Annotated in this window: 59 protein-coding genes (2 of these 59 cut by a window edge); 26 read left to right on the top strand and 33 right to left on the bottom strand. The window is 63.6% G+C overall.

What is annotated here, in order from left to right:
• The 7 genes from atpG to ACE3PH_RS01715 all read right to left on the bottom strand — a co-directional run.
• Nucleotides 1–377, bottom strand: the 5' end (the start) of a protein-coding gene (gene atpG / locus ACE3PH_RS01745) for a F0F1 ATP synthase subunit gamma (protein ID WP_374315870.1). The gene continues 490 nt to the left of window position 1, outside the view; 377 of the gene's 867 nt are visible here — the first part of the coding sequence; its start codon is at nucleotides 375–377; the stop codon falls past the left edge of the window.
• A gap of 11 nt (nucleotides 378–388) precedes the next feature.
• Nucleotides 389–1,942: a F0F1 ATP synthase subunit alpha gene (atpA, locus tag ACE3PH_RS01740; protein ID WP_374315868.1), complete on the bottom strand. Its 1,554-nt coding sequence runs from the start codon at nucleotides 1,940–1,942 to the stop codon at nucleotides 389–391.
• A 130-nt stretch (nucleotides 1,943–2,072) separates the two neighbouring features.
• Nucleotides 2,073–2,606 (bottom strand): F0F1 ATP synthase subunit delta, encoded by a 534-nt coding sequence (locus ACE3PH_RS01735; protein ID WP_374315866.1) that lies wholly within the window; start codon nucleotides 2,604–2,606, stop codon nucleotides 2,073–2,075.
• Nucleotides 2,607–2,608: 2 nt separating this feature from the next.
• Nucleotides 2,609–3,079, bottom strand: coding sequence for a F0F1 ATP synthase subunit B (locus tag ACE3PH_RS01730; protein ID WP_374315864.1), 471 nt, complete (start codon nucleotides 3,077–3,079; stop codon nucleotides 2,609–2,611).
• A gap of 83 nt (nucleotides 3,080–3,162) precedes the next feature.
• Complete coding sequence (gene atpE, locus ACE3PH_RS01725) at nucleotides 3,163–3,402, bottom strand: F0F1 ATP synthase subunit C (protein ID WP_374316225.1); 240 nt, start codon at nucleotides 3,400–3,402, stop codon at nucleotides 3,163–3,165.
• 74 nt (nucleotides 3,403–3,476) lie between these two features.
• A complete protein-coding gene (gene atpB, locus ACE3PH_RS01720) occupies nucleotides 3,477–4,376 on the bottom strand; it encodes a F0F1 ATP synthase subunit A (protein WP_374315862.1) in 900 nt (299 codons plus the stop codon).
• A 20-nt stretch (nucleotides 4,377–4,396) separates the two neighbouring features.
• Entirely contained in the window at nucleotides 4,397–4,882 is a 486-nt protein-coding gene (locus ACE3PH_RS01715; RefSeq protein WP_374315860.1) for an ATP synthase subunit I, read from the bottom strand.
• Between the two features lie 258 nt (nucleotides 4,883–5,140).
• Here ACE3PH_RS01715 and hemE point away from each other — a divergent pair, with 258 nt between their 5' ends.
• A complete protein-coding gene (hemE, locus tag ACE3PH_RS01710; protein WP_374315858.1) occupies nucleotides 5,141–6,259 on the top strand; it encodes a uroporphyrinogen decarboxylase in 1,119 nt (372 codons plus the stop codon).
• A 21-nt stretch (nucleotides 6,260–6,280) separates the two neighbouring features.
• Here the strand turns inward: hemE and ACE3PH_RS01705 are convergent, their stop codons facing one another.
• Both ACE3PH_RS01705 and ACE3PH_RS01700 read right to left on the bottom strand, forming a co-directional pair.
• Nucleotides 6,281–7,144, bottom strand: coding sequence for a DMT family transporter (locus tag ACE3PH_RS01705; RefSeq protein ID WP_374315856.1), 864 nt, complete (start codon nucleotides 7,142–7,144; stop codon nucleotides 6,281–6,283).
• Nucleotides 7,144–8,184 carry a septal ring lytic transglycosylase RlpA family protein gene (locus tag ACE3PH_RS01700; RefSeq protein WP_374315853.1) on the bottom strand — a complete coding sequence of 347 codons (1,041 nt, stop codon included), beginning with the start codon at nucleotides 8,182–8,184 and terminating at the stop codon, nucleotides 7,144–7,146. Before ACE3PH_RS01700 ends, ACE3PH_RS01705 begins: the two co-directional genes overlap by 1 nt.
• A gap of 95 nt (nucleotides 8,185–8,279) precedes the next feature.
• On the opposite strand from ACE3PH_RS01700, the gene ACE3PH_RS01695 reads away from it, so the two are divergent.
• Nucleotides 8,280–9,536: an alpha/beta fold hydrolase gene (locus ACE3PH_RS01695; protein WP_374315851.1), complete on the top strand. Its 1,257-nt coding sequence runs from the start codon at nucleotides 8,280–8,282 to the stop codon at nucleotides 9,534–9,536.
• On the opposite strand, the gene ACE3PH_RS01690 is transcribed toward ACE3PH_RS01695, so the two are convergent.
• On the bottom strand, nucleotides 9,523–10,188 hold the full coding sequence (locus ACE3PH_RS01690; RefSeq protein ID WP_374315849.1) for a PEP-CTERM sorting domain-containing protein: 666 nt from the start codon (nucleotides 10,186–10,188) through the stop codon (nucleotides 9,523–9,525). The two genes, ACE3PH_RS01695 and ACE3PH_RS01690, sit on opposite strands and share 14 nt — an antisense overlap.
• Nucleotides 10,189–10,311: 123 nt before the next feature.
• A complete protein-coding gene (locus ACE3PH_RS01685) occupies nucleotides 10,312–10,977 on the bottom strand; it encodes a PEP-CTERM sorting domain-containing protein (protein ID WP_374315847.1) in 666 nt (221 codons plus the stop codon).
• 149 nt (nucleotides 10,978–11,126) lie between these two features.
• On the opposite strand from ACE3PH_RS01685, the gene ACE3PH_RS01680 reads away from it, so the two are divergent.
• Together ACE3PH_RS01680 and ACE3PH_RS01675 are read left to right on the top strand one after the other, a co-directional pair.
• Nucleotides 11,127–13,229, top strand: coding sequence for an ATP-dependent helicase (locus ACE3PH_RS01680; RefSeq protein ID WP_374315845.1), 2,103 nt, complete (start codon nucleotides 11,127–11,129; stop codon nucleotides 13,227–13,229).
• Nucleotides 13,230–13,510: 281 nt separating this feature from the next.
• Nucleotides 13,511–13,933: an OsmC family protein gene (locus ACE3PH_RS01675; protein WP_374315843.1), complete on the top strand. Its 423-nt coding sequence runs from the start codon at nucleotides 13,511–13,513 to the stop codon at nucleotides 13,931–13,933.
• On the opposite strand, the gene coq7 is transcribed toward ACE3PH_RS01675, so the two are convergent.
• The 6 genes from coq7 to ACE3PH_RS01645 all read right to left on the bottom strand — a co-directional run bounded on the left by coq7 (nucleotide 13,934) and on the right by ACE3PH_RS01645 (nucleotide 20,537).
• Nucleotides 13,934–14,593, bottom strand: a complete 660-nt coding sequence (gene coq7 / locus ACE3PH_RS01670; RefSeq protein ID WP_374315841.1) for a 2-polyprenyl-3-methyl-6-methoxy-1,4-benzoquinone monooxygenase — start codon at nucleotides 14,591–14,593, stop codon at nucleotides 13,934–13,936. It lies immediately after the preceding gene.
• A 39-nt stretch (nucleotides 14,594–14,632) separates the two neighbouring features.
• Nucleotides 14,633–15,787: a rod shape-determining protein RodA gene (gene rodA / locus ACE3PH_RS01665; RefSeq protein WP_374315839.1), complete on the bottom strand. Its 1,155-nt coding sequence runs from the start codon at nucleotides 15,785–15,787 to the stop codon at nucleotides 14,633–14,635.
• The gene (mrdA, locus tag ACE3PH_RS01660) at nucleotides 15,784–17,952 is read right to left on the bottom strand and encodes a penicillin-binding protein 2 (RefSeq protein ID WP_374315837.1); all 2,169 of its coding nucleotides are present in this window, start codon (nucleotides 17,950–17,952) and stop codon (nucleotides 15,784–15,786) included. Before mrdA ends, rodA begins: the two co-directional genes overlap by 4 nt.
• Nucleotides 17,953–17,969: 17 nt before the next feature.
• The gene (gene mreD, locus ACE3PH_RS01655) at nucleotides 17,970–18,485 is read right to left on the bottom strand and encodes a rod shape-determining protein MreD (RefSeq protein WP_374315835.1); all 516 of its coding nucleotides are present in this window, start codon (nucleotides 18,483–18,485) and stop codon (nucleotides 17,970–17,972) included.
• On the bottom strand, nucleotides 18,482–19,429 hold the full coding sequence (mreC, locus tag ACE3PH_RS01650) for a rod shape-determining protein MreC (RefSeq protein ID WP_374315833.1): 948 nt from the start codon (nucleotides 19,427–19,429) through the stop codon (nucleotides 18,482–18,484). The genes mreD and mreC overlap by 4 nt, the downstream gene beginning before the upstream one ends.
• A gap of 67 nt (nucleotides 19,430–19,496) precedes the next feature.
• Nucleotides 19,497–20,537: a rod shape-determining protein gene (locus ACE3PH_RS01645; protein ID WP_374315831.1), complete on the bottom strand. Its 1,041-nt coding sequence runs from the start codon at nucleotides 20,535–20,537 to the stop codon at nucleotides 19,497–19,499.
• 276 nt (nucleotides 20,538–20,813) lie between these two features.
• Between ACE3PH_RS01645 and gatC the strand changes: the two genes are divergently transcribed.
• From gatC to gatB, 3 genes are read left to right on the top strand one after another with little or no spacing between them, the layout of a single operon-like run.
• Nucleotides 20,814–21,113 carry an Asp-tRNA(Asn)/Glu-tRNA(Gln) amidotransferase subunit GatC gene (gatC, locus tag ACE3PH_RS01640; RefSeq protein ID WP_374315829.1) on the top strand — a complete coding sequence of 100 codons (300 nt, stop codon included), beginning with the start codon at nucleotides 20,814–20,816 and terminating at the stop codon, nucleotides 21,111–21,113.
• Nucleotides 21,110–22,612, top strand: coding sequence for an Asp-tRNA(Asn)/Glu-tRNA(Gln) amidotransferase subunit GatA (gatA, locus tag ACE3PH_RS01635; protein WP_374315827.1), 1,503 nt, complete (start codon nucleotides 21,110–21,112; stop codon nucleotides 22,610–22,612). The genes gatC and gatA overlap by 4 nt, the downstream gene beginning before the upstream one ends.
• Nucleotides 22,609–24,090: an Asp-tRNA(Asn)/Glu-tRNA(Gln) amidotransferase subunit GatB gene (gene gatB / locus ACE3PH_RS01630; protein WP_374315826.1), complete on the top strand. Its 1,482-nt coding sequence runs from the start codon at nucleotides 22,609–22,611 to the stop codon at nucleotides 24,088–24,090. Before gatA ends, gatB begins: the two co-directional genes overlap by 4 nt.
• Here the strand turns inward: gatB and ACE3PH_RS01625 are convergent.
• On the bottom strand, nucleotides 24,056–24,787 hold the full coding sequence (locus tag ACE3PH_RS01625; protein WP_374315824.1) for a DUF4124 domain-containing protein: 732 nt from the start codon (nucleotides 24,785–24,787) through the stop codon (nucleotides 24,056–24,058). The genes gatB and ACE3PH_RS01625 overlap by 35 nt on opposite strands.
• A 67-nt stretch (nucleotides 24,788–24,854) precedes the next feature.
• The gene (pyrE, locus tag ACE3PH_RS01620; RefSeq protein WP_374315822.1) at nucleotides 24,855–25,535 is read right to left on the bottom strand and encodes an orotate phosphoribosyltransferase; all 681 of its coding nucleotides are present in this window, start codon (nucleotides 25,533–25,535) and stop codon (nucleotides 24,855–24,857) included.
• Nucleotides 25,536–25,552: 17 nt separating this feature from the next.
• On the opposite strand from pyrE, the gene ACE3PH_RS01615 reads away from it, so the two are divergent.
• Nucleotides 25,553–26,365, top strand: coding sequence for an exodeoxyribonuclease III (locus ACE3PH_RS01615; protein ID WP_374315820.1), 813 nt, complete (start codon nucleotides 25,553–25,555; stop codon nucleotides 26,363–26,365).
• 73 nt (nucleotides 26,366–26,438) lie between these two features.
• A complete protein-coding gene (locus ACE3PH_RS01610) occupies nucleotides 26,439–27,869 on the top strand; it encodes a diguanylate cyclase domain-containing protein (RefSeq protein WP_374316223.1) in 1,431 nt (476 codons plus the stop codon).
• Here ACE3PH_RS01610 and ACE3PH_RS01605 read toward each other — a convergent pair whose 3' ends face one another.
• The gene (locus ACE3PH_RS01605; protein ID WP_374315818.1) at nucleotides 27,870–28,247 is read right to left on the bottom strand and encodes an alpha/beta fold hydrolase; all 378 of its coding nucleotides are present in this window, start codon (nucleotides 28,245–28,247) and stop codon (nucleotides 27,870–27,872) included.
• Between ACE3PH_RS01605 and ACE3PH_RS01600 the strand changes: the two genes are divergently transcribed.
• The 9 genes from ACE3PH_RS01600 to ACE3PH_RS01560 are packed head-to-tail and all read left to right on the top strand — an operon-like array spanning nucleotide 28,246 to nucleotide 34,846.
• On the top strand, nucleotides 28,246–28,686 hold the full coding sequence (locus ACE3PH_RS01600) for a winged helix-turn-helix transcriptional regulator (RefSeq protein ID WP_374315816.1): 441 nt from the start codon (nucleotides 28,246–28,248) through the stop codon (nucleotides 28,684–28,686). The two genes, ACE3PH_RS01605 and ACE3PH_RS01600, sit on opposite strands and share 2 nt — an antisense overlap.
• A 38-nt stretch (nucleotides 28,687–28,724) precedes the next feature.
• Complete coding sequence (atpD, locus tag ACE3PH_RS01595) at nucleotides 28,725–30,113, top strand: F0F1 ATP synthase subunit beta (RefSeq protein WP_374315814.1); 1,389 nt, start codon at nucleotides 28,725–28,727, stop codon at nucleotides 30,111–30,113.
• Complete coding sequence (locus ACE3PH_RS01590; RefSeq protein WP_374315812.1) at nucleotides 30,110–30,535, top strand: F0F1 ATP synthase subunit epsilon; 426 nt, start codon at nucleotides 30,110–30,112, stop codon at nucleotides 30,533–30,535. Before atpD ends, ACE3PH_RS01590 begins: the two co-directional genes overlap by 4 nt.
• Nucleotides 30,532–30,807: an AtpZ/AtpI family protein gene (locus ACE3PH_RS01585; protein WP_374315810.1), complete on the top strand. Its 276-nt coding sequence runs from the start codon at nucleotides 30,532–30,534 to the stop codon at nucleotides 30,805–30,807. Before ACE3PH_RS01590 ends, ACE3PH_RS01585 begins: the two co-directional genes overlap by 4 nt.
• Nucleotides 30,804–31,526, top strand: coding sequence for a F0F1 ATP synthase subunit A (locus tag ACE3PH_RS01580; protein ID WP_374315808.1), 723 nt, complete (start codon nucleotides 30,804–30,806; stop codon nucleotides 31,524–31,526). Before ACE3PH_RS01585 ends, ACE3PH_RS01580 begins: the two co-directional genes overlap by 4 nt.
• Entirely contained in the window at nucleotides 31,523–31,789 is a 267-nt protein-coding gene (atpE, locus tag ACE3PH_RS01575) for an ATP synthase F0 subunit C (RefSeq protein ID WP_374315806.1), read from the top strand. Before ACE3PH_RS01580 ends, atpE (ACE3PH_RS01575) begins: the two co-directional genes overlap by 4 nt.
• A gap of 17 nt (nucleotides 31,790–31,806) precedes the next feature.
• Entirely contained in the window at nucleotides 31,807–32,571 is a 765-nt protein-coding gene (locus ACE3PH_RS01570; protein WP_374315804.1) for a hypothetical protein, read from the top strand.
• Nucleotides 32,568–33,995, top strand: a complete 1,428-nt coding sequence (locus tag ACE3PH_RS01565; protein WP_374315802.1) for a F0F1 ATP synthase subunit alpha — start codon at nucleotides 32,568–32,570, stop codon at nucleotides 33,993–33,995. Before ACE3PH_RS01570 ends, ACE3PH_RS01565 begins: the two co-directional genes overlap by 4 nt.
• A complete protein-coding gene (locus ACE3PH_RS01560; RefSeq protein ID WP_374315800.1) occupies nucleotides 33,992–34,846 on the top strand; it encodes a F0F1 ATP synthase subunit gamma in 855 nt (284 codons plus the stop codon). Before ACE3PH_RS01565 ends, ACE3PH_RS01560 begins: the two co-directional genes overlap by 4 nt.
• Nucleotides 34,847–34,848: 2 nt before the next feature.
• On the opposite strand, the gene ACE3PH_RS01555 is transcribed toward ACE3PH_RS01560, so the two are convergent.
• On the bottom strand, nucleotides 34,849–36,354 hold the full coding sequence (locus tag ACE3PH_RS01555) for a flavin-containing monooxygenase (RefSeq protein WP_374315798.1): 1,506 nt from the start codon (nucleotides 36,352–36,354) through the stop codon (nucleotides 34,849–34,851).
• A 220-nt stretch (nucleotides 36,355–36,574) separates the two neighbouring features.
• Here ACE3PH_RS01555 and ACE3PH_RS01550 point away from each other — a divergent pair, with 220 nt between their 5' ends.
• Both ACE3PH_RS01550 and ACE3PH_RS01545 read left to right on the top strand, forming a co-directional pair.
• On the top strand, nucleotides 36,575–38,068 hold the full coding sequence (locus ACE3PH_RS01550; RefSeq protein ID WP_374315796.1) for an ammonium transporter: 1,494 nt from the start codon (nucleotides 36,575–36,577) through the stop codon (nucleotides 38,066–38,068).
• Nucleotides 38,069–38,146: 78 nt separating this feature from the next.
• Nucleotides 38,147–38,458 (top strand): hypothetical protein, encoded by a 312-nt coding sequence (locus ACE3PH_RS01545; RefSeq protein ID WP_374315794.1) that lies wholly within the window; start codon nucleotides 38,147–38,149, stop codon nucleotides 38,456–38,458.
• Nucleotides 38,459–38,462: 4 nt separating this feature from the next.
• Here the strand turns inward: ACE3PH_RS01545 and ACE3PH_RS01540 are convergent, their stop codons facing one another.
• The 6 genes from ACE3PH_RS01540 to ACE3PH_RS01515 are packed head-to-tail and all read right to left on the bottom strand — an operon-like array spanning nucleotide 38,463 to nucleotide 44,534.
• A complete protein-coding gene (locus ACE3PH_RS01540) occupies nucleotides 38,463–39,281 on the bottom strand; it encodes a class I SAM-dependent methyltransferase (RefSeq protein ID WP_374315792.1) in 819 nt (272 codons plus the stop codon).
• Between the two features lie 36 nt (nucleotides 39,282–39,317).
• On the bottom strand, nucleotides 39,318–40,931 hold the full coding sequence (locus ACE3PH_RS01535) for a GMC family oxidoreductase (protein ID WP_374315790.1): 1,614 nt from the start codon (nucleotides 40,929–40,931) through the stop codon (nucleotides 39,318–39,320).
• Nucleotides 40,932–40,944: 13 nt separating this feature from the next.
• On the bottom strand, nucleotides 40,945–41,778 hold the full coding sequence (locus ACE3PH_RS01530) for an ABC transporter ATP-binding protein (protein ID WP_374316221.1): 834 nt from the start codon (nucleotides 41,776–41,778) through the stop codon (nucleotides 40,945–40,947).
• Nucleotides 41,779–41,804: 26 nt separating this feature from the next.
• Nucleotides 41,805–42,608, bottom strand: coding sequence for an ABC transporter permease (locus tag ACE3PH_RS01525; protein WP_374316219.1), 804 nt, complete (start codon nucleotides 42,606–42,608; stop codon nucleotides 41,805–41,807).
• Between the two features lie 11 nt (nucleotides 42,609–42,619).
• Nucleotides 42,620–43,615 (bottom strand): ABC transporter substrate-binding protein, encoded by a 996-nt coding sequence (locus ACE3PH_RS01520; protein WP_374315788.1) that lies wholly within the window; start codon nucleotides 43,613–43,615, stop codon nucleotides 42,620–42,622.
• Nucleotides 43,616–43,646: 31 nt separating this feature from the next.
• On the bottom strand, nucleotides 43,647–44,534 hold the full coding sequence (locus ACE3PH_RS01515) for a TorF family putative porin (RefSeq protein ID WP_374315786.1): 888 nt from the start codon (nucleotides 44,532–44,534) through the stop codon (nucleotides 43,647–43,649).
• 372 nt (nucleotides 44,535–44,906) lie between these two features.
• Here ACE3PH_RS01515 and ACE3PH_RS01510 point away from each other — a divergent pair, with 372 nt between their 5' ends.
• Nucleotides 44,907–45,872, top strand: coding sequence for a LysR family transcriptional regulator (locus tag ACE3PH_RS01510; protein ID WP_374315784.1), 966 nt, complete (start codon nucleotides 44,907–44,909; stop codon nucleotides 45,870–45,872).
• A 21-nt stretch (nucleotides 45,873–45,893) separates the two neighbouring features.
• Here the strand turns inward: ACE3PH_RS01510 and ACE3PH_RS01505 are convergent, their stop codons facing one another.
• Complete coding sequence (locus tag ACE3PH_RS01505; protein WP_374315782.1) at nucleotides 45,894–46,856, bottom strand: LysR substrate-binding domain-containing protein; 963 nt, start codon at nucleotides 46,854–46,856, stop codon at nucleotides 45,894–45,896.
• A 183-nt stretch (nucleotides 46,857–47,039) separates the two neighbouring features.
• Here ACE3PH_RS01505 and ACE3PH_RS01500 point away from each other — a divergent pair, with 183 nt between their 5' ends.
• The 4 genes from ACE3PH_RS01500 to ACE3PH_RS01485 all read left to right on the top strand — a co-directional run bounded on the left by ACE3PH_RS01500 (nucleotide 47,040) and on the right by ACE3PH_RS01485 (nucleotide 51,581).
• On the top strand, nucleotides 47,040–48,530 hold the full coding sequence (locus tag ACE3PH_RS01500; protein WP_374315780.1) for an aldehyde dehydrogenase: 1,491 nt from the start codon (nucleotides 47,040–47,042) through the stop codon (nucleotides 48,528–48,530).
• Between the two features lie 3 nt (nucleotides 48,531–48,533).
• Complete coding sequence (locus ACE3PH_RS01495; protein WP_374315778.1) at nucleotides 48,534–50,618, top strand: FAD-dependent oxidoreductase; 2,085 nt, start codon at nucleotides 48,534–48,536, stop codon at nucleotides 50,616–50,618.
• A 34-nt stretch (nucleotides 50,619–50,652) separates the two neighbouring features.
• Nucleotides 50,653–51,030, top strand: coding sequence for a cupin domain-containing protein (locus ACE3PH_RS01490; protein WP_374315776.1), 378 nt, complete (start codon nucleotides 50,653–50,655; stop codon nucleotides 51,028–51,030).
• 98 nt (nucleotides 51,031–51,128) lie between these two features.
• Entirely contained in the window at nucleotides 51,129–51,581 is a 453-nt protein-coding gene (locus ACE3PH_RS01485; RefSeq protein WP_374315773.1) for a hypothetical protein, read from the top strand.
• On the opposite strand, the gene ACE3PH_RS01480 is transcribed toward ACE3PH_RS01485, so the two are convergent.
• Nucleotides 51,578–51,970, bottom strand: a complete 393-nt coding sequence (locus ACE3PH_RS01480; RefSeq protein ID WP_374315771.1) for a hypothetical protein — start codon at nucleotides 51,968–51,970, stop codon at nucleotides 51,578–51,580. The genes ACE3PH_RS01485 and ACE3PH_RS01480 overlap by 4 nt on opposite strands.
• 135 nt (nucleotides 51,971–52,105) lie before the next feature.
• Between ACE3PH_RS01480 and ACE3PH_RS01475 the strand changes: the two genes are divergently transcribed.
• A complete protein-coding gene (locus ACE3PH_RS01475) occupies nucleotides 52,106–52,948 on the top strand; it encodes a dienelactone hydrolase family protein (protein WP_374315769.1) in 843 nt (280 codons plus the stop codon).
• Nucleotides 52,949–52,951: 3 nt separating this feature from the next.
• Here ACE3PH_RS01475 and ACE3PH_RS01470 read toward each other — a convergent pair whose 3' ends face one another.
• The 4 genes in view from ACE3PH_RS01470 to ACE3PH_RS01455 are tightly spaced (at most 48 nt apart) and all read right to left on the bottom strand, a layout consistent with a single transcriptional unit that may run on beyond the window.
• Nucleotides 52,952–53,473: an N-acetyltransferase family protein gene (locus ACE3PH_RS01470; protein WP_374316217.1), complete on the bottom strand. Its 522-nt coding sequence runs from the start codon at nucleotides 53,471–53,473 to the stop codon at nucleotides 52,952–52,954.
• 17 nt (nucleotides 53,474–53,490) lie between these two features.
• Nucleotides 53,491–53,694 (bottom strand): hypothetical protein, encoded by a 204-nt coding sequence (locus ACE3PH_RS01465; RefSeq protein ID WP_374315767.1) that lies wholly within the window; start codon nucleotides 53,692–53,694, stop codon nucleotides 53,491–53,493.
• A gap of 21 nt (nucleotides 53,695–53,715) precedes the next feature.
• Nucleotides 53,716–53,964 carry a DUF1569 domain-containing protein gene (locus tag ACE3PH_RS01460; RefSeq protein ID WP_374315765.1) on the bottom strand — a complete coding sequence of 83 codons (249 nt, stop codon included), beginning with the start codon at nucleotides 53,962–53,964 and terminating at the stop codon, nucleotides 53,716–53,718.
• Nucleotides 53,965–54,012: 48 nt separating this feature from the next.
• A protein-coding gene (locus tag ACE3PH_RS01455; RefSeq protein WP_374315763.1) for an N-methyl-D-aspartate receptor NMDAR2C subunit crosses the window boundary here: on the bottom strand, nucleotides 54,013–54,122 show its 3' portion. The gene runs 523 nt beyond the window's last position; only the last 110 of its 633 coding nucleotides appear in the window; its start codon lies beyond the right edge, outside the window — the gene reads right to left on this strand; the stop codon is at nucleotides 54,013–54,015.

The following is a 54,122-nucleotide window of genomic DNA, read 5'->3' as shown; positions in this document are numbered from 1 at the left end:
AAGCCGAAACCCTTGTTGCCGATGGCGACGACTTCAGCCGTCTTGCCAGCAGCATCGATTTCACGCAGCTTGGCCGTCACGTTACGCAGAACGTTCGTGTTCAGGCCGCCGCACAGGCCCTTGTCCGTGGTCACCACGATCACACCCACCTTCTTGGCGCCCGTATTGGCCACCATGAAGGGATGGATGTACTCAGGATTGGCCTTGGCCAGGTTGGCAGCGATGTTGCGCACCTTGTCTGCGTAAGGACGGGCCGCACGCATGCGGTCCTGCGCCTTGCGCATCTTAGAAGCCGCGACCATTTCCATGGCCTTGGTGATCTTCTTGGTGTTCTCTACGCTCTTGATCTTGCCGCGTATTTCCTTGCCTGCCGCCATGGCGTGCTCCTTTAAGCGAAGGTCTTCTTGAACGCGCCGATGGCCGATTGCAGTTCGGCTTCAGCGTCCTTGTCCAAGGCCTTCGTTTGTTCGAGCTTGCTCAGCAGGGCAGCGTGGCTGGTCTTGAGGAACTGGTGCAGACCGGCTTCGAAAGCCAGGATCTTCTTCACTTCCACGTCGTCCATGTAGCCCTTGTTCACTGCGAACAGGGTCGCGCCCATCAGAGAAACCGGCAGCGGTGCGTACTGAGCCTGCTTGAGCAGTTCGGTCACGCGGGCACCACGGTCCAGCTGCTTGCGGGTTGCATCGTCCAGATCGGAGGCGAACTGCGCGAACGCAGCCAGTTCACGGTACTGAGCCAGGTCGGTACGGATACCGCCGGACAGGCCCTTGACCAGCTTGGTCTGAGCGGCACCACCCACGCGAGACACCGAGATACCGGCGTTGATGGCGGGACGAATACCGGCGTTGAACAGGCTGGTTTCCAGGAAGATCTGACCGTCGGTGATGGAGATCACGTTGGTCGGAACGAAAGCGGACACGTCGCCTGCTTGCGTTTCAATGATAGGCAGGGCGGTCAGCGAACCGGTCTTGCCCTTCACTTCGCCGTTGGTGAAAGCTTCGACGTAGTCGGCGTTCACGCGAGCGGCACGCTCCAGCAGACGGGAGTGGATGTAGAACACGTCGCCAGGGAAAGCTTCGCGGCCGGGAGGACGGCGCAGCAGCAGCGACACTTGACGATAGGCCACAGCTTGCTTGGACAGGTCGTCATACACGATCAGGGCGTCTTGGCCACGATCGCGGAAGTATTCACCCATGGCGCAGCCAGAGTAGGCCGACACGAACTGCATGGCAGCCGAGTCAGAGGCCGAGGCAGCCACCACGATGGTGTATTCCATGGCGCCAGCTTGTTCCAGAGCGCGCACGACGTTCTTGATCGACGATGCCTTCTGACCGATGGCAACGTAGATACAGGTCACGCCTTGACCCTTCTGGTTGATGATGGCGTCGATGGCGACAGCGGTCTTGCCGGTCTGACGGTCACCGATGATCAGCTCGCGCTGGCCACGGCCGATAGGCACCATCGAGTCGATGGACTTGATACCGGTTTGCAGCGGTTGCGACACGGATTCACGGGCGATCACACCAGGGGCGATCTTCTCGATGGGAGAAGACAGCTTGGCGTTGATCGGGCCCTTGCCGTCGATCGGCTGACCCAGGGCGTTCACCACGCGGCCAACCAGTTCGGGGCCGACGGGCACTTCCAGAATGCGGCCCGTGCACTTGACGGTGTCGCCTTCAGAGATGTGTTCGTACTCGCCCAGAATCACGGCGCCGACGGAGTCACGCTCGAGGTTCAGTGCCATACCGTAGGTGGGGACACCTGCGGCGTTGGCGGGGAATTCCAACATTTCGCCTTGCATCGCGTCGGACAAGCCGTGCACGCGAACGATACCGTCGGTCACGGAGATGACGGTACCTTGGTTGCGAATGTCGGCAGCCGCGCCGAGACCCTCGATGCGGCTCTTGATCAGTTCGGAAATTTCTGCGGGATTCAGTTGCATTGCTTTGCTCCCAGTCTGGTCAAGGGCTGCGCGAAGGCACACCTCGTTGACAACGACCGGCGGCTGGAGGCCACCGGCACGGTTTGAGCGACTGTTAGGTTGCGTCGATAGGCTTTACCGTTGACGAGACTCAAGCCATCAGGCTCGACTTCATGCGTTCGAGGCGGGCTTTGACAGAAGTGTCGAGCACTTCATCACCCACCACGACGCGCACACCGCCGATCAGAGAAGGATCGAGTTCGACCGTGACTTCCAGCTTGCGACCGAAACGCTTTTCCAGCGGACCGATGATGTCAGCCTGTTGGGCAGCATCGATCGGATAGGGGCTGAACACATGCGCTTGGGCCACACCCTGGCGAGCCTGGATCAGGGCCTGGAACTGCTCGACCATGGCTGGCAGAGCGACCAGGCGACCGTTTTCCAGAACGGTACGCAGCAGATTGGCCAGGGCCGGCGCCAGCGTGACGTTGGCAGCAGCCACGATCACGTCGAACACCTGGCTCTCGGTAACCTTCGGGTTGTCGGCCAGCGACTTGATTTGCGGATCGGCAGCCACGGCACCCAGGGCCTTCATCTGGTCAACCCAGACTTGGGACTCGGCAGCCGGCGCGGCTTTGAACAGCGCTTCAGCGTAAGGACGGGCGATGGTGGCGAGCTCAGCCATGATCAAAGCTCCGTCTTCAGTCGGCTCAGCAGGTCAGCATGGACCTGAGCGTTGACTTCACGGTGCAGGATCTGCTCGGCACCCTTCACGGCCAGCGCAGCGACCTGCTCGCGCAGGGCTTCACGGGCCTGGATGACCAGCTGATCCGCTTCGGCCTTGGCGTCAGCCAGGATCTTGGCGGCTTCGGTGCTGGCACGAGCCTTGGCGTCTTCAACCAGGGTGCTACCACGCTTTTCAGCATCAGACAGACGCTTCGCGATCTCTTCACGAGACTGCGACAGCTCCTGCTGCATGCGCTGTTCAGCGGAGGCTTGGTCAGCCTTGGCCTTGTCGGCCGCAGCCAGACCCGCACGGACTTTCTCGGCACGATCGTCCAGGGCCTTCATCATCGGCGGCCAGACGAACTTAGCCATCAAGCCCGCGAAGATGAAGAACGCGGCCAGCTGCGCAAGGAATGTTGCGGTTAAGTTCACAGCTTGGACCTTTCTTGATACTCAGACAAACAACTCACACTCGCCTGTTCGCACAAAGCGTAGGCAAGAGGGGGTTGATTGAATTACTTCAGGAAGGTCGAAGTGGCGAACCAGAGCGAAACACCGGTACCGATAATGAAAGCGGCGTCGATCAGACCAGCCAGCAGGAACATCTTGGGTTGCAGACCGTCCATCAGTTCAGGCTGACGGGCGCAGGCGTCCAGAAACTTGCCGCCCATCAGAGCGATACCGATACAGGCGCCCAGGGCACCCAGACCGATGATCAGACCACAAGCCAGAGCAACGCTACCAAACACTTCCATCATGCACTCCTAAAAGGTGAGATTAAAAAGAAAACAAACAGAAAGAAAACGACTTCAGAAAACCGCTACCAGCATCAGTGCGCGTCGTGCGCCTGACCGATGTACACCAGCGTCAACATCATGAAGATGAATGCTTGCAGAGGGATGACCAGCACGTGGAACAAGGTCCAGGCCAGCCCCAGCACCACGTGAACGCCCCACAGCACGGCGGTGAAGCCCGTCGCAGCGTAGGCGCCACCCAGCATGGCGATCAGCATGAAGATCAGTTCGCCAGCGAACATGTTGCCGAACAACCGCATGCCGTGCGAAATGGTCTTGGCAGCAAACTCGATCATCTGCATCGAGAAGTTGATGATGCCCATGACCACAGCCAGCAGCGGGTTCTTGCTGGAACCGAAAGGTGCCGACACGAGTTCGTGCGCCCAGCCACCCACACCCTTGATCTTCAGGTTGTAGTACAGACACAGGAGCAACACGCCCACCGACAGGCCCATGGTGATGGACAGATCACCTGTGGCCACCGGACGCATGTAAGCGTGGTGAGCATCGTGACCCATGGAGCCGTAGATCAAGGCCCAGGCGTTGGGGATCAGATCCAGCGGCAGGAAGTCAACGGCGTTCATCAGGAAGACCCAGATGAAGACAGTCAGGGCAACCGGTGCAACAAAACGCAGGGACGCCTCGTTGTGCACCAGGGACTTGGCCTGGGTGCCAACCATTTCAAACAGAATTTCGATGGCTGCCTGGGTGCGGCTGGGCACACCCGACGTGGCCTTGCGCGTCACGGACCACAGGAACACCAGACCCACCAAACCCATGAACAAGGCCCAGAAGACCGAGTCATAGTGGATGACCGAGAAATCAACGATGCCGGAGTGCATCTTGTTCCCGAAACTGGTCAGGTGGTGATTGATGTACTCACCCGCGGTTGGCGCGTGATGAGCCACTTCGGTGGCGGCTTGTGCTTCAGACATCGGCAAACTCATCAATTCAACTAGATCTTTTTCGTGGCCCTGCCCAAGAGCAGCGCCACACCAAATACTTTCAGGCACAACACCAGCGACACCAGCAAGGCGGGCCAGCTCAAGGGCTTGATCCACACCGGTGCCAGTGCCAGCATCGCGCCAGCCAGGCTCATCTTGAGGAATTCCCAGAAGACAAGCCCAAATACACTGCGCCCTGCCCGACTACCCAGCACCCCACGCGCCATCAGGGCATTGGGCACAATCGCCACCGCACCGCCATACAGCGCAGACACAGCAGCAGTCAGGCTGCCGGACACACCACCCCAGACCAGCGCGACAAGCACCCCACACACCACCTGCGCCAGAAAAAGGCGCGCAATGGGAACTGCAGGTTGCCGGGCGATCAAGGCTTGCGCCTCTTCACGCGTCAGCGGCTGAACGGGCGGGTCTTCGTCATGCCACCAATCGGAATCATCAAATGCCGCCGCGTCGCGCACTTGCTGACCTCGGGGCATCGAACTCTGAGGTGGCTGCATCGTGACTCGCTTGGTGGCATTCGAACCACGGCCCCCGCCCAAACTGGAGTGGAGGCCGTACCCGCTGGTGCAAAACGCCGACCCTGGCGCCGGCAAAGCCTCGAGATTATACGCGGTTACCCGCACTGAGGCCAAGCCCCCCATGTCAAATGTCAAAGCAAGGGCATCTGAATTGGGTTGCAATGCGGATCCCCCGCCGACTGCAGCAACGCCCAGGACCTGCCTACAATCTTCTACATGACTAGCCAAACGACCGCCATCTCGCCAGCACTGCCCCCGCTGGCCAACGACCGATTCCTGCGCGCCTGCCTGCGCCTGCCCACTGACACCACACCCGTGTGGCTGATGCGACAGGCTGGCCGCTACCTGCCTGAATACCGCGCCACACGTGAAAAGGCTGGCAGCTTCATGGGGTTGGCCACCAATCCGCAACTGGCCTGCGAGGTGACCCTGCAACCGCTCGACCGATATGCGCTGGATGCGGCCATTTTGTTCAGCGACATCCTGACGGTGCCCGATGCGATGAACCTGGGGCTGAGCTTCGCCACAGGCGAAGGCCCGAAATTCGCCCACCCGGTGCGGGACGAAGCAGCCGTTGCCAAGCTGGCAGTGCCGGACATGGCCAAGTTGGACTATGTGTTCGATGCCGTTCGGACCATCCGCAGTGCACTCACGGAATCAGATGGCCGAGGCCGCGTGCCACTGATCGGCTTCTCGGGCAGCCCCTGGACTCTGGCTTGCTACATGGTCGAAGGCGGCGGCTCGGACGACTACCGCCTGGTCAAGTCCATGTTGTACCAGCGCCCCGACTTGATGCACCGCATCCTGGAAGTGAATGCCGACTCGGTCGCGCTGTACCTGAACACGCAGATCGAAGCCGGCGCGCAGGCCGTGATGGTGTTCGACTCCTGGGGCGGCGTGCTGGCAGACGGGGCCTTCCAGACTTTCAGCCTGGCCTACACCCGCCGCGTGCTGAGCCAACTCAAGAAAGAGCACAACGGTTACCGCATCCCGCATATCGTGTTCACGAAGGGTGGCGGCCTGTGGATCGACGAGATTGCCGACACCGGCTGCGACGTGGTCGGCCTGGACTGGACGATGAACCTCGGCAAGGCACGCGCCCTCGTCGGGGACCGCGTTGCGCTGCAAGGCAACCTGGACCCGACCGTCCTGTTTGCACAGCCCGAACAGATTCAGGCAGAGGCGATCCGCACCCTGGACAGCTTTGGCCAGCACACGGCGCAGTCAGGCCACGTGTTCAACCTGGGTCACGGCATCAGCCAGTTCACCCCGCCGGAAAGCGTCTCGGTACTGATCGATACCGTGCACGAACACGGCCGCAAGCTGCGCAGCTGAACCTGTCGCGCCATGAGGGCGTCACGCGCCCTCGGGCTCCTCTCGGGCTGCCAGCAAGGCAGCCAGAAGGATGAGACCACCGCCCATCCAGATGGCCGGCGTCAGCACCTCGCCGGCCAGCCACACGGCAGAGCCCGAAGCAAAAACAATTTCGGTGAGCATGACCACCGAGCTGATGTGCACAGGCACCCGGGCCGCGCCATACTGCAGCGCCAGGTTGGCACCAAACACGGCCAGCCCCAGCGCCAGCGCACCGATCACCCATCGCACGTCCCACGCCGGCCAAGGCGTGATCACGCCCATGTGCGACAAGGTCCAGGCCAGCCCGCCCGGCAGCAGCATGCCACCGATGAACATGGCCAGCGCCCGAGCTGAAGCCTCTCGCTTCGCCTGTTTGCGCAACAGCACGTTGTTGAGCGCGAAGCCAAAGCCTCCGCACAGGGCCAGCACATCCGGCAACCCTTCGATGGTCGGCCAGGGTGCACCAGCCGGCTTCAGCACCAGCAAGGCACCCGCCAGGGCCAGCCCCACCCGAACGATGGCGGAGCGCGTGATGGGTTCATGCAACACCAGGCGCGCCAGGATCACGGCCCAGATCGGCATGAGATAGAACAGCAGCACGACACGCACCACCTCGCCCACGCTGACAGCCCAGTTGAAGGCCGCGTTGGTGCCGCCAGCTGCCAGCGCCAGCGCCCACAGCCCCGGCGTGCGCCACACAATGAGCCATGCGCGCGGGTTCCACCACGACACCAGCACGGTGCCCAGGCAAAAGAAGATGGTGGTGGCCCACAAGGGGTGCAGGCCCCAGTTCTGAAGATGGCGCAGAGGCCACCACGACAGCCCCCAGACCATCGCATTGCAGATCAAACCCAAATACGGCATCAACGGCGCTCGATCACGGAAGGCTGAATGGACAGATGTTGGCGCACCATGTGCGCAGCATGTTGAGCGTCTTCGCGACGGGCATAGGGCCCGATCTGAAGACGGAAGACCGCGGCCTCCTTGAAGACCGCCAGCATGGGCGCCAGTCCAGTGAGCTCATCATGCACACGTCGCTGGAGCTCTTCGACACCCTCGCGCCGGGTCAGGGCGGCCAGTTGAACATAAAAACCCCGGGCCGCCTGGGTATAGGCGCGCGCCGACGGCTCGTCGCGAACGGCCACGGGCGCCGGCACGGGGGCATTGCCCACAACGGGCCGGGTACTGGCCTGCGCAACCAGGCTGTCCAGCGGGTCATCCGCCAGCAAAGGCGGCGGCTTCTCGGCCTCGGCGGTCATGGTGACAGCGGGTTGCGTGCGTCGCCATGCGCCACTGCGGATTTCATCGAACGTCAAACGCTGCAACTCGACCTGGGCACTGCCCACGGAAGTGATGCCCAGCTTCAACGCAGCTGCATAGCTCAGGTCCAGCACACGGTCTGAATGGAAAGGCCCGCGGTCGTTGACCCGCACAATGACTTCTTTGCCATTGGCCAGATTGCGCACCCTGACGTAACTGGGGATGGGCAAGGTGGGGTGTGCCGCTGTCAGGCCATAAAGGCTGTAGAGCTCGCCACTGGACGTCTTCTTGCCGTGGAACTTGGTGCCATACCAGGAAGCCTTGCCCTGCTGCTTCCAAGCCACATCGGATGCCATGGGCGAGTAGGACTGACCCAGTACCGAATAAGGCTTGTTCGGCCCGCCAGCGATGATGGGCTCCACCTTGGGCTCAGGGTCAGGCTGGTTGATGAGGTCTGCCGGCACGACCGCCGGCGGACCATCGCGGTCCGTGCGCGTCACGGTCGGCACCGTGGTGCCGGACTTGCTGCCACCGCCCCCTGGCCCGGCAGCACAGCCGCCCAGCACCAGCAAGACCAGTACGCACAGAGCCAGGCCTGTGCGTTGCCGGATATGGCGCAAAGAGGGTTGGGCGAGATGTCGCATGGCCCGCACCATACACGAGGTCGAGGCCTGACGCGCACGGCGCACGCTCAGCGCGGCACAATCTGGTATCCAAACGTCACGACTGCCAAGCTGCCATGCCATCCTCCCTTGAATACCCTTTCGACCATCCTTTCGAGCGCGGCATGCGCAACCGTCGCGCAGCCCTAGGCGATGCCTGGGTGGACAAGTCGGTGGCCAAGGCCAATGCCTTCAACGCCGAATTCCAGCACTTCATCACGGACTACGCCTGGCATGGCGTGTGGGGGCGCCCCGGACTGGACTGGAAGATCCGCCGCATCATCGTGATGGCGGTGACCTGCTCCCTGGGGCGCTGGGATGAATTCGAGATCCACATGCGCGGCTCGCTGACTCCGGGCAACGCCCACACCTTGACCCCGGAAGAGGTGCGCGAGGCCCTGATTCAAATTGCCATTTACGCCGGCGTGCCCGCCGCCAACACAGGCTTCGCCAAGGCATTGGGCATCATGCGCGAACTGGGCATCGAGCCCCCGCCTCACCCTGCCACGGATGCCTGGCACCCGGGGGTAGGCCGATCGGTCTTCACACGCTCGCGACCCAAGCTGCACGCGACCGTGCGCGACGCACGCCAAGGCGATGCCCGCCACACGGTGGTGCTGAGCCATGCGCTGGGACAGGATGGCGCGATGTGGGACATCGTGGCCAATGCCCTGTCAGGCGAGTACCGCGTGATCTGCCCCGACACCCGCGGACATGGGCGATCGCAGACCACGACCGACACCCTGAGCATGGCCGATCTGGCAGCCGACGCCGCCAGGCTGATCGACGAAGTGGCAGGCGAGCCCGTGATCTGGGTGGGTCTGTCGATGGGCGGCATGATCGGCCAGGAACTGGCCTTGCGTTACCCGGACAAGGTCAAGGCACTGGTGCTGGCCAACACCACCAGCCGCTACGACGAAGCGACCCGACAGGCCCTCCAGCAGCGCATCGACACCATTGCGGCACAAGGACTGGGCGCCGTTGCCACGGCCACCATGGCGCGCTTTTTCACGGACAGCTTCCGCAGCCATCAGGCCGCCGCCGTGTCTCGCCACCAGCGTCTGCTGGAAGCCACGGACCCAGACGGCTACATCGCCTGCGCTCAGGCCATCAAGGATGTCGATACACACGATCGGCTGTCGGACATCAAGGTGCCCACCCTCATCGTGGCAGGAGATCAGGATGTCTCGACCACGGTCGACATGGCGATCGGCATGGGCCACCGCATTGCGGGCTCACAGATGGTCACGCTGGCGGACTGCGCACACCTCAGCGCCGTGGAGCGCCCCGACGCCTTTGCAGGCATCGTGGCCGACTTCATCAGCGGGCTGTGAGCCGCTTCTGGCGGCGCCGCGCCGCCAGGGCCACCACCAGGCCACCGACCAGCGCCAGCACGACGGTATCGGGCTCCGGGACCGTCGGGGTCGACACCAGCGTACCGAGGAAGTGCACTTTGGAGTTGGCATTGCTGCCATAAATGCCACCGACGCCAAGCAGGTCCAGCATGGGCGCGTAACCCGACGAGACCAAGGAGGCGGCCGTGAGGCCGCTGCCCGACAAGGTGAAGGTTGTCGTCTGCCCCTCGGACAGGCCGGAACCAGACAGCTTCACCGACCAGTTGTAGGTGTTGCCCGCATCAAGCACGATGGGCGTATACGAGTAGCCAGAGCGCGCACTCACCAAGGAGCCAGATACCGTGCCGGACTCACCGTTGAGCCAGATCTGGTCCACGGTGGTGCCATTTTTGGTGAATGACGCAAAGGAGTTGACCAACTGCGTCAAGGAAATCTGAACCCCGCCGGCCACATCGGTGACCTGCATGGTTGCCACGGAATAGGACAAGGTGGCGGTGTCGCCCAAGGTCGCCGTGGACGTATCAAAAAACGTGCTGAAGCTGTAGGTGTAAGTCTCTGCAGAAGCGCTCAGCGAGGCCAGCGCCAACAGGGCACCTGCCACACTTGTTTTGACCACCGAAAAGCACTTCACTGACTCACTCCCGATACGGCTGCCGCCCTTGCTGCGTGAAGCAAGGAGACGGGCTGTGTATCAGGATGGTAACAGGGTTAGACCAAAGGAGGGGTAAACCCTCACCAACGGATCTGGCAACCTTCAGCGTCGGCGGGCACCGCGCCACACCGCCAGCAAGCCGACAGACATGAGCGCCATCGTGCCAGGCTCGGGCACCGCAGGGGATGACACCAGGGTACCCAGGAAATGGACCTTGGCAGAGGATGCCGTCGCATAAGGGCTGCCGGCGCCATCGAGCTGGATCATCGGGACATTGAGCGTGCTGGCAAAGCTGCTGGCGCTCACGCCACTTCCCAGAATCTTGAAAGTGGCCGAACTGCCTTCGGCGATGCCGGAACCCGTCAGCCGGATGACACCGTTGTAGGTGTAGCCCCCGTCAAGCAGGATGGGGGTGCTGGAGCCGCCCGTGGTCACCGACAGGGTGACATTGGAACTGGTCGACACCGTGCCCCAGACGCCGTTGAGCCACAAGGCATTCAACAAGGTCAACCCCGATGAGGCGGCCGCAGGAAAAGCGTTGGCGACCTCGCTCCATGTCAACTGAACCCCGCCGTCGATGTCGGTGATGGACAGCGTGGCCACGGAGTAGGCCAGGGTCTTGGTATCGTAGAGGGATGCGGTAGATGTATCGAAGAAGGTGTCGAACCGGTAGGTGTAGGTGTCGCCCGTGGTGACGGCACCAGCCCAGTGACTGCCCATCGCCAGAACGGCGCCTGCTGCCCACTGCCAAGCGGTTTTCGTCATCATCCGGTCTCCGATTCTTGTTCGACTGTGTGGGGCGCGACATACCGAACCCCATTTATCGGAGGCAGTGTGCACTATGCTTGCAGCCTCGTGTCCCCCGAGAATCGGGGTTTTTCCCCCGGAACTTCCCTAGGCCATCACCTGGTTCACCGATGTCCGCAGCGCATTCTTCAGCCCCACCATCCACGCTCAACCCCGCCCAGATGGCGGCCGTGCAGCACCTCGACAGCCCCTGCCTGGTGCTGGCCGGAGCGGGGTCCGGCAAGACCCGTGTGATCACCCAGAAAATTGCGCGCCTGCTGCAGCCCGGGCCGGGTGCCGATCTGGCCCCGCAGCAGATTGCGGCCATCACCTTCACCAACAAGGCCGCGGCTGAAATGCGTGAACGGGCCAAGGCGCTGATCGGTGGGCGGGCGGCAGGCAAGCTGCTGATCTGCACCTTCCACTCGCTGGGCGTGAAGCTGTTGCGCGAAGATGGCGAAGCCCTGGGCCTCAAGCCCCAGTTTTCGATTTTGGACAGCGATGACGTGCTCAGTATCCTGCGCGATGCAGGCGGCACGACCGACGCCAAGCAGGCGCGCCACTGGCAATGGACCATCAGCCTGTGGAAGAACCAGGGCCTCAACAGCAGTCAGGCGGAAGCCCAGGTCGCCACCGACGATGAACTCATCTGCGCCCGGGTGATGCGCCTCTATGAAGAGCGGCTGCTGGCCTATCAGGCCGTCGACTTCGATGACCTGATCGGCCTGTCGATGAAGCTGCTGCAGGACCACGCTGCGGTACGCGCCAAGTGGCAGCGCAACCTGCAGCACGTGCTGATTGACGAATACCAGGACACCAACGCCACGCAGTACGAGATGCTCAAGCTGCTGGTCGGGCAACAGGGCATCTTCACGGCCGTGGGGGATGATGACCAGTCCATCTATGGCTGGCGCGGCGCCACCATCGAGAACCTCAAGCGCCTGCCGCAGGACTACCCGAATCTGAAGGTGATCCCGCTGGAGCAGAACTACCGCTCCACGAGTGCCATCCTGCGCGCCGCCAACCATGTGATCGCGCTCAACCCCAAGCTGTACCAGAAGACGCTGTGGAGCGACCTGGGCGAGGGTGAGCCCGTGCGCGTGGTGGAGTGCGACAACGAAGAACACGAGGCAGAACGAGCCGTGGCCCGTCTGCAAGCCTTGCATGCCGGAGGCAACGGGGCCAGTGGTGCCACGCAATGGAGCGATTTCGCCATCCTCTATCGCGCCAATTTCCAGGCCCGCCAGTTCGAACAGGCCCTGCGTCGCGCCAACATACCCTACAAGGTGTCTGGCGGCCAGAGCTTCTTTGACAAGGCCGAAATCAAGGACCTGTGCGCGTGGTTGCGCCTGCTGGTCAACGAGGACGACGACCCGGCGTTCCTGCGTGCCGTCACGACACCCAAGCGGGGCATCGGGCACCAGACACTGGGTGCGCTCGGTGAATTCGCCGGGAAGTGGAAGATCAGCCTGTTCGAGGCGTTGTTCTCGGACTCCCTGTCGGCCTCCTTGAATGCACGGGCCATCGGCTCGCTGCACGAGTTCGGCCGCTATGTGAATGACCTGCAGTACAAGGCACGCCACACCACGGGCACCGAAGACGCCAAGGTCATGCTGCTGGAGTGGCTCAAGGAGATCGGCTACGAACAGCACCTGTACGAAGGTGAAGACAACGAAAAGATCGCGGCAGCCCGCTGGACCAACGTGCTGGACTTTGTCGACTGGATTGCGCGCCGCTGCGGCGGCCAGATCGAGAATGACGGCGGCATGACCACCGAATCCGAACGCAAGAGCGTGCTGGACGTGGCCCAGACCATCTCGTTGATCACCAGCCTGGCAGAGCGTGGCGGCGAAACCAATGTGGTGACGCTGTCGACGCTGCACGCCTCCAAGGGCCTGGAGTGGCCCCACGTGGTGCTGGCCGGGGTGAATGAAGGCTCCCTGCCCTTCAACAACGAAGAAGAAGAGATGACGCCTGAGCGACTGGAAGAAGAGCGTCGCCTGATGTACGTGGGCATCACCCGCGCGCGTCTGACGCTGGTGGTCAGCACCCTCAAGCGCCGCAAGAAAGGCCGAGAGTTCGTGCAGGCCATTCCGAGCCGCTTCATTGTCGAAATGAAGCTCAGCGAAGGCGGTGGCCCCAAGGAAGATCCGCGCGAGAAGCTGCGTCGCCTGCGCGAGGAGATGGCCGCCAAAGCTCAAGCCAGCGCTGATGCGCTCAAGCAGCAGCCTTGATGGTCACCGCGAGTGCAAGCACTCACATCCCAAAGTATGTCGGCAAAAAAATGGCCCAAGCCAGAGGCTTGGGCTGGAATCCGCCATCAACTGGTGGAGTGGAGTAGACAAACGAAACAAGCAGGTGTGAGAGCCTCTTGCCCGGCAAGAAGTTCCCGCCTGCTGTATCAAATTGTATCGTCGGCGGGATGTCCCCACAAGGTTTCCCTTTGAAATTCGGACTGCCGCACAATGCGGGCCAATTTCGTCACACTTCTCATACGTTTTACTGGAGATCCGGCATGGAATGCACCATCCACTGGCAGCCCTCGGCGGGCATGGCCTTCATGGCTGAAACCGGCAGCGGCCACGTTCTGATGATGGACGGCGCGCCTGATGGCGGTGGCCGCAACCTGGCCCCTCGCCCCATGGAAACGGTGCTGGCAGGCACGGGCGGCTGCACCGCCTATGACGTGGTACTGATCCTCAAGCGAGGTCGCCACGATGTGCGAGGCTGCCAGGTCAAGATCACGGCCGATCGCGCCGAAACCGACCCCAAGGTGTTCACCAAGGTGAACATGCACTTCATCGTGACCGGGGTGAACCTGCCGGACACCGCCGTGCAACGCGCCATCCAGATGTCGCACGACAAATACTGCTCGGCCAGCATCATGATCGGCAAGACAGCCGAGATCACGACCAGCTTCGAGATCGTCGCGGCCTGATCAGATGTAATGTGCAGTGGTCGTCATGACCTTGGCGACCGCGCGCATGAGTCCGCGCACAGGAGCCGGCAGCACGACGCCACCCGCGGCCATCGCTGCGTCTGCATGCTGGACTTCGTCTGCGCGCATCTGCTCGACGATGGCGCGCGACGCGTGGTCGTCCGCCGGAAGGCGGCGCAAGTGCGATGTCAGGTGAGACTCGACCTGCCGCTCGGTTTCATTGACGAAACCCAGACTGATCTGGTCGCCCGCCCGCGCGGCCACGAGACCAATCGCAAAAGAGCCGGCAAACCACAGAGGGTTGAGCAAGCTGGTGCGGCCGCCAAGTTCGCGCAAACGCTGTTCGGTCCAGGCCAGGTGGTCTGTTTCGTCTCGCGCGGCTGCCTCGAATTGCGCACGCAAGACCGGGTCTGTGGTCCCCAGCCCTTGTGACGCATAGAGCGCCTGCGCGCACACCTCGCCGACGTGGTTGACCCGCATGAGGGCAATCGCCTCCCGCTTGTCCGCGTCGGACAGGGCCGGGGTTTCAATCGGCGCCTGGGGACAGGGTCGCGCCGCAGCGTGGTCGGCAAACACCGTACGCAAAGCGGCGTCGGCAGCCATCAGCAAACGATCGACTGGGCTGTGTTCCCGACCCACGGTTTGTGCATGCGCATCCATCTTCTATGTGCTCCGGAAAGTGGGGGCTAGCCCAAGGCCTCAACGCTGCATCAGGCCCCGACTGCGGGAAATCGACATGAGCATACCCAGCGCCAGGCCCAGCGTCACCATGGCTGTACCGCCATAGCTGATGAACGGCAGCGGCACACCCACCACGGGCAGGATGCCACTGACCATGCCCATGTTGACGAAGGCATAGGTGAAAAAGCTCAGCGACAGCGCGCCAGCCAGAAGCCGGGAAAAAAGCGTGGGGGCCTGCGACGCGATCATCAGGCCCCGCACGATCAGCGCCAGAAACCCTGCGACCAGCACCAGGCAGCCGACCAGGCCCTGCTCTTCTGAAAACGCCGCGAAGACGAAGTCGGTCGTGCGTTCCGGGATGAATTCCAGGTGGGTCTGCGTACCCTGCATGAAGCCCTTGCCGAAGACGCCCCCCGAACCAATGGCGATCATGCCCTGGATGATGTGAAAGCCTTTGCCCAGCGGGTCTGTTGTCGGATCCAGCAAGGTACAGACACGGTTCTTTTGATATTCGTGCAGGCCGATCCAGGTCACGTCTGGCTGACACAGTCGCTCTTCATAGCCGACGATCGCAGCGATGGCCACGGCACCGACCAGCACGACGGGGATGATCAGGCGCCAACTCAAACCGGCAAAGAAGATCACATACAAGCCGGCCGACAGGACCAGCACCGCCGTGCCCAGATCAGGCTGCTTGATGATGAGCCCCACGGGCAGCAGCAGCAGTCCACCCGCTGCGAGAAAGTCGACCACACGCAACTGCCCTTCACGGCGCTGGAACCACCAGGCCAGCATCAGGGGGGTCGCAATCTTGAGGATCTCGGAAGGCTGGATCACCGTACCGACATACAACCAGCGGGTCGCCCCCTTCTTCGTGATACCGAACACGGCCGTTGCCAGCAACAAGGCGATGCCCAGCGTGTAGATGGGTACAGCCAGCGTCATCAGGCGTTGAGGCGGTATCTGCGCCACCGCGAACAGCACCACGTAGGCCAGCATGACGTTGCGGCTCTGGTCACCAAAACGGGTGCCGCTGTCATAACCGACCGAGTACATGGTGATCAGGCCGATCATGCACATGACCGTGGTGATCACGAGCAGGGGCAGATCGAAACCCTGAAAGACCGGCCCGATGCGCTGCCATAGCGAAGGTTTTTCGAAGGCCACATTCATGGTCGCACCTGTGATGCAGCGGGTTGCAGGACACGCGCTCGCGAGGCCACGGCCATCGGCGACGAGGCCACGCCCGAGGCTGGCGCGGATGGTCGCGACGGCGCCGACGACGGCACCGCCACGCCAGACGCAGAGCGGGCCGGTGCACTGGCACCGGCAGCAGCCGCATTCGGCAACACCGCGGGGCCCACCGGTATGTCATTGCCATAGGAGTCGGCCATGGTGGGCAAAGGCACATCTTCAACCCGTCGACGCACACCGATCGGTGCCGTCGCCTGACCGACCTGCACGGCCGCGATGTCCTCTTCGCTGGGATATTCACCCATCAGCACATAGTCCAGCACGCGACGCGCGATGGGCGCTGCGGCCTGGGCGCCGAAGCCGGCGTTTTCCACAATGATCGCCAAGGCGATGCGCGGGTGATCGATGGGGGCAAAGGCTTCATACAGCGAGTGGTCACGCTGGTATTCGCCCATGCGTGACGCCACGTACTTTTCGCCGGCCTTCAGGCCCACCGCCTGCGCTGTCCCGGTCTTGCCGCCGCTCTGATAGCCGGCCCCCGCGAACACGCGTGTGCCGGTACCTTCAACGGTCACGCCATGCATGGCCTCGCGCACAAAGGCGGTGTGCTCGGGGTTGTAGACCAGTGGCGCCAGAGCCTGGCTGGACACCACGCGGCGTTGACGGGTCACCACATCTTCGATCTCCCGCACCACGCGGGGCTGGAAGCGCTGACCGTCGGCTGCCAGGGTGGACAAGGCGGTGGCGATCTGCAAGATGGTGAAGTTGTTGTAACCCTGGCCAATGCCCAGCGAAATGGTCTCGCCTGCGTACCACTTCTTTTGCTCAGGACGACGGTAGGTACGTCGCTTCCAGTCGGTGGAAGGCAGGATCCCCGTGACTTCGCCCTTGAGGTCGATGCCCGTCAAACGCCCAAAACCCAGGGGCTCGTTCTGATCGTGGATCAGGTCGACGCCCAGGTCGTTGGCCAGGGAGTAGAAATACACATTGCTCGACTCGACGATGGCGCGGCGCATGTTCATCGCGCCACCGCGCTCGTTCTCCGGGCTGCGGAACTGGTGTCCGCCAAAATTGAACACCCCATTGTCCATGATGATGGTGTTGGGGTTGCGCTTGTTGGTGTTCAGCGCAGCCAGGGCCATGAAGGGCTTGTAGGTCGACCCGGGCGGATAGGTGCCGCGCAAGGCCCGGTTGAGCAAGGGCTTGTCAGCTGACTCGTTGAGCTCTTTCCAGTTCTCGGTGTCGATGCCATCGACGAACAGGTTCGGATCGAAGGTCGGCTTGCTCACGAAAGCGAGCACCTCGCCATTGCGTGGATCGATGGCCACCAGCGCACCTCGGCGCTTGCCGAACAGGCGCTCGATGAGGCCTTGCAGCTTGATGTCGATGGCCAGGTGCACCGTGTTGCCCGGCGTCGCCGGATGGGAGCTCAGGCGCCGCACAGCCCGGCCGCCCGCACTGGTTTCGACCTCTTCAACCCCGGTCAACCCATGGAGCTCGCGCTCGTAGCTCTGCTCGATGCCCAGCTTGCCGATGTAGTCCGTGCCGCGGTAGTTGGCCTGGTCTTCATCCGGCCAGTCTTCCATGGCTTCCTTTTCACGCTGGTTGATGCGGCCGATGTAGCCCAGCACATGGGAGGCCAGCTCACCATAGGGATAGTGGCGGAACAGCCGGGCGCGGATATCGACACCGGGGAAGCGGAAGCGCTGTGCCGTGAAGCGGGCCACCTCGACATCGGACAGGCGCGTGCGGATCGGGATGGACTCGAAGCTCTTGGACTCTTCGCGCAGGCGCTTGAAGCGGCGGCGGTCACGGGGTGCGATGTCGACCAGCTTGGCCAGCTCATTGATGGTGGCCTCGACGTCCTCGACCTTGGAGGGGGTGATCTCCAGCGTGTAGGCCGAATAGTTGTTGGCCAGCACCACGCCGTTGCGGTCCACGATCAGCCCACGGTTGGGCACGATAGGCACCACCGCAATGCGGTTGTTTTCAGCCTGCGTGGCCAGATCATCATGGCGGACCACCTGCAAGACGAACAGCCGGAACACCAGCAAGCCGAAACAGAACAGCACGAACCCCGCCGCCACCCACAGCCGAAGCCGGAAGCGCGACAGCTCCTGTTCCAGGTTCTTGAGTTCGGTCATGCCTCACCTGCTCCCGGTCAGAGCGGGCGATTCTTGTCGCGGTCAGGTGCCCGGCGCTGCGGCGCCAGCAAGACCACGCTCGCCACCGGCCACAGGGCAGCCTCGATCAGCGGCGACAGAATCAGCCCCCACCCCGGAAAGCCGGCGCCCGCGATCAGGCGAACCAGCAGCATGACGGCGTGCGACGCCATGAACAGCGGCAGGATCTGCAGCGCCTGGGACCCCACGGTGAACCACAGCAGGCGACGGTGCACCGCGATGGCGCCGTAACTCAAAAGGGTATAGGCCAGCGCATGCTGACCCAGCAAGGCACCGTGATGCACATCCATGAACAGGCCGAACACAAAGGCCGTGCCCACACCCACACGCCGTGGCTGATGCACATTCCAGAACACCAGCGCCACAGCCAGGAAGTCCGGCATGCCGACGATGCGGCCCAGCGGCACCAGATTCAGCGCAAACGCCACCAGCAGACTGAACCAGATGAACACCGGGTTCACCGGCAGCAGCAATTGATTGCCACGCGGCATCATGGTTGGGCCCCCGATGCATGATGGGCCGGATGGGCTGCAGCCGACGCGGGCGCCGAGGCGGCCACAGCAGCATCCACCGGACGCGGCGGCAGATGTTCTGACACGGGCGTCAGCAAGAGCACGTGCCGAGCGCCGTCGGGCTGCGCCCGCGGTGTCAACCAGATACGGGCAAAAGCCGAATCCGCACGGCGATCGACACGCAACACCTTGGCCACGGGCAAGCCTGCGGGATACACCCCGTCCAGCCCGGATGTCTGGAGCTCGTCACCGGCTTGCACATCGGCATTGGCCGCCATGAAACGCAACTCCATACCGCCGCTCTGCGGCAGGCCATAGGCCACACCGCGCTGCTGGGTACGCACATTGACCACCGGCACGGCCGCATCCTTGTCGGTGACCAGGGTCACCTCCGAGGTCAGCGGATAGACACGGGTCACCTGCCCCAGCACACCCGCGCCATCGATCACGGGCGAACCCAGAAAGACACCCTGTGTGTTGCCCTGGTCGATCACCACCTTGCGTGTGTAGGGGTCTGGCGCGTCATACAGCACCTCGGCGGCCTGCGAGCGAACCTGGATGCGCGGACGCAAACCCAGCAACTCGCGCAAGCGGGCATTTTCACGCTCCAGTTGTTCGGCCCGCATGATGCGAACCTCCTGGGCGGCCGCCTGGCGCTGCGCTGTGCGCAAATCAACCTGGGCCTGCTGCAGGCCGGACAGGTAGCCCCCGGACTGATCCCACCAGTTCACCGGGGCCAGCAAGGCACTCTGGGCAGGCTGCAGCGCGGTGGCGATCACGGCACGCAGGGGCTGCGTGACACGCCACTTCACGTCGGCCACCATCAGCACCACGGCCAGCGCAGCAAAGAACATCAGCCGCGTCAGTGCTGACGGGCCTTGCTTGAAAAACGGCGGTGGCGTACGGTCAATGGTGGCCAGTGGCATGCTGCGCTCCCGCGCAAAGTGAAAGGGCTGTGTTCACCACAGCCCCTTCCAGAAGACCGACTGAAGATTATTCCGATGTGAAGATGCTACCCAGGCGGTCCATGCGCTCCAGGGCCATGCCGCAACCACGCACCACACAGGTCAGCGGGTCTTCGGCCACCAGCACGGGCAGGCCGGTTTCCTCGGCCAGCAGGCGGTCCAGGTCACGCAGCAGGGCGCCACCACCGGTCAGCATCATGCCGCGCTCGGCGATGTCGGCACCCAACTCGGGCGGGGTTTGTTCCAGCGCGTTCTTCACCGCCGAGACGATCTGGTTGAGCGGGTCGGTCAGGGCTTCCAGGATCTCGTTGGACGAGATGGTGAAGCTGCGGGGCACGCCTTCCGACAGGTTGCGACCCTTGACTTCCATCTCCTTGACTTCGGAGCCGGGGAAGGCCGAACCGATTTCCTTCTTGATGGCTTCGGCGGTGGGCTCACCAATCAACATGCCGTAGTTACGGCGGATGTAGTTGATGATGGCTTCGTCGAACTTGTCACCGCCGACGCGGACCGAGCCCTTGTAGACCATGCCGCCCAGGGAGATCACGCCCACTTCGGTGGTACCGCCACCGATGTCGACGACCATGGAGCCGGAGGCTTCGGAAACCGGCAAACCGGCACCGATGGCAGCGGCCATGGGTTCCTCGATCAGGTAGACCTCGGAGGCACCGGCGCCGAGCGCCGATTCACGGATGGCGCGGCGCTCCACCTGGGTCGAGCCGCAGGGCACGCAGATGATGATGCGTGGCGACGGCTTCAGAACCGAGCGCGGGTGCACCATCTTGATGAACTGCTTGAGCATCTGCTCGGTGACCGTGAAGTCGGCGATCACGCCGTCCTTCATCGGGCGGATGGCCTCGATGTTGCCGGGCACCTTGCCCAGCATGGCCTTGGCTTCCTGCCCCACCGCCTGGATGGTCTTCTTGCCGTTCGGCCCGCCTTCGTGGCGGATCGACACCACAGAGGGCTCGTCAAGAACGATGCCCTTGTCACGCACGTAGATCAGCGTGTTGGCGGTACCCAGGTCAATTGCCAGGTCCGTGGAAAAATATTTGCGAAACATGCCCATGCGACGAAACTCCGTCGGTCCTTTCGGCCGGCTGAAGCGACTCCGCACATGCTGATTGACCGCATGGCCCGGTCCGCCCAGCCCCTGAAAGGGCCCCAAAACAAAATGCGCCGACAGGCCGAAACAGCCGTCAGCGGTTCAGAAATTCGGTCCCGCAAGGCCCTTCACAACAGCTGCGAGGACATTGCTTGTGGATAACCTAGGATAATACCGCAAGCCCCGGCACTTTCTGTCTCGGAATGTAGCCGCGACACCCTGTTTACCCCTGGAAAAACCATGGCCCTGACCTCTGATGACGTCAGCCGCATCGCCCAACTGGCCCGACTCGAACTGAGCGGGACCGAACAGGCCGAGATGCTGACCCAGCTGAATGACTTTTTTGCCATCGTCGAAAAGATGCGCGCAGTGGACACCTCCGGCGTCGAGCCGCTGTACACGCCGCTGTCTGCCATCGAGGATGTGACGCTGCGCCTGCGCGAAGACACCGTGACCGAAACCAACCACCGCGAGGCCAACATGGCCAATGCCCCGGCTCAGGATGGCGGCCTGTTCCTTGTTCCGAAGGTGATTGAATGAGCACCGCGCTGCACGACCTGACGCTGGCCCAGATGAGCCAGCAACTGGCCTCTGGCCAGACCACCAGCGTGGCCCTGACACGCCACGCCATCGAGCGCGTCGAAGCCCACCGCGACCTCGGAGCCTTCCTGCATGTGGATGCCGAAGCCGCACTGAAGGAAGCCGCGGCGGCCGACGCCCGCCGCGCCGCCGGACAGGCTCTGGGCCCGCTGGACGGCATTCCGCTGGCCCACAAGGACATCTTCGTCACGCAGGACCACCCGACGACGGCTGCATCGAAGATGCTCGAAGGCTACAAGAGCCCGTTTGACGCCACCGTGGTGGCCCGCCTGAAGGCGGCCGGCACCGTGACGATCGGCAAGCTCAACTGCGACGAATTCGCCATGGGCGGCGCCAACGAAAACTCGGCGTACCAGGTGGCCCGCAACCCCTGGGATACCCACCGCATTCCGGGTGGCTCGTCGGGTGGTTCGGCCGTGGCCGTGGCGGCCCGCCTGGTGCCTGGTGCCACCGGTACCGACACGGGCGGCTCGATCCGTCAACCGGCCGCGCTGACCGGCATCACCGGCATCAAGCCCACTTATGGCCGCTGCTCGCGCTACGGCATGATCGCCTTTGCCTCCTCGCTCGACCAGGCTGGCCCGATGGCCCGCACCGCCGAAGATTGCGCCTTGCTGCTGCAAGCCATGAGCGGTTTCGACGAGCGCGACGCCACCAGCGCCCAGCAAGCGGTGCCCGACTTTGTAGCGGCCCTCCACGCCCAGCGCGAAGGTGCCTCGGCCGAGCAGCCGCTCAAGGGCCTGCGCATTGGCGTGCCACGCGAGTTCTTCGGTGAAGGCGTGGCCGCTGGCGTGCAAAGCGCCACGCGCGCTGCCCTGGCCCAGTTCGAGCAACTCGGCGCCACGCTGGTCGACATCAGCCTGCCGCGCACCGAGTTGTCCATCCCGGTGTACTACATCATTGCGCCGGCAGAGGCCTCATCCAACCTGAGCCGCTATGACGGCGTCAAGTTTGGCCACCGCGCAAAGAAGTACAGCGACCTCAACGACATGTACCGCAAGACCCGCGCCGAAGGCTTTGGCGCCGAGGTCAAGCGCCGGATCATGATTGGCACCTATGTGCTCTCGCACGGCTACTACGACGCCTACTACCTGCAGGCCCAGAAGCTGCGCCGCATGATTGCGGACGACTTCCAGGCAGCCTTCCAGGTCTGCGACGTGATCGCCGGGCCGGTGTCGCCCACCGTGGCACGCCCGATCGCTGCCGATGAGGGCCATCAGGCCGACCCGGTGGCCGAGTACCTCGCCGACATCTTCACCCTGCCCGCCTCGCTGGCCGGCCTGCCCGGCATGAGCGTGCCCGCGGGCCTGGGCGAGCACGACCTGCCCGTCGGCTTGCAGCTGATCGGCAACTACTGGCAGGAAGGCACGCTGCTGCACGCCGCCCACGCCTTCCAGCAAGTCACCGACTGGCACCAACGCACCCCGAAGCAATCATGAGCACCCCTGCCCTCATCCGCGGCTACGAGGTCGTCATCGGTCTGGAAACCCACGTCCAGCTGTCGACCCAGTCCAAGATCTTCTCCGGCGCATCGACCCTGTTCGGCGCCGAGCCCAACACCCAGGCCTGCCCGGTGGACATGGCCCTGCCTGGCACCCTGCCGGTCATGAACCGCGGCGCGGTGTCGCGCGCCATCGCGTTTGGTCTGGCGGTGGGCGCCCATGTGGCCCCGCGCTCGATCTTTGCGCGCAAGAACTACTTCTACCCTGACCTGCCCAAGGGCTACCAGATCAGCCAGTACGAGATCCCGGTCGTGCAAGGCGGTTCGGTGAGTTTCTTCGTGGGCGACAAGCCTTTCACGGTGCGCCTGGTACGCGCCCACCTGGAAGAAGACGCCGGCAAGTCGCTGCACGATGATTTCAGCGGTTTCAACGGCGAGAAGTCTTCGGGCATCGACCTGAACCGCGCCGGCACCCCGCTGCTGGAAATCGTGACCGAGCCGGACATCCGCTCGAGCGCCGAAGCGGCGGAATACGCCCGTGCGCTGCACACCCTGGTGGTGTGGCTGGGCATCTGCGACGGCAACATGCAGGAAGGCTCCTTCCGCTGCGACGTGAACGTGTCGGTGCGCCGCCCGGGTGCGCCGCTGGGCACCCGCCGCGAGATCAAGAACCTCAACAGCTTCAAGCACATCGTTCAGGCCACCGATTACGAAATCAACTGGCAGATCGACGAGCTGGAAGATGGCCGCGCCATCCAGCAGGCCACCATCCTGTTCAACCCGGACACGGGCGAGACCCGCGCCATGCGCACCAAGGAAGATGCGCACGACTACCGCTACTTCCCGGACCCCGATCTGCCCCCGCTGGTGATCGAGCCGGAATGGGTAGAGCGCGTGCGCGGCGAGATGCCCGAACTGCCCCGCGTGATGGCCGAGCGTTTCGTGAAGGACTACGGACTGCCCGACTACGACGCGACCATGATGACCCAGTCGAAGGCCTTCGGCGCCTTCTTCGAGGCGGGCGCCAAGGCCTGCGGCCAGCCGAAGCTGGTGTCGAACTGGCTGATGGGTGAAGTGTCGCGCCGCCTGAACGCCAGTGAGCAGACCATCGAAGCCAGCCCGATCACGGCCACCTTGCTGGCCGCCATGATCTCGCGCATCGCTGATGGCACGATCTCGAACAATGGCGCCAAGCAGGTGTTTGAGGCCTTGTGGAGCGGCGAAGGCAGTGGTGAAGACCTGGCCCGCGTGGACGCGGTCATCGAGGCCAAGGGCCTCAAGCAAATGAGCGACACGGGTGAGCTGGAAAAGATCCTCGACGACATCCTCGCGGCCAACCAGAAGTCGGTGGAAGAGTTCCGCGCCGGCAAGGACAAGGCGTTCAACGCCCTCGTCGGTCAGGCCATGAAGGCCACCAAGGGCAAGGCCAACCCGGCCACGGTCAACGACCTGCTGAAGAAGAAGCTGGCCGGCTGAGGTCGGTGGCGGGGCTGGCAGACGGCCCCGCCGACGGCAGCACCGTGAAACCCGGCGCCGCGCCAGCCCACAGCTTCTTCAAGCGGGCCAGCTCGGCGTCGTACAGGCTGTTGACGCGCACCATCTCGGCCTTCTGGTTGTCGATGGCATCGCGCTGGGCCTGCTGTTGCGCCTCGTTGCTTTCGCGACGGATACGCAACTTGATCGGCAGGTTCTTGTCCTTGAAGAACTCTGCTTCCTCGTTGAGAGACTTCCGCTCGGCCTGCAACTCGCTGATGCGCTTCTCGGAGATGGCAATGGCACGCCGCACATCATCGAGCGCAGCCTCTCGCGCCTTGGTATGAGCGGCCTCGTTGGGGAAGCGCATCATGAGGTTGCGGTCACGGCGCACCGCATCCTTTTGCGCGGCGTCAGCGACGGATTTCTGACGATCTCGCTCGTCTTGAACGGCCCGCTCTTCGGGGCTCATGCGCGGCGGCACGGCCTGACGCAATGACCCATCGCGGTTGAGCATTTGCTGCCCGCGGTCCAGACACTCTGGAATCGGGCGATCGGAGGTGTGCCGATGCCCTTGCGCATCCACACAGGAATAGATCGTTGCCTCGGCCGCATGCGCCAGCAGCAAACCGGACACCAGCAGCGCCACGCGCGCGCCGCCCCCCCAACCCGACGAGGGGTTGCCTGGGAAAACGGACATTTTGGTGGTGGACGGCAACGGCATGGCAGCAGAATGGTTACAGCGAAGCTTCAAGCTCAACAACGTATCACACGCCGTATCGTTGACGGTAAGCCAGCACGGCGGGGTGGAACGCAGCCAGAGCCGGATCGGATTCGGTTTTCAGATATTGCAACAGGTCAGCCAATGTCGCAATGGAGACAACCGGCAAGTGGTAACGCTGTTCTACCTGCTGAACCGCGCTTTCGTCACAGTCAGCGCCGTCCAGCGTGGCTTTTTCCTGACGATCCAGTGCAATGGCCACACCAAAGGGCGTGGCGCCGGCCTTGGCAATCAGGTCGATCGACTCGCGCACGGACGTACCTGCCGAGATCACGTCGTCAATGATCAGCACCCGGCCTTGCACAGGGGCACCCACCAGGGTGCCGCCTTCGCCATGGTCCTTGGCTTCCTTGCGGTTGTAGGCGAACGGCTTGTTGTAACCCAGGCGCGCCAACTCGATCGACACGGCAGCCGCCAGGGTGATGCCCTTGTAGGCGGGGCCGAACAGCATGTCGAACTGCAAACCTGACTCAACCAGGCGACGTGCATAGAATTCAGCCAGACGGCCCAGCTTGGCGCCGTCGTCGAACAAGCCGGCGTTGAAGAAATAGGGCGACAGCCGCCCCGCCTTGGTCTTGAATTCTCCAAACCGCAGCACCTTGGACTGCACCGCAAAGGCCACGAAATCCTGGGCCAGCGTGTCGTTACGGGAAGGGGTGTTGCTCATGATGATGGTGTTGTCTCGTGTTTCGACTCGTGTCCCTCAACCTCAACGGCATCCGCTCGGCTGCCACCAAGGGGCTCGTACCCTGGGCCGAATCCATGTCCGCCGATTGTATGGGTGTGCAGGAACTCAAGGTGCATGTCGATGACATGCCCGAGCCCCTGAAGGCCTTTGCCGGCATGCAAGGCCACTTTCACCATGCGGAGAAAAAGGGCTATTCGGGCGTGGGCCTGTACACCCGTCACGAGCCCTCTGACGTGATCATCGGCCTGGGCGGCAACGACCCGAGTGGCGAATTCGACCCCGAGGGCCGCTATGTGGAGCTGCGCTTCGACAAGCCAGGGCGCAAGCTGTCCCTGATCAGCTGCTACTTTCCCAGCGGTTCCAGCAGCGAAGAGCGCCAGGAAGCCAAGTACCGCTTTCTGGACATCGTCGAGCCGCATCTGGCCCGACTGCGTGGCGAGCGCGAATTCATCCTGATCGGCGACGTCAACATCGCCCACCAGGAGGCGGACCTGAAAAACTGGAAGGGCAACCTCAAAAACAGCGGCTTCCTGCCGGAAGAACGCGCCTGGATGACGCGCCTGCTGGACCCGGCAGGCAACACCCGCCTGATTGACGTCTACCGCCACCTGCACCCGGGCACCACCGACGAGTGCTACACGTGGTGGAGCAACCGAGGCCAGGCGCGCGCCAAGAACGTGGGGTGGCGCATCGACTACCACCTGGCTACGCCGGCACTGGCAGAAACCGCGCGCCAGGCGGCGGTCTACAAGGCGCAGTGGTTCAGCGACCATGCGCCGCTGACGATTGATTACGACTTCACACTCTGACAACAAGCGAGTGTCAGAATGACGGCTCCCGTGATCCCAAGGAAGTTGTACCGTGGTTGACCTGTATGCCGACATGTTCGAGCTGGCGCCTGTTTCGCTCTGGCTGGAGGACTACAGCGCACTGAAAGCGCTTTTCGAGCGACTGCGCGAACAAGGCGTCACCGACCTGCACAGCTACCTGCACGAGCACCCTGGTCGGGTGGAAGAGTGTTCGCGCTGCATCAAGGTGCTGCGCGTGAACCGCCGCACACTGGATCTCTTCGAGGCGCGGGATCTCGAAGACCTCGTCGGCAACCTCGACAAGGTGCTGCGAGATGACATGCTCGACCAACACATTTCGGAGTTGTGCCAGCTGTGGGATGGTCAGACCCACTTCACCAGCCAGACCGTCAACTACAGCCTGAGCGGCAAGCGCCTGAGCATCTCGCTCAAGGCCAGCATCCTGCCTGGTCATGAAGACAACTGGGACCGCGTGCTGTTGGCCATCGAAGACATGACAGACCGCACGCGCGCCGAAACTGCGCTGCGTGCGAGCGAGCGCTACGCCAAGGGTCTGTTCGAGCATTCGCCCGTCTCACTGTGGGTGGAAGACTTCTCGGTCATCCGCGACCTGCTGAGCGAGGTGCGTGCGCAAGGCGTCGAAGACTTCCGTGTGTTCCTAGATGTGCACCCGGACTTCATCGTGCGCTGCATGCAGGAAATACGTGTGCTCGACGTCAACCAACAGACACTCAACATGTTCCGGGCCAAGGACAAGCCCACCCTGCTGTCCAACCTCGAACATGTCTTCAGGGGCGACATGCGCCAGCACTTCGCCGAGCAGCTGATCGACTTGTGGCAGGACAAGCTGTTCCAGCAGCGTGAAGTGCTCAACTACGCCCTCGATGGCGAGCCCGTGAATGTCTACATGCAGTTTTCGGTACTGCCAGGACATGAGGACCGGTGGGACCGGGTGCTGATTTCCTTGACCGACATCACCGCGCGCAAGAAAGCCGAAGCCTATCTCGAATACCTGGGCCGCCATGATGCCCTGACCGGCCTGCGCAACCGCTCTTTTTTTGGCGACGAAGTCAATCGGCTAGAGCGCAGGGGGCCATGGCCTGTGAGCGTGCTGGTGGTGGATGTGAATGACCTCAAGTCCATCAATGACGACGTCGGGCACGCCGGTGGCGATGCCTTGCTGCGCCGGGTTGGCGAAGTGCTGCGCAAGGCCGTTGAGTTGCCTGCCACAGCCTCACGCATCGGTGGCGACGAATTTGCGATCCTGCTGCCCGGGGTGGATGAGCGCGGCTGCGAAGCGTTGGTCGAGCAACTGCTGGAGTTGCAGGCGCTCAACAACCAGTTCAACGCCGGCAGCACCCCCATGAGCCTGTCGATCGGCCGGGCCACCAGTCAGGGGCAGGAACGCCTCGAGGCGGTGCTGCACCGCGCCGATGAACAGATGTACGACACCAAGCGGGCGTATTACGCCAAGCAAGGGCGCGACCGCCGCACCTTGCCCTGATCAGACCACGCGCTGCCAGTGCTGCGCTAGGCTGGCTGCCACCTTGTCGGGGTGCGTGATGATGCCCATGTGCCCGGTGCCCTCCAGCGTGTCCACCTGCGCAGCCGGATTGACGGCCGCCAGTTGATCAACGATGGCCGCTGCGGCTGCGGTGGTCCGCTCACCTCGCACCAGGGTCAGGGGCACGTCGAAGGTGTAGTGCGCAAAGGCCTCGGGCTCATGAGAGATCATCCAGACCTCCTTGAACATCTTCCAGGACACCGCTCGCGTCAGTTGCTTGGCTTTGTCCGGCATGGCTTGCCAAGTACCCGGGCGGTTCCAGTAGTCGATGAAGCGCTCAATCCACACGTCCGTGCCCGCCATGCCGGGGTCCAGCATGGCATTTCCCTGGCCATACAGCGCCTCGACCTCGGTCACCACCTCGGGCGGCAGCCCTGACAACATCGGGCGCAAGGCACCGAACATCACCGGCTCATACACCCACAGCGAGCGGATCGGCAAGGCGCTTGACTACCGCCTGACGCCCAAAGGCCGGGACTTGTTCCCGGCTCTGGTCGCGCTGGCACAGTGGGGTGATCGCTACGAAGAGCACCCGAATGGTTCCCCCACCCGCGTGGTCGAGATCGCTACAGGACAGGAGGTGGCGCCCATGGGCATGCGTTCGGCAGATGGCCAGTCGCTGGACCTGAAGGATGTGGCCATTGTTCCCGGCCCTGGTGCGTCTGAACGTGATCGTCGCCGACTGCTAGCCAGGCGTACTGCAGCCGCCCCAACTGAAACCGTTGGGAAACATTTGCCCGAAGGCAAACTGGCGTAAAGTAGGGCTTCGCGGACACCCCGCGAAGGATCGAGGACATGACGGCGCCGTTTTCCCTGCCGCAGACTTTCCAGACCACACACCAGATTGCTGCAGCCCGAGGCTCGGTGGTGGATGTGCGCGGCACGCCTCTGCCTCAGATCGGACATGTGCTGACCGTTCGCCTGCCTGAGCGAGACGTGTTGCTCGTGGTGGTCCAGCATCTGTCTGAACACACGGTCCGCACCATCTCGCTGCAGACGACCGAAGGCCTGGCGCGCGGCATGCCCATTACCGACCACCATCAGCCGTTGTCTGTCCCCGTCGGGCCACACAGCCTGGGCCGGTTGATCGACATGCTGGGCACCCCGCTGGATGGCGGCGCCGCACTGGACCAGGACCCACCCCGGCCCGTGATCGTCGAGCCGCCCGCCCTGATCGACACCCTGCCGGGCAAGACCATCTTGCCCACCGGCGTGAAGGTGATCGACCTGCTCTGCCCCTTTGTGCGCGGCGGCAAGACCGGTCTGTTTGGTGGTGCTGGTGTCGGCAAGACGGTGCTGATGATGGAGTTCATGCACGCCGTCAGCAGCCTCTACCAGGGGGCATCGGTGTTTGCCGGAGTGGGTGAACGCATCCGCGAAGGGCATGAGCTCTGGCACGAAATGCGCGACGCCGGGGTGATGGAACGCTCGGTCATGGTCTTTGGCCAGATGGATGAGCCGCCCGGCGTGCGTTACTACACCGGCTTCACCGCCCTGACCTGCGCCGAGGCCCTGCGCGATGCGGGCCACAGCGAGGTGCTGTTCCTGATGGACAACCTCTTTCGCTTTGTCCAGGCGGGCACCGAGATCTCCGGCCTGCTGGGCCGCATGCCATCGAGCGTGGGATACCAGCCGACCTTGCTGACCGAAGTGGCCAGCCTGGAAGAGCGCATTCTGTCCACCTCGCAAGGGGCGATCACCGCCGTGCAGGCCGTCTATGTGCCGGCCGATGACATGAGCGACCCCTCCATCTCGGCCATCCAGGCCCACCTGGATGCCACCGTGGTGCTGTCGCGCGAGCAGGCTGCACGTGGCATCTACCCCGCAGTCGACCCGCTGGCATCGAGCAGCCGCATGATGGATGCCCAATTGGTGGGTGAGCGCCATCATCGCGTGGCCGCCGGTGTGCGCGAGCATCTGGCGCGTTACAGGGAGCTCGAGGACATCATCGCGATGCTGGGCATCGACGAGCTGTCGTCCGAAGACCGCCGCGTGGTGCTGCGCGCCCGCCGCCTGCAACGCTACCTCACACAGCCCTTCTTCGTGGTCGCCGACCACACCGGCATGGACGGTGAGACCGTCGAGCTGGACACGACCCTGGCTGACTGCGAACGCTTCCTCGACGGGGCTTATGACCAGCTCACGGAAGACGCCTGCTACATGCGGGGAGCGATGCCGACATGAGCACCCCCACGCTGTCTCTGTGGCTGCAGGACGGTCAGGCCAACCACCGCATCGAGGACGTCGTCAGCCTGATGGCGGGCGACACCTCCGGCCAGTTCGGCATCCTGCCGCAACACGCCGACCTCATCACCGTGCTGGAGCCAGGCCTGTTTCGCTATCGACAGGCCGAGCAGCCGGCACAGTGGCGCTATGGCGCCAGCACCGGTGGCGTGCTGTACTGCCAACGCCAGGGGGGTACCACCGTGGTTCGGATCGTGAGCCGGCGCTTTCTGCTGGATGAGCAGCCCGACGCGCTGCTCACGGCGCTGAGCAGCATGCTTGAAGCAGAGGCATCCTTGCGGGTGAGTACCCGCGATCAGGTCAGCAAGCTTGACCTGGCTCTCTACAAGCGCATGCAGAAACTGGCGCAGAGCCCATCATGAGCAAGGAAGACGACGAACTCCGCGAAGCCTTGCCCAAGCAGGTCAACCGCCTGCGCGAGGCCCGTCGTGCAGGCTTCCTGGGCCTGCTGGTCACAGGCGGCACGGCTGGGCTGCTGTTGACCATCCCGCTGGTGGCAGGTGCCTACCTGGGCCGCTGGCTGGATGAGCAGAACACCGGCTACTCGGTGCACTGGACCGTCAACCTGATCCTGCTCGGCCTGGCGCTGGGCATCTACAACGTCTACCTGTTTTTCAAGGAGCATGGCCGATGAACGGGCTCGGTTCCGATGTCTGGCTGAACTGGCACGGCATCGCACTGCATGAATCCTTGCTGCTGTCCCTGCTGGTCTCAAGCATCCTGGTGGTGATGGCCTGGCTGACCGGACGGCACCTGCAGCGCACGGCCATGGTGTCGCCCGCCGTGCATGCGGCCTACAGCATGATGCGCAACGCCGTGGCCGAGGTGGTGCCGGACAAGGATGTGGATCGCGTCCTGCCCTTCGTCGGGACCCTGTGGCTGTTCATCTTGCTGGCCAACCTGCTCGGGCTCATCCCCGGCCTGTCGTCTCCCACGCGTGACCTCTCGGTCACCGCGGCTCTGGCGGTCATCGTCTTTGTGGCCGTCCATGTGTATGGGATCCATGCGGCGGGCCTGGGCCCTTATCTGAAGCATTACCTGACCCCGAGCCCCATCCTGCTGCCCTTCCATCTGATCAGTGAGGTAACCCGCACCCTGGCACTGGCGATCCGCTTGTTCGGCAACATGATGAGCCTCGAAATGGCGGCCCTGCTGGTGCTGCTGGTGGCCGGCCTGCTGGTGCCGATTCCGCTGCTGGTCCTGCACGTCATCGAGGCGCTGGTGCAGGCCTACATCTTCGGCATGCTCGCGCTGATCTACATCGGCAGTGCGCTGGAAGTCAGCCAGACACACCTCGACGCCCCGCCGACCAGCGCGGCCCCGGACCCCTCTCTCGACAAGGAGCATTCATGACCGATCTTCACCTGTTCAGCCTGGTTTCGACCGTGGTTGCCGGCTTTGCCATCGCACTGGGCGTGTTCTTCCCAGCCGTCGCCATGGGCAAAGCCATCTCCGCGGCACTCGACGCGCTGGCGCGTCAGCCCGAAGCCGAGAAGTCCATCAGCCGGACCCTCTTCATCGGCCTGGCCATGATCGAATCGCTGGCCATCTACTGCCTGGTGGTCGCGCTGATCATCCTCTTCCGCAACCCGCTGCTTGAGTACGTGCTCAAGTAAGCCCGCAGGTCGTCACGATGGAACTCGACGCCACCACCTTCATTCTTGAGGTCATCAATTTTCTGGTGCTGGTCTGGCTGCTCGGGCGTTTTCTTTATCGTCCCGTCCAGTCGGCGCTGAAAACCCGCGCAGCAGCAGACCAGGCCCAGATGCAGGCCGTTGCAGCAGAGCGGGCCAAGCTGGAAGCCGATCGCGCCGAACTGCAGCGCCAGCAAGCCGATCTGGCCGCCCAGCGCAGCCAGGCCATGGCGGCGCTGGATGCCGACATCAGCGCACAGCGACAGGCCCGACTCCAGGCGCTGGAAGTCGAACTGCAAGAAGAGCGCAACAAGGCCCGCGCCCGACTGGAGCAGGAACGTGCGCGCGCTTGCGAACACAACGAGCAGGCACTGCGCCAACGCATGTCGGCCTTCCTCGGGAGCTACCTGCAGCGCATGGCCTCACCTGCCATGGAGGCCGCGATCATCGACCTCTTTCTGGCCGATCTGGCGCAGCAATCCGACGCAGCCCAGCAGGTGCTGCGCAATGGCTGGACGCCCGAACAGCCACCGCCTCCGTTCGATATCTCCACGGCCTTTCCGCCATCCGAGGTGCAGCAGCGACAGGTCGAAGCGCAGCTGAGCAAGCTGCTGGGGCTGACCCCGCAGATGCGCTGGAACATCTATCCGCCGCTGATTGCAGGCATTTGCGTGCACCTGCCCGGCTATCAGCTTGAAGCCAGCCTGCACCGCGGCATGGATGCGTTCGCACAATCCGCCGCACCACTGGACAACGCAGCATGAGTACCGAAGGGATCGGCCTGGTCATCGAGGAAGTGGGCACCGTCATCGGTCTGGCCGATGGGATCGCCTGGCTGCAGGGTCTGCCCTCGGTGCCGCTGGGAGAGGTGCTGGAGTCGGCTGGTGGCAGCCGTGCCTGGGTGTTCCAGCTCGACGAGCAGCTTGCCGGCTGCATCCTGCTGGAGCAGTCGAGCGACCTCACCGCCGGACTGCGGATGCGCCGCAGTGGCAAGACGCTGACGCTGGCTTGTGGCGATGCCTTGCTGGGTCGGGTCATCGACCCGCTCGGCCGACCACTGGATGGTCAGGCCGCCCCGACATTGACCGAGCAGCGGGTGATGGACGGGCCGTCTCCGGCCATCATCGAGCGCGACCCCGTGAGTCGCCCGCTCTATACAGGCAACACCATCATCGACACCCTGCTGCCCATGGGACGCGGACAGCGTGAACTGCTGATCGGAGACGATGGCACCGGCAAGAGCGCCATTGCGCTCGATGCCATCATCCACCAGCGCGACCAGGGTGTGCGCTGCGTGCTGGTGCTGATCGGCCAGCGGCGCGCCGAGGTGGCAGAGACCTTGCGCATCCTGAAGGACACTGGCGCGATGGCGCACACCACCGTGGTGGTTGCGGAAGCCGGCACCCTGCCCGGCCTGCAGTACCTTGCGCCGTTTGCCGGCTGCGCGCTGGCCGAGTCGTGGATGCATGCCGGCCACGACACCCTCATCGTGTACGACGACCTGGGCAAGCATGCACAGGCTTACCGGGAGTTGTCGCTGCTGCTGCGCCGCACGCCCGGCCGCGAGGCTTATCCGGGCGACATCTTCTACCTGCACTCGCGTCTGCTCGAGCGCTCCACGCAACTGTGCACCGAGCTTGGCGGAGGCAGCATGACGGCCATCCCCATCGTGCCGACCCAACTGGGCGAGGTCGCTAGCTACATCCCGACCAACCTGATTTCCATCACCGATGGTCAGGTCTACATGACGACCAAGCTGGTCGCCTCCAACATGTTCCCCGCCATCGATGTGGGCACCTCGGTGTCACGCATTGGCGGCAAGGCACAGGACCCGGCGATCGCCAAGGAGTGCAAGCGCCTGCGCCTCGACTACCTGCAGTTTCTGGAGTTGGAGCTCTTCACCCGCTTTGGTACCCACCTGGATCAGGACACCGCACAACGCATGAAGCGTGGCCACCTCTTGCAGGCCCTGTTCCGCCAAGGCCGTCTGGCTCCGCGCAGCGCCGCCTACAACAAAGCCTGGCTGGTGGCACTCAACGAGGGCTTGCTGACCGATTTGGAGCCGACCGGCCTTGATCAGGCCCTCAGCGCACTCGCCACGCAATGCACACATGCAGCGCCGACGCTGGACGCACCGCGCACGCAGTGGGTTGACGCCGTGCGCTCATGGCTGGGAGCGCCTGCGTGAGTGGCGAGACCGCCCTGCGTGAACGGGCCGAACTCCTCGATGAGTTGCGCCAGATCGTGCAGTCGATGAAAAACCTGGCCTTTGCCGAGCTGCAGCGGGTCTCCCGACAGCGCCAGGCGCACGACGATGCGGCAGCCACGGTGACCGAGGCACTGCAAGCCTTGCCCACCCACCCTGACGACAGGCCTGAGACCATCACGTCGGGGCAACTGCCCGCACCCGGCGACCGCCGCATCCTGTTGGTGATGGGCGCCGAGCGTGGCTTTTGCGGCGCCTTCAATGCCCAGCTCGCCAAGAGCCTGCAAGAGGCATCAGACACCACAGGCGAACTCACCTGGGTTGCCAGTCATCGCCTGCTGGATTTGCTCGGCACTTCGGTGCCATCGGCTCGCGGTATCGCCGGCTGCGCCTCCAGCGACGAGATGGACCATGTCGTGGATGCCTGGTCCGATCTGCTGCGCCCTGAACTCGATGCCAACACACCCGTGACCTTGCTGTATGCGAGCGCCTCCGGGCTGACCCGCCAGGCCTTGTGGCCAGTGCCGCCCGCGCCCAAGCCGTCGCGCCAAGCCGGGGTACAAGCGTTGATCCCGCCCATCGTGCCGCTGCCCGTTGCGCAGGTGCGCTCGGCCATTGAACGCCAGCATGTTCGCCTGCAACTGCTCAAGGCCGTGTGCAGCTCGCTTGAACAGGAAAACCACTGGCGGCTCGCTCAGATGCAGCGCGCACAAGACCACCTCGATGAACTCGGGCAGCAACTGCGCCGGCGCTATGCCCACCTGCGTCAGGCCAACATCACCAACGAACTGGAAACCCTCGCCAGCGCCGATTCGCCATCAACCGGCCACTGACTTCACGCTGCGAACTTGCGGGTACTGCCGTCCGCCTTCCAGAAATGGAGGAAGGGGGCTTCAACCGTTCCTTCGCGCAAGAGCTTCACGTCGTCGAGGTAGTGCATCTGCATTGCCCACGGCGCACCATGCGCACCTTGTCGCGGCAACTGGGCCAACATGCGCTGTACATAGCCTGCGCCGAAATTCAGCAAAGGTTGCGTGGCCATGCCCCCTTCCGGCAGCTGAGGACAGCACACATCGTAGCCATGCTGGTCCATGTAGCTCAGCACACGTGTGAAGTGCTCGGCCACCAGGCCCACCTTCAAGGTCCACGACGAATTCGTATAGCCGACCATGAAGGCGAAGTTGGGCAGGCCCGAGAGCATCATGCCCTTGAAGGCCACCTTGCTGGCCATGTCCACCGGCACGCCATCCAGCTTGATGTGGGCCCCACCGAACAACTGCAGATTGAAGCCTGTGGCAGAGACCACGATGTCGGCCTTCAACTCCTGGCCTGAACGCAGTCGGATGCCCTCTTCGGTGAAGTGCTCGATGTGGTCCGTCACCACCGAACCCTTGCCCGAAGACAGGGCCTTGAACAGATCACCATCCGGCACGGCGCACAGACGCTGGTCCCATGGGTTGTAGGGCGGGTTGAAGTGCACATCCAGCGCGAAATCTTCAGGCAGCAATTTGCGGTTGCCCCAACGGATCAGCCGCCGCATGGCCTGCGGATACTGCTGACACAGGTGATACGACAAGCGCTGGATGCGGATATTCTTGAAGCGCGTGACGGCATACGCCCATGACTCGGGCAGCAGCTTGCGCAACACCCTGGCCACCACGTCATCTGAAGGCAGAGACACCACATAGGTGGGCGTGCGCTGCAGCATGGTCACATGGGCTGCCTTCTCGGCCATGGCCGGCAGCAAGGTGACAGCGGTGGCACCGCTGCCAATGATGACCACGCGCTGGCCGCTGTAGTCCAGGTCCTCTGGCCAACTCTGCGGGTGAATCAGGCGCCCCTTGAAACGGTCCACCCCTTCGAACGGGGGCATGAAACCCTCGTCATAGCGGTAGTAGCCCGCTGCCGCGAAGAACCATTTGCAGGTGAAGGTCTTGGTGACACCCAGGTCGCTCAGGGCCACCTCCACCGTCCAGCAGGCATCGGCACTCGACCAGTCGGCGCTCAGCACCTTGTGCCCGTAACGGATCTGGCGGTCGATACCGTGTTCGCTGGCCGTCTCCTTCAGGTACTGCAAGATGCTCGCCCCGTCCGCAATCGCGTTGTCGCTGCGCCAGGGCTTGAACTCGTAGGCATAGGTATGGAGGTCGGAGTCCGAGCGGATGCCGGGGTAACGGAACAGGTCCCAGGTGCCGCCCAGTGCGTCTCGGGCTTCCAGGATGGCGTAACGCTTGCCCGGATGGGCCTGCTGCAGGTAGCAGGCCACGCCGATCCCGGAAATGCCGGCCCCAACGATGAGGACATCGAGGTGTTCGACTGAGGGTATGGCATGAACGGACATGGTTGCTCCTTTGGACCGGGGGGCGCCTATTGTTGTGCATCTCGATGTGCACCCCGCCATCTGACAACATCTGTGAGCACATTTATGCCCAGAGTTTCCCTAGTTCGGTGCGGCTTGTCCTGAAGCCCGTGTGGGCCTGAATCTTGCTGCCGGGCCTTTTTGTGTGCCTTACGGGCACGCCTCCGATACGGGAACGATTGAACAGATGAAAGCAGTCGACATGAACAAGAAGAGCCCGTGGCGTCACCTCATGGTGGCGCTCAGCCTGAGCAGTGCGATGACCCTGGGTCTGATGCCGATGCACGAGGTTCAGGCCCAGCCTGCCCCCGCCATCAGCGCGCCAGTTGCATCCAGCACCGCAAGCGATACCCCTGACACCGCCCTGACCACGCCCGAGGCGCCCGCCTCGGCAGCTTCAAGCGATGCGGCACCAACCGCACCCGCGCCTGCTGCATCGGCTGCCCCACCCGCCCCGACCCAGCCGATGTCGGTGCCGGTCAGTCAGATCAACGCGGGCGACACCGCCTGGATGATTTCGGCCAGTGCCCTGGTGCTGCTGATGACCATCCCCGGCCTGGCCTTGTTCTATGCGGGCATGGTCCGCAAGAAGAACATCCTGGCCACCATGGCCCAGTCGTTTGCCGTCTGCGCCCTCGTGACCGTGCTGTGGATGCTCATCGGCTACTCCTGGGCCTTCATGCCCGGCTCACCGTGGCTGGGTGACGCCTCATCGGCCTTGCTGCAAACCGTGCAGTACAACAAGGGTGCCGGCACCGTGTCCGTGCACCACCTGGCCACATCGATCCCCGAGTCGGTGTACGTCATGTTCCAGCTGACCTTTGCCATCATCACCCCCGCGCTGATCACCGGCGCCTTTGCCGAGCGCATGCGCTTCACGGCCTTGCTGGTGTTCATGGCGGGCTGGTCCTTGTTCGTCTATGCGCCCATCGCCCACTGGGTCTGGGAGCCCTCGGGCTGGCTCGCCTCGCGCGGCATCCTGGATTTCGCCGGTGGCACCGTGGTGCACGTCAACGCCGGCATCGCCGGCCTGGTCGCTGCCGCCATGCTGGGCCGCCGCATCGGCTATGGGCGTGAAGCCCTGACCCCCGCCAACCTGGGCTACACCATGATCGGCGCATCGTTGCTGTGGGTCGGCTGGATGGGCTTCAACGGTGGCTCGGCTGGCGCGGCAGACGGCCGTGCCGGCATGGCCATGCTGGTCACCCAACTCGCCACCGGTGCAGCCGTGCTGAGCTGGATGATTGCGGAATGGGCCGTGCGCGGCAAGCCCACCCTGCTCGGGGTGTGCAGCGGCGCGGTCGCAGGCCTGGTGGCCATCACCCCGGCTTCCGGTTTTGTGGACCCACGCTCAGCCATGGTCATTGGCGTCGCGGCCGGTCTGGGCTGCTACTGGGGCGCCACAGGCCTCAAGCGCCTGCTGGGCTTCGATGATTCGCTCGACGTCTTTGGCGTGCATGGTGTCGGCGGCATCATCGGTGCCCTGCTGACCGGTGCCCTGGCTGATCCCCGCATTGGCGGCGTCGAAGGCTCCGTGGTCACCCAGGCCATTGGTGTCGTGGCCACCCTGGTGTGGAGTGGCGGCATCACGGCCTTGCTGCTGTGGCTGACCGACAAGCTGGTGGGCCTGCGTGTCACCGAAGCCGAAGAGCTCAAGGGACTGGACCTCACCCAGCACGGCGAACGCGTCGAATGACACCCCCACCGCGGACTGGTCCACACCGGTCCGCGCTCACTGAGATTCTGGCTCTGGCGACCAACTCAGGAGTAAGCCATGCTCGAGAGTGAGAAGTTTGCGCTGGCCGCCCGCCTGCACGTGATGCTGCGGCGCAAGGCGAATCGGCTGATCGACGTCGAATGGATGGTGAAGAACCGCGAATACGCCGAAGCGATCTTGCGCTTCGCTCGTGATCAACAGGACGCGGAGCTCGCTAGCGCGGCAGACAAATTCGAGGTGATGCTGGCGCCCGCCGCCCCGCGTAAAGCCGCACCACTGCTGGCCCCGAGACCACCAGAGCCCACACCCCATTTGGAGGGCGGCAAAAAGGACGACCCGGACGAGCGCTACGTGTTCACCTTGCGCTGAGCCTTCAGCGCGCCTCGGCCTTGTCCCATGAGATCAGCGCCCAGCGCGTGCCGGGTGTGAGCACCGCTGCACCCGCAGGTTGTGCAGACCACCATGCCTGCAAGGTCGCCCGCTCTTGGTCACTCAGCGCCCCCACCCGCGCCTCGGCCTGCGCACAGGCCTCCGCCAGATCGCGCACCACCACACCTGATGCACCATCCAGGTAGGTCACGCACGGATGGATGCCCATGGCATACAGGATGTGCACGATGTAGATGTAGTCTGGCACCGCTTCGGGGACAGGGCGCCCCAGCAGGCGATGCACGGCCACATCATTGAAGTGCCCGCCCACCATGCTGGTCAGGTAGACCCGCTTGCGCGCCTTGCCATGCAAACGGCGCAAGGCGTCGGCCATGTCGACCACCGCCGTCGAGCGAGAGGCCACCACGATGTCGCACTCGGGCACGTCGTCCCAGGGCTCATCCCATGAACGCAAGATGGTGCGGGCTTCACAGCCATCTGGCAGCTCACGTGCACCCTCTTCGAACCTGTCCAGCATGCGGGCGCTGTAGTCCAGCCCGACAACGCGCCGGAGCCGAGGAGCGGCCGCCAGCGCAATCGTGCCAGTACCGCAGCCGACATCCAGCAGGCTGTCACACCCGGTGAAATCCATCTGCGCCAGGAAAGCCTGCGTGTAGCGTGTGTCCCCACCTCGGGCTGGCAAGGCCTCAGCGCGGGCATCCCACACCGAGGCCGGCTTGGGACGCCCGGTCGCCGCCATGTGTTGGCGATACAGCTCGGCGAAGTCGATGTCCGCCACGGAGGGGTAGGTAGGGGGTGCCATGGGCTGACACTGTACCCCTGCCGCATGGCCTCCTGCTCAAGCGCCCTTGATCAGATCGGCCGCCTTTTCGCCGATCATGATGCAGGGGGCATTCGTGTTGCCACTGATCAGGAAGGGCATGATCGACGCATCGGCCACACGCAGGCCCGATACACCGCGCACCTTCAGATCGGGCGTGACCACGGCCATGTCGTCCATGCCCATCTTGCAGGTGCCTGCCGGGTGGAACACCGTGGCGCCATAGGCGCGGATGTACGCCATCAGTTCGGCGTCGGTGCGCACATCCGGCCCGGGCAACATCTCCCGGCCGCGGATGCCATCAAAGCCCTTGTCGGACAAGAGCTGACGGGCCAGCTTCAGGCCTTCGACCAGGGTCTGGCCATCCTTGGGGTCGGACAGGAAGTTGTAGTCGAGCTCCAGTTGCCCTTGCGCATTGAGGCGAAGCTCGCCACGGCTTTCCGGGCGCAGCACGCAGGTGTGCACGGCATAGCCATGGCCCCACTCGAACAGCCGCCCACGGTGGCTGCGGTAGCCCGGCACGAAGTGGAACTGCACGTCGGGCTCCCCATCGCTCAACGGCGTCCTGGCAAAGCCACCGGCTTCCACATAGTTGGTGGTGAGCCAGCCCTTGCGGCCAAAGAGGTACTTGAAGGGCGAACTCAGCACGCTCTTGAGCGAACCCAGCGAGAAGCCCAGCGTCAGCGGCGAAGCGGACCGCACCGTGACCAGGCCATCAAGGTGGTCCTGCAGGTTCTGCCCCACGCCGGGCAGGTCCACCACCACCGGCACCCGCGCCCGCTCCAGTTGAGCACGCGGCCCGATGCCAGACTTCAGCAGCAAGTGTGGCGACCCGATGGCCCCCGCACAGAGCACCACCTCCTTGCGGGCGTGCAAGGTGGTCGACTCCGACGCCCCCACCTGGCGCACCTCCACACCGGTCACGGTGTGGCCGTCCAGCACCAGGCGCTCGACCTCGATCGACGAGATCAGCTTCAGATTGGGCCGGTTCAGCACCGGCTTCACAAAGGCCCGGAAGCTCGACAGGCGCATGCCGTTCTGCTGGGTGACGTTGTAGACGCCGACGCCCAACGCCGATGCGCCGTTGAAATCGGTGTTGACAGGCAGCCCCATGCGGCGCCCCGCCTCGACAAACCAGCGCGACACCGGATTCGGATCGCGCGGCTGGTCCACCAGCAGCTCGCCTTGCTGGCCATGCACGGTCGCATCCTGACCCAGCATGTTGCGCTCGGACTTCTTGAAGTACGGCAGCACATCCCGCCAGCCCCAGCCGGCACAACCGGCATCGGCCCAGCGGTCGTAGTCCGAGGCGAAACCCCGGATGTAGATCATGCTGTTCATCGAGCTCGATCCGCCCAACGCCTTGCCTCGAGGGCAGTGCAGCTCACGTCCATTCATGGCCTGCTGCGGGGTCGAGTAGTAGTTCCAGCTGAAGCGATCGCTGGTGTAGAGCGTGATCGTGCCGGCCGGCACCTGCACGCGCGGGTTCGCATCGCTGCCCCCCGCTTCGATAAGGCAGACCGACACGGACGGGTCGTCGCTGAGGCGGCGGGCCAGCACGCTGCCAGCCGAGCCTGCCCCCACCACGATGTAATCAAAGCTGGTCTGTTCAGACAAAGGCGTACTGCTCATGGGAGCCTGCTCCTCAGGGGTCGATGCGATTGAGGTCGTCGTGCAGCAGGTCCACGATCTGCCGCTTCAAGGCGATGAATTCCGGGGCCAGTTCCACATCGTCGGGACGTGGACGCGACAGCGGCACATCGATGATCTGCCGCACCCGGCCAGGACGCGCACCCATCACATAGACGCGGTCGCCCAGCAAGATGGCTTCGTCGATGTCATGGGTCACGAAGACCACGGTCTTCTTGGAGTGCTCCCACACGCGCAGCAACAGGCGCTGCATCTGGTGACGGGTCTGGCTGTCCAGTGCCCCGAAGGGCTCGTCCATCAGCAAGATCTGGGGGTCGTTGGCCAGCGCCCGCGCAATGGCCACGCGCTGCATCATCCCACCAGACAACTGCTTGGGAAAGTTGTCGGCGAAGGGACGCAAGCGCACCTCTTCGAGGTAGTGCTCGACGATCTCGCGCCGCTGCGCTTCCGGCATGCCCTTGCGCTTGAGCGGAAACTCGATGTTCTGTCGCACAGTCAGCCAGGGAAACAGCGTGTAGCCCTGAAACACCATGCCACGGTCCGGGCCTGGCCCGGTCACCAGTTGCCCATTCGCATAGATCTCGCCACTGGTCGGTTCATTCAGCCCGGCAGTGAGGTACAGCAGGCTGGACTTGCCGCAACCCGAAGGCCCCACGATCACCGTGAACTGCTGGTCCGGCACCTCCAGCGAGACGTTTTCCAGCGCGGTGAAGGTGGTGCCGGCAGGCGTGGGGTAACGCAGGCTGACGTTGCGGATCTGCAGCCGCGCCTGGCTGCCTGCGCCCGAGGCAGAACCCGCCTCCTGCGCCCCCGACAGGGCAGAGGGCATCCGCCCTTGCGCTGTTGCATTCATCATCACTGTGCCCATGCACACACCTTCATTCTCAAGATTCGAAACACCTGGTCTGTCGCCAGCCCCAGCAGGCCGATCACCGCAATCGCCAGGAAGATCACATCCACCTGCAAGCCCCGCATGGCCTTGAGGCTGATGTAGCCCAAGCCACTGGAAGCCGCCACCAACTCAGCCACGACCAGATAGGTCCAGGCCCAGCCGATCGTCACGCGCAGCATGTCGAGCACGCCCGGCAAGGAGGCCGGACCCAGCACGTGCAGCAACACATCCTTGCGGGTACAACCCAGGGTGTAACTGGCATTGACCAGGTCCTTGCTGACGCCTCGGGACACGTCTGACACCATCACCATCTGCTGGAAGAACACGCCGAAGATGATCACCGCCACACGCTGCTCCAGGCCGATGCCGATCCACAGGATGAACAAGGGCACGAAGGAGGTCACCGGCAGGTAGCGGATGAAGTTGACCGGCGGGTCCATCAGGGCCTGCACGATGCGGAAGGTCCCCATCGTGAGCCCCAGCGGAATCGCAATGGCCGACGACACGGCAAACCCCACCAGCACCACCTCCACGCTGGCCACGATGTGCTCCAGCAGGGTGCCGTCTTCCATCAGTCGCACGCCCGCTCCGAGCACTTCCACGGGCGTAGGCAGGAACATCGCCGGCACCAGCCCGCCGTAAGACAGCAGACACCAGCAGCCCAGCATGACCAGCCAGCTCACCACTCCCGCGGTCACCACGACCTTGTTCGGGAGTGATGCCTTGGGGGTCAAGCAGCGTTCGAGCAGACTCTTTCCACGAGACATCACCAGCCCCCTCAATGTGCGGGCTTCAGAAAGCGCGTATCGACCAGGTCGTCATACGTCACCTTCAGCTGCTTGCCCTGGAGTTGGCTCCAGGTGTCGTTGGCCAGCGACACCACCTCCTTGATGGGGCCCGGCTTGCCAGGCTGACCCAGCAGGGCGATGCTGCCTTGCGTGTCGAAGAAGCGCACACCCTTCAAGGCCTCGCTCACATCCTCCGGCTTGGACAGATATCCGCCCACACCCTTGGCAATGATCTTGGCCGACTCGGCCGGATGGGCCTTCATGTAGGCCACCGCCTTGTTCACACCATCGACCAGTGCGCGCACATCGGCCGGCTGCTTGTCGATCACGTCACAACGCAGCGCCACCACGTCCACGATCACCCCCGGGGTCTGGCGGCTGTCCACCATCACCTGCCCCGCCTTCTTCTGCTTGACCATGGTCAGGTTGGGCTCCCACGTGACGGCGGCCGGTACGCGCCCGGCCATGAAGGCCGAGGCAGCATCATCGGCGGTCATGTTCTTGACGTCGATGTCCTTGATGCCCATGCCGGCCTTCTTCAGCAGATACGACAGCCAGAACATGGAGACCGAGCCCTCGTTGACGGCCACGGCCTTGCCCTTGAGGTCCTTCACGCTCTGAATGCCCTTGGCCACCACGATGCCGTCACCGCCCGCGCTTTCGTCCAGCGCCAGCACCGAACGGAAGCAGAACTGGCTGTTGCGGTACTTCAGGATCTCGTCGATGGTCGACGCTGTGCCCGACAGCTTGTTGGACGCCATGGCAGCCATGTACATCGACGACTCTTCAATGGTCGTCAACTGCACATCCAGACCCGCCTGCTTGAAGTAGCCCAGTTCACGCGCGACAAACAGCGGGCCATAGCCCACCCAGGTCGTGTGGCCGATCGAGATCGTGCCTGCAGAGGCCGAGGTGCTCATGCCTGCCACGCCACACAGGGCAACCGCCGCTGTGACAAGGGTTTTGCGAACAAATGACTTGATCATGGTGATTCACTCCAGTGAAGGGGATGCGGCCTCAAAAGCCGTAGCTGAGGGAGAAGGCCACTCGGTTGCTCTGCTTGACGTCAAAGCGGTTGCGGCCGCCCACGATGAACTGGCCGCTCCAGGTCAGGCCGGTGTCGGCAATGGGCTGGCTCAGGCCAAAGGTGAGGTGACGGAAGGCGCTGCTCACCGGGGTCTTGCCGGCATAGCAACCATTGACGATGAAGGCCTCACCGGCGCCGCAGCTGGCACCGCTCAGGGTGTCTTCCGTGCCGTTGTATTTGCCTTCCTTGTTGTAGGTATAGAAACCCAGCGTGGTCGTGAAGCTCAGCTGGTAGGGCAAGGCGCGTGTGTAGACGGCGGTCCAGTAGGTGTCGCCCTTGTTGCCCCACACCACGTCCTGCAGCAAGGTTTGTGCAGACAGGGTGACGGGGCCGTAGGTCACAGCCAGCTTGGTTTCAGGCGCATTCGAGGCGGTACCGTTGATGTAGTAGTAATAGGTCAGGCCCAGCGAATAGCCCCAGTCGCCAACCGTGCCGTTGTAGCCGCCGTAGAAGTCGTTCTCGATGGACTTGTCACGCTGGAAGTTGCTGATCGCGCGGTTCTTGTAAGAGTCACCCAACTGCTTGTAGGAGTAGTTGATGGTGGAACCCCAATAGCCTGCATAGAAGCCGCTGTCGTGCACATAGTCGGCCCCCCACTGCAGCGCAGGGTGGTCAGACTCAGGGGCATCGGCCAGGGCATTGCCCAGTGGCTCGGTGTTGCCATAGGTGCTGGTCTGGCCGCGCAGGTAATAGCGCGAGACCACATCCACATGGCCTGTCAGATCAGAGGCACTGGCTGTGCTGCCCCATGCAGCCGCCACGGAAAGGATCAGGGCTCCTGCGCCGCGCACGGTGTACAGCGGTCCTGCTTGCTTCATCGACATCTCCTGGTGAGGTTGGTTCGACGAGATGATTGCGTGCCGGACCCCTGTCAGGAAAATACGAAATATGTGCGACCACAAGAGAAAAAAACTGGCTTAGACAGTGGCGCCCCAAGGCGGTGCACACCCTGCCGCCGGGTGGTGCACCCCGGACTCACAGGCCGGCCCTGCTGGTCGCCACACCGATCGATACGCGTGCACTTGGGCCCTGTTGCACCATGCTTGGCGGTCTTCACAGGAAAAATATGGCGCCACCCTCGGAAAGTCCTTTCCCGAAGCAGGGCACACTTCACGAAGGATTGCTGATTCGCCTCAAGATCGTGCATGGAATTTGCTGCTTGAAGCCCCAGACCACAACAAGGACCGCACATGGCGAACTACACCCTGAGGCAGTTGAAGTATTTCGTGACCACCGTCAAGTGCGGCACGGTGGCTGAAGCCTCGCGCCAGCTCTACATTGCGCAGCCGTCCATTTCGGCCGCCATCAAGGGGCTGGAAGAGTCATTCAATGTGCAGCTGTTCATCCGTCAGCATGCACAGGGCATGTTCCTCACCCAGGCCGGCCAGCGCTTTTATGAAAAGGCACAAGAGCTGCTGCACTCGGCCCACGCCTTCGAGCAAAACGCCATGGCCGACAACGAGATGGTCAACGGCCAGATCGACATTGGCTGCTTCGAAACCGTGGCCCCGCTTTACCTGCCCATGCTGCTGGCCAGCTTCAAGGAGCGCTTCCCCGGTGTGCGCATCCGCATCCACGACGGCGAACAGCACGAACTGGTGCACGGCTTGACCAACGGACGTTTCGATCTCGCCATCCTGTTCCGCCATGACCTCGACAGCACGCTGGAAGTCGAGCCGCTCATGAAGCCGAGCCAGCCCTATGTGTTGCTGCCTGAAGGCCACCCCTTGTGCGAACAAGCCGTGATCTCGCTGCACGACCTGGTCAACGAGCCGATGATCCACCTCGACGTGCTACCCAGCCGCACCTATTTCATCAGCGTGTTCGAAGAGCATGGCCTGTCACCCAATGTGGTGTTCAGCTCGCCCTCGCTGGAGATGGTGCGCGGCATGGTGGGCCAGGGCTTTGGCTACTCGCTACTGGTCACGCGCCCCAAGGAAAACTTCACCTATGACGGGCGCAAGCTCGTGACCCGCCCACTCAAGGAGCCGGTCAGTGGATCCCAGCTCACGGCCTCGTGGCTCTCGCGCTCACCCCTGACCAAGCCAGCACGGCTCTTCGTGGAGCACTGCAAGCAGGTGCTGGGTGAAATGGACAGCGCCCATGCCCTGCCCCCGAAAGTGACCGACCTGAACCAGGTTCGCCAGGCCGCCTGATGGCGCCGAACGGGCCGGGCCTCAGGCCTCGGCCCGCATCGGGATGAAGGCCGACACGACCGGCCGGGTGGCGGCCACCTCACGCTCGGCCAGCACGGCCTTGCAGTGATCCAGGAACAACCTCGCCGGACGCGTCAGGTGGTTGCGCTGGTGCCATGCCATTACCAGCTCCGAGCCGCTCACTTCTTCAGCCAGCGGCCGGGTCACCAGCTTCTTGCCATCGTAGGTGCGATCGCCATACGGGCGGGTCACCAGCAGCGAAAAGCCAAAGCCCTGGCCCACCAAGCCGCGCACCATCTCGATGGATGGCGAACGGTAGGCCACGTGCGGCTCCAGCCCCCGCTCCTCGAACACCTTGCGGAAGTAATCGCGACTGGGCTGCACATCGAGCTGGATCATCGGCTCGTTGACCAGGTCGTACAAGGACACGACCAGATCATGGCTCAAAGGGTGACCCTCCGGCAGCAGCACATGGGGCTGCATGGGAGGCCCCAGCGACTCCACCTCGATCACATCGTCCAGATCATGGTTGAAGAGGATGGCCAGATCGAACCGACCCGCCCCCAGGCCCGTGAGCAACTCATGCTGCTCGCCATCGTGCACCCGCACGGTGACACCGGGGTACTGCTGCGCAAAGGTCGCCAGGATGCGCGGCAGATGCAGCGGCGCCGAGGTTTCGTAGCACCCCACGTCCACCTTGCCACTGATGACATCGTTATCGGCCAGCGCGTTCTGTTCGAACTCATAAGCCTGGCGCAGCAGGTCCTGCGCCTGCCGGAAGAAGCGGGCACCCGTGGGCGTGAGCGACATGCCATGTGCCTGGTGCCGGATGAACAACTGCACGTCGAAGCTGTCTTCCAGGCCCTTGATGGCGGCCGAGATGGAGGGCTGGGCAATCTGCAACTGACGTGAGGCTTCGGCCACACTGCCGCACTCGACCGTGGTCACGAAATAGCGAAGTTGACGAAGCGTGTAGGCCGCCATGGCGCCCCCATTGATGATCCGAACAATGGAGTGGCAGTGTGAAGCAAAGCCCGCTTTCCGAGGCCGTGCTCGACCCAGATCAAAGCCAGCATTTTTCTATTGCACAGGCAGTTTCTTTGTTCTTGGCGGGGCATGCTGCTTCGGGCAAGATCGGACTCAACGGTAGCGTTAGGAGAGCTCCCTTTGGAAGCACATATCGACTGGCATGCCCGCGCACAGCGGCAGCACTACATCACCGAAGCCTTTGTGGATGGGCGTTTCACGCGCGCCATCTCAGGCAGCACGTATGACTCGATCGACCCGGCCACAGGCCGCCTGCTGGGGCAGGTTGCCGCATGCGACGCGCAGGATGTCGATGTGGCCGTGAAGGCCGCCCGGCGCAGCTTCGAGTCTGGCGTGTGGGCACGCACCGCCCCGGCGACCCGCAAGCAGGCCTTGCTCAAGCTCTCGCAGCTGATGCTGGACCATGCCGAAGAGCTGGCCTTGCTCGAATCGATGGATGTCGGCAAACCCGTTCAGGACGCCCTGAACATCGACATCCCCGGCGCGGCCCATGTGTTCCGCTGGTATGCCGAAAGCGTCGACAAGCTCTATGGTCAGGTGGCCCCACAGGCACCTGGCGTGCTGGCCACCATCACCCGTGAAGCACTGGGCGTGGTCGCGGCCGTCGTGCCCTGGAACTTCCCGCTCGACCTGGCTTCCTGGAAGATCGCGCCAGCGCTGGCTGCGGGCAACTCCGTCATCCTCAAGCCCGCAGAGCAATCACCTGCCACGGCCTTGCGCGTGGCCGAACTGGCCCTGGAGGCCGGCATCCCGCCCGGCGTATTCAATGTACTCACCGGTCTGGGTGAAGTCACTGGTCGGGCCCTGGGTCTGCACCCCGATGTCGACTGCCTGGTCTTCACCGGTTCGACCGAAGTAGGCAAGTACTTCATGAGCTACTCGGCCCAGTCCAACCTCAAGCAGGTCTGGCTGGAGTGCGGCGGCAAGAGCTCGAACCTCGTGTTTGCCGATTGCGGCGACCTGGACCTCGCGGTGCAGAAAGCCGCCTTTGGCATCTTCTTCAACCAGGGTGAAGTGTGTTCGGCCAACTCCCGCCTGCTGGTGGAGCGCACCATCTACGACGACTTCGTCGAACGCCTGGTGGCGCAGAGCCGCCAATGGCAGCCCGGCGACCCCTTGCTAAACAGCACCCGCATGGGCGCCCTGGTCGATGACCGCCAGACTGCCCGGGTGATGCGCCACATCGAACAGGCCCAGGCCCAGGGGGCACAGCTCATCACCGGCGGGCAACAGCTGAGCATCAACGGCAGCAGCAACTTCATCACCCCCACGGTGTTCGGTCAGGTCGGCACCCAGCAGGCCCTGTGGCAGGAAGAAGTCTTCGGCCCCGTCCTGGCGGTGATGCCTTTTGACACCGAAGCCGAGGCCATTAGCCTGGCCAACGATTCCATCTACGGTCTGGCCGCTTCGCTGTGGACCGACGATCTGCACCGCGCCCACCGCGTGGCCGGCCTGCTGCGTGCCGGCACCATTTCCGTCAACACCGTGGACGCCCTCGACGTGACCGTGCCATTTGGTGGCGGTCGCCAGTCCGGCTTCGGCCGTGATCTGTCCCTGCACTCCTTCGACAAGTACACGGAACTCAAAACCACCTGGATGCAGTTCCGCTGAATCATGAGAGACCCTCGCTACGACATCCTGTTTGAACCGGTCCGCATCGGCCCGGTCACTGCCAAAAACCGCTTCTATCAGGTGCCCCAGTGCAATGGCATGGGCTACCGCGACCCCACCGCCCACGCCACCATGCGTGGCATCAAGGCCGAAGGTGGCTGGGGTGTGGTCTGCACCGAGCAGGCAGAAATCCACCACACCTCAGAGATCACACCTTTCATCGAGCAGCGCATCTGGGACGACCAGGACGTGCCGGCCCTGCAGCGCACGGTCGAAGCCATCCATGCGCACGGCGCGCTGGCAGGCATCGAGCTGGCCTACAACGGCATGAACGGCTCCAACCTCTATACCCGCGAGGTGCCGCTTGGCCCCGGTCACCTGCCCGTGGCCACCTTCACAAACGACCCGTATCAGGCCCGCGCCATGGACAAGCGCGACATTGCCAACCTGCGCCGCTGGCACAAGGCTGCGGCCTTGCGGGCCAAGCGCGCTGGGTATGACATCGTCTATGTCTATGCGGCCCACGGCCTGGGCACACTGCACCACTTCCTGTCACGCCGATTCAACCAGCGCACCGACGAGTACGGCGGCTCGCTGGAAAACCGCACCCGACTCATCCGCGAACTGATTGAAGACACGCGCGACGTGGTCGGTGACCAATGTGGCGTGGTCTTCCGCATGAGCCTGGACGAACTGATGGGGCCGGTCGGCCTGCACCGCGACGAGGCCCATGACCTCATCGGCCTCATTGGCGACCTGCCCGACCTGTGGGACGTGACCCTGGCCGGCTGGGAAAACGACTCCACCACCTCGCGCTTCGAACAGGAGGGCTATCAGGAGCCCTTCGTGGTCGGCATCAAGAAGCTGACCTCCAAGCCCGTGGTGGGCGTAGGCCGCTTCACCTCGCCCGACCTGATGGTGCGGCTGGTGCGCCAGGGTGTGCTCGACATGATCGGTGCCGCCCGCCCGTCCATCGCCGACCCCTTCCTGCCGCGCAAGGTGGAAGAAGGCCGTATCGAAGACATCCGTGAATGCATCGGCTGCAACATCTGTGTGTCGGGCGACTTCACCATGTCCCCCATCCGCTGCACCCAGAACCCGACCATGGGTGAAGAGTGGCGTCGCGGCTGGCACCCTGAAAAGATCGCCCCGAAGCAATCGGATGACAAGGTGCTGGTGATTGGCGGCGGTCCGGCCGGCCTGGAAGCCGCATCGGCCCTGGGCCAGCGCGGCTATGAGGTCATGCTGGCCGAAGGCAGCAAAGAGCTGGGTGGCCGCGTCAGCAAGGAGTCTCGCCTGCCCGGGCTGTCGGCCTGGAACCGGGTGCGCGACTACCGCGTCTTGCGCCTCAAGCAGATGGCCAATGTGCAGATCTGCTTGGACAGCCCCTTGACGGCCGACGACATCCTCTCCTTCGGCTTTGAGCACGTGGCGGTGGCCACCGGTGCCCAGTGGCGGCGCGACGGGGTGGCTCGCTTCAATACCCTGCCCGTTCCCGTGGCCGAGCAGGCCGAGGTGCTCACCCCCGACGACCTGATGAACGGTCTGCGCCCCAAGGGCCGCGACGTGGTGCTCTACGACGACGACCACTACTACATGGGTGGCGTGCTCGCCGAACTGCTCGCCAAGGAGGGCTACCAGGTGACGCTGGTCACCCCTGCAGCCGATGTGTCGAACTGGACCCATGCGACGCTGGAGCAGGCCCGCATCCAGAAGCGGCTGATCGAGCTGGGCGTGACCATTCGACCGCACCATGGGCTCGCAGGCATCACCGCAGAGGGCGTCGAGCTGACTTGTGTCTTCACTGGCCGCGTGGTGACCCTGGCCGCCGCTGCCACGGTACTGGTCACGGCCAAACTCCCCGACGAAGCCCTGTACCTGGACCTGCTGGCCCGCAAGGCCGACTGGGCCGAAGCGGGCATCAAGAGCGTCACGCTCATCGGCGATGCCAACGCGCCGGCGCCCATTGCCGCTGCCGTGTATGCCGGCCACAAATATGCCCGCGGCCTGGATGGCCCGGAAGACACCGGCGACGTGGTGCCCTTCCTGCGCGAAGTGGCCCAACTGGCCCCCTGGTCAGCAGCCTGATCACACACCCGCATCATCAGAAAGACAAGACGACATGATTCCCTTCAAGCTTGACATGGACCGCGTGCAACTCGACGACTGGGGCACGCCGGAAGACATCGGCGCCCACACCGTGGAGGGCACCCCGCTGGTCTCCGGCAAGATCCTGTTCGGCACGCTCAGTTCGCCCGTTTCCGGCGGCCTCTATGCCGCCACCCACGGCCGCTACCGCGTCACCTACCCGTTTGACGAGCACGCTACCCTGCTCGATGGCCAGCTCGCCCTCACCGACGAAGGCACTGGCCAGACAGTGATCTACGGCCCCGGCGATTCATGGATCATCGCCACCGGCACCACGGTGATCTGGGACATCCGCTCGGACAGCATTCGCAAGAGCTATCTGGCCGTCACCCCGACCAGCGCCCCCGCCTGAAGAGACTGTCAGACTGAGCAGGTAGGACATCAGCCGGGCGGCTGGTCTGCAGCGACCAATCACGCTACCGTGGAAGCCTCTTGTGCGAGGAGCGAACCGTGGCCACTGATGACGTGCTGACCGCCAACCGGGTCCTGCTGACCCACTTCGACAGCTACAGCGCCGCTTTGCTGTTTGCAAAGTGGGAGGGAGGCTCCCTGCTCTACCCTGGTCCGCTGCCCGAAACGGCCACCCTTGCCACGGCGCCGGCCGCAGCGGCAGCCCAGCACGCGCCTGAAGCTGTCAAGGCAGCCTTGGTGGAAGGGCTGGGCCTCAACCCCGACGAAGTGACCCTGGATCAGGACTTCAACCACTGGGCGGACACCGAGTCAGGCCCGGTCCGCATCCACCTGCTGCGCTTTACCTGCTTCGAGGCGCCCAAGAGCGCATTGGCCCCGCACGGCGCGGTCTTCAAGCCCATCAGCGAATTGCGCGGCTGCAACCGCCAGGAACTCGCCCTGGCACGTGAGGTGTTCAACCTCATCATTGGGGCAGGCGGCGGGCGCGCCTAACATGTCAACCATTCGACGAATCGTGGCTCGCCCACCGGCTTGAGCGCCACGCCCACTGCGCGGGCATGGCAAGCCGCCCCGTTGGCAAAGGTCAGCACCAGCTCGACGGGGTCCAGCACCTCCCAAGGCACGGGCAACCGGTCGCAATGCAGGCCATTGACGCGCAGTACGCCGCTTGACAAACGCCCCAGGCAAGCAGCCTCTTGCTGCACGCCCCACGCGCCCATGCAGATCAGTTCGACTGATTGCAGATAGGCTGCACCACCGCCCGCTTCGGCTGGGCGATGCACCTGGGCCGCAGAGAACCGGATCACCAGATCGGCACCGTGCAGCCCGATGTCTGCCACTTCGGAATCCTGAAAATCAAAGTTGCCCAGCGTGTTCCACATGGCGCGCACCACATTCCGGTTGAAGCTATTTCTCAGGGGGGCAAGTGTGCCTGATGCAGGCCCTGCAAGGTTTATCAAAGCCATGTAGAGTGCCTGCGCAGACGCGTGCCACACCCCAACGAAAGGACGTTCTCCATGTGCGATCAGGACCATTTCGAAGACGATGTGAAGAAGTACTCCCGCCGCGACATCGGTGCCTTGACCGCCGCGGGCCTGATGGCCATCTTGCCTCGGGTAGCGCAAGCCAAGGGCATCAGCGAGCATGAAGTGACCATCCCGACACCGGATGGCGTCTGCGACGCCTACTTCGTTGCCCCCAGCCACGGTGCCTGCGCGGCCGTTCTGGTCTGGCCCGACATCTTCGGGCTGCGACCCGCCTTTCGACAGATGGGCCGACGTCTGGCCGAGTCTGGCTATGCGGGCCTGGTGGTCAACCCCTTCTACCGTCAGCTGAAAGCCCCGACAGCCCCCAGTGGGGCTGCGACACCGCTGCCTGACGTGCTGCCACAGATGCAGGCTCTGACCCCCGCCACCAACACCACCGATGCCAAAGCCTTCATCGCATGGCTGGACAAGCGGCCCGAGGTCGACAAGCGCAAACAGATCGGCACGATGGGCTACTGCATGGGCGGCGCCATGGCCATCCGGACCGCAGCGGCCAATGTGGGCCGCGTGGGTGCGGTGGCCTCCTTCCATGGTGGCGGTCTGGTGACAAGCACCCCGGACAGTCCTCACCTGCTGATCCCGCAACTCAAGGCACAGTTCCTCATCGCCATTGCCGAGAACGACGATCAACGCGACCCTCAAGCCAAGGTGACCTTGCGCCAGGCCTTTGACAATGCGAAGCTGCCTGCCGAGATCGAGGTCTACCCCGCAGGGCACGGCTGGTGCCCACCCGACACCCGCGTATACGACCAAGCCCAGGCAGAGCGCGCCTGGGCTCGCATGCTGGCCCTGTTCAGCAAGGCGCTGACATGAGGCTTACCGTTCGTTGGGGGCAGCTGGCGTGGGCAGAACCAGTTGGTAGAAGCTCAAGTCCAGCCAGCGACCAAACTTGAACCCCGCCTGGCTGATGGTGCCGGCGTGGACGAAACCCATGGCCTCGTGCAATGCAATGCTGCCGGCATTGGTCGACTCGATGCCTGCGATCAACAGGTGGTAGTTCTGCGTCTGTGCAGCCGCAATGAGCGCTTGCATCAAGGTGCGGCCAATGCCCTGGCCACGATGGTCCTTGTGCACATAGACCGAATGCTCCACCGAATACTTGTAAGCCGGCCAGGCGCGAAACGTGCCATAGCTGGCAAAGCCCAGCAGTTGCCCATCGGCACCCTCGACCCCGATGACCGGGAAGTGGCCTTTCTCCTTGGCCTGGAACCACGCCACCATCGACTCGGGTGAGCGCGCTTCGTAGTCGAACAACGCCGCCGAGTTCACGATGGCTTCGTTGAACACGTCCAGGATCTGGGAGGCGTGTTGATCGTACGTACAGCGTATGAGGTTCATGGCAGCACGGGCAGACATCATTTGCGTGCTGCGTCCACTTCCTTCTGATAGGTATCGTGAGACATGCTCGCATCTTGCAGGCAGCGCTCCCGAGCCGCTTCATCGGCTTGCTTCATGCATTGGGCGCGCTGTGCATTGCGCCCCGTGGCGTACAGATTCGCAGAGGTACAGCCCGCCAACAGCAGGACCATCCCCAGCAGCTTGAGTAGGTTGTGAATCATGACGTGCTCCTCACCGTGGCTTCAATCCGCCACACGAAACTGGGAAATGTGATTGGCAATGTACATGGCGTGCCCACGCTCATATGCGTTCTTGTCAAGCTCGCCATCAGCAAAGTGGGGCTGGAGCGGCTTGTCCCACGCCAGGAAGCTCTGCATGGCGGCTCGCAGGTGGGCCAACGCCAAAAACAGATCCTCCTGTGCTGCCAATGCAGGCGCCCCGACAGCAGAGATCACGATCACTCGACGGGAATGCTTGATGTCGGACTGCATGAACGGCCTTTCCATGGTGGCTATTCCGGCTGCGAGGTTGGTTCTTGACTACGCCCTTGCACCCAGATTGCTGCGCGCCTGGGCCTCATAGCGCTGCCTGAAGTGCGGCGTGCTGTAGATGTGCTTGCGCCGCAAAAAAGCGTTCAAAACCGCCTTGC

The sequence above is a fragment of the Aquabacterium sp. genome, assembly GCF_041909175.1.
GTDB lineage: Bacteria > Pseudomonadota > Gammaproteobacteria > Burkholderiales > Burkholderiaceae_C > Aquabacterium.
Note: the sequence above shows the minus strand (reverse complement) of the source record. Positions and strands in the feature narration are given on the sequence as shown.

What these genes read in the sequence shown, in the direction of transcription:
- ACE3PH_RS01550 (WP_374315796.1), top strand. Translation starts at nt 36,575, where the DNA reads ATGAACAAGAAGAGCCCGTGGCGTCACCTCATGGTGGCGCTCAGCCTG.
- mrdA (WP_374315837.1), bottom strand. Translation starts at nt 17,952, where the DNA reads ATGACCGAACTCAAGAACCTGGAACAGGAGCTGTCGCGCTTCCGGCTT.
- ACE3PH_RS01735 (WP_374315866.1), bottom strand. Translation starts at nt 2,606, where the DNA reads ATGGCTGAGCTCGCCACCATCGCCCGTCCTTACGCTGAAGCGCTGTTC.
- coq7 (WP_374315841.1), bottom strand. Translation starts at nt 14,593, where the DNA reads ATGGATGCGCATGCACAAACCGTGGGTCGGGAACACAGCCCAGTCGAT.
- ACE3PH_RS01675 (WP_374315843.1), top strand. Translation starts at nt 13,511, where the DNA reads ATGGAATGCACCATCCACTGGCAGCCCTCGGCGGGCATGGCCTTCATG.
- ACE3PH_RS01715 (WP_374315860.1), bottom strand. Translation starts at nt 4,882, where the DNA reads ATGCCCCGAGGTCAGCAAGTGCGCGACGCGGCGGCATTTGATGATTCC.
- ACE3PH_RS01495 (WP_374315778.1), top strand. Translation starts at nt 48,534, where the DNA reads ATGAGAGACCCTCGCTACGACATCCTGTTTGAACCGGTCCGCATCGGC.
- ACE3PH_RS01520 (WP_374315788.1), bottom strand. Translation starts at nt 43,615, where the DNA reads ATGATCAAGTCATTTGTTCGCAAAACCCTTGTCACAGCGGCGGTTGCC.
- ACE3PH_RS01525 (WP_374316219.1), bottom strand. Translation starts at nt 42,608, where the DNA reads ATGTCTCGTGGAAAGAGTCTGCTCGAACGCTGCTTGACCCCCAAGGCA.
- gatC (WP_374315829.1), top strand. Translation starts at nt 20,814, where the DNA reads ATGGCCCTGACCTCTGATGACGTCAGCCGCATCGCCCAACTGGCCCGA.
- ACE3PH_RS01540 (WP_374315792.1), bottom strand. Translation starts at nt 39,281, where the DNA reads ATGGCACCCCCTACCTACCCCTCCGTGGCGGACATCGACTTCGCCGAG.
- ACE3PH_RS01605 (WP_374315818.1), bottom strand. Translation starts at nt 28,247, where the DNA reads ATGCTGGACCCCGGCATGGCGGGCACGGACGTGTGGATTGAGCGCTTC.
- ACE3PH_RS01590 (WP_374315812.1), top strand. Translation starts at nt 30,110, where the DNA reads ATGAGCACCCCCACGCTGTCTCTGTGGCTGCAGGACGGTCAGGCCAAC.
- ACE3PH_RS01570 (WP_374315804.1), top strand. Translation starts at nt 31,807, where the DNA reads ATGGAACTCGACGCCACCACCTTCATTCTTGAGGTCATCAATTTTCTG.
- ACE3PH_RS01505 (WP_374315782.1), bottom strand. Translation starts at nt 46,856, where the DNA reads ATGGCGGCCTACACGCTTCGTCAACTTCGCTATTTCGTGACCACGGTC.
- ACE3PH_RS01465 (WP_374315767.1), bottom strand. Translation starts at nt 53,694, where the DNA reads ATGATTCACAACCTACTCAAGCTGCTGGGGATGGTCCTGCTGTTGGCG.
- atpE (WP_374315806.1), top strand. Translation starts at nt 31,523, where the DNA reads ATGACCGATCTTCACCTGTTCAGCCTGGTTTCGACCGTGGTTGCCGGC.
- ACE3PH_RS01480 (WP_374315771.1), bottom strand. Translation starts at nt 51,970, where the DNA reads ATGTGGAACACGCTGGGCAACTTTGATTTTCAGGATTCCGAAGTGGCA.
- mreD (WP_374315835.1), bottom strand. Translation starts at nt 18,485, where the DNA reads ATGATGCCGCGTGGCAATCAATTGCTGCTGCCGGTGAACCCGGTGTTC.
- ACE3PH_RS01600 (WP_374315816.1), top strand. Translation starts at nt 28,246, where the DNA reads ATGGCATTTCCCTGGCCATACAGCGCCTCGACCTCGGTCACCACCTCG.
- ACE3PH_RS01510 (WP_374315784.1), top strand. Translation starts at nt 44,907, where the DNA reads ATGGCGAACTACACCCTGAGGCAGTTGAAGTATTTCGTGACCACCGTC.
- ACE3PH_RS01705 (WP_374315856.1), bottom strand. Translation starts at nt 7,144, where the DNA reads ATGCCGTATTTGGGTTTGATCTGCAATGCGATGGTCTGGGGGCTGTCG.
- ACE3PH_RS01680 (WP_374315845.1), top strand. Translation starts at nt 11,127, where the DNA reads ATGTCCGCAGCGCATTCTTCAGCCCCACCATCCACGCTCAACCCCGCC.
- ACE3PH_RS01470 (WP_374316217.1), bottom strand. Translation starts at nt 53,473, where the DNA reads ATGAACCTCATACGCTGTACGTACGATCAACACGCCTCCCAGATCCTG.
- ACE3PH_RS01565 (WP_374315802.1), top strand. Translation starts at nt 32,568, where the DNA reads ATGAGTACCGAAGGGATCGGCCTGGTCATCGAGGAAGTGGGCACCGTC.
- ACE3PH_RS01490 (WP_374315776.1), top strand. Translation starts at nt 50,653, where the DNA reads ATGATTCCCTTCAAGCTTGACATGGACCGCGTGCAACTCGACGACTGG.
- gatB (WP_374315826.1), top strand. Translation starts at nt 22,609, where the DNA reads ATGAGCACCCCTGCCCTCATCCGCGGCTACGAGGTCGTCATCGGTCTG.
- ACE3PH_RS01515 (WP_374315786.1), bottom strand. Translation starts at nt 44,534, where the DNA reads ATGAAGCAAGCAGGACCGCTGTACACCGTGCGCGGCGCAGGAGCCCTG.
- ACE3PH_RS01625 (WP_374315824.1), bottom strand. Translation starts at nt 24,787, where the DNA reads ATGTCCGTTTTCCCAGGCAACCCCTCGTCGGGTTGGGGGGGCGGCGCG.
- hemE (WP_374315858.1), top strand. Translation starts at nt 5,141, where the DNA reads ATGACTAGCCAAACGACCGCCATCTCGCCAGCACTGCCCCCGCTGGCC.
- pyrE (WP_374315822.1), bottom strand. Translation starts at nt 25,535, where the DNA reads ATGAGCAACACCCCTTCCCGTAACGACACGCTGGCCCAGGATTTCGTG.
- atpA (WP_374315868.1), bottom strand. Translation starts at nt 1,942, where the DNA reads ATGCAACTGAATCCCGCAGAAATTTCCGAACTGATCAAGAGCCGCATC.
- ACE3PH_RS01535 (WP_374315790.1), bottom strand. Translation starts at nt 40,931, where the DNA reads ATGAGCAGTACGCCTTTGTCTGAACAGACCAGCTTTGATTACATCGTG.
- atpB (WP_374315862.1), bottom strand. Translation starts at nt 4,376, where the DNA reads ATGTCTGAAGCACAAGCCGCCACCGAAGTGGCTCATCACGCGCCAACC.
- rodA (WP_374315839.1), bottom strand. Translation starts at nt 15,787, where the DNA reads ATGAATGTGGCCTTCGAAAAACCTTCGCTATGGCAGCGCATCGGGCCG.
- atpE (WP_374316225.1), bottom strand. Translation starts at nt 3,402, where the DNA reads ATGGAAGTGTTTGGTAGCGTTGCTCTGGCTTGTGGTCTGATCATCGGT.
- ACE3PH_RS01585 (WP_374315810.1), top strand. Translation starts at nt 30,532, where the DNA reads ATGAGCAAGGAAGACGACGAACTCCGCGAAGCCTTGCCCAAGCAGGTC.
- ACE3PH_RS01610 (WP_374316223.1), top strand. Translation starts at nt 26,439, where the DNA reads ATGTTCGAGCTGGCGCCTGTTTCGCTCTGGCTGGAGGACTACAGCGCA.
- ACE3PH_RS01695 (WP_374315851.1), top strand. Translation starts at nt 8,280, where the DNA reads ATGCCATCCTCCCTTGAATACCCTTTCGACCATCCTTTCGAGCGCGGC.
- ACE3PH_RS01475 (WP_374315769.1), top strand. Translation starts at nt 52,106, where the DNA reads ATGTGCGATCAGGACCATTTCGAAGACGATGTGAAGAAGTACTCCCGC.
- ACE3PH_RS01700 (WP_374315853.1), bottom strand. Translation starts at nt 8,184, where the DNA reads ATGCGACATCTCGCCCAACCCTCTTTGCGCCATATCCGGCAACGCACA.
- mreC (WP_374315833.1), bottom strand. Translation starts at nt 19,429, where the DNA reads ATGCCACTGGCCACCATTGACCGTACGCCACCGCCGTTTTTCAAGCAA.
- ACE3PH_RS01545 (WP_374315794.1), top strand. Translation starts at nt 38,147, where the DNA reads ATGCTCGAGAGTGAGAAGTTTGCGCTGGCCGCCCGCCTGCACGTGATG.
- atpD (WP_374315814.1), top strand. Translation starts at nt 28,725, where the DNA reads ATGACGGCGCCGTTTTCCCTGCCGCAGACTTTCCAGACCACACACCAG.
- ACE3PH_RS01685 (WP_374315847.1), bottom strand. Translation starts at nt 10,977, where the DNA reads ATGATGACGAAAACCGCTTGGCAGTGGGCAGCAGGCGCCGTTCTGGCG.
- ACE3PH_RS01645 (WP_374315831.1), bottom strand. Translation starts at nt 20,537, where the DNA reads ATGGGCATGTTTCGCAAATATTTTTCCACGGACCTGGCAATTGACCTG.
- ACE3PH_RS01530 (WP_374316221.1), bottom strand. Translation starts at nt 41,778, where the DNA reads ATGCCCTCTGCCCTGTCGGGGGCGCAGGAGGCGGGTTCTGCCTCGGGC.
- ACE3PH_RS01580 (WP_374315808.1), top strand. Translation starts at nt 30,804, where the DNA reads ATGAACGGGCTCGGTTCCGATGTCTGGCTGAACTGGCACGGCATCGCA.
- ACE3PH_RS01460 (WP_374315765.1), bottom strand. Translation starts at nt 53,964, where the DNA reads ATGCAGTCCGACATCAAGCATTCCCGTCGAGTGATCGTGATCTCTGCT.
- ACE3PH_RS01555 (WP_374315798.1), bottom strand. Translation starts at nt 36,354, where the DNA reads ATGTCCGTTCATGCCATACCCTCAGTCGAACACCTCGATGTCCTCATC.
- gatA (WP_374315827.1), top strand. Translation starts at nt 21,110, where the DNA reads ATGAGCACCGCGCTGCACGACCTGACGCTGGCCCAGATGAGCCAGCAA.